Origin of the sequence: Neolewinella aurantiaca, from assembly GCF_008014675.1 — a bacterium.
GTDB classification, from domain to species: Bacteria; Bacteroidota; Bacteroidia; order Chitinophagales; family Saprospiraceae; genus Neolewinella; species Neolewinella aurantiaca.
Map to the genome: position 1 here is coordinate 57672 of NZ_VOXD01000025.1, position 41168 is coordinate 98839.

The following is a 41168-nucleotide window of genomic DNA, read 5'->3' on the forward strand; positions in this document are numbered from 1 at the left end:
GCGACTAACGCCAGGAAATAGCGATTGCGCAAATAGGGAGGAAGCTTGTTAATCAAATCCCCAACCGGGTCCTTTTTCTTTTTTAGTGCCATAGCGGATGCAAGATAGTCAAATAGTCAAACAACAGAGCTATCTGAAGCTCCTGGCCGCCAGCCTGTGCCTTCTGCTCTGGTCATTATTTGATCCACTCACTAATCAACTGCTTGACTACCTTTGGGCCATGGCAAGAGAAAGAGAAGACCTGGTATACGGCCGCCACCCCGTTCTGGAAGCGCTGGCCTCGGGCCGGCCCGTCGACAAGGTATTCCTGCAACAAGGAACACGTGGTGAATTCGAGAAAGAACTTCGCGGTCTGTGTAAACTGCACGAGGTGCCCTTCACTATTATCCCTCAGGCTAAGCTGGGGCGTATGACCCGGGGTAACCACCAGGGCGTAATTGCTCAGCTGGCCGCTGCAGCGTACCAGAAAACGGAAAATCTGCTGCCTCTGCTTTACGAACAGGGCCACACTCCCCTGCTCCTCTTGCTTGATGGAGTCACCGACGTACGGAACCTGGGGGCCATCGCCCGCTCGGCCGAAGTATGCGGAGCACATGGCATCATCATTCCGCAGAAAAACAGTGCCGGCCTTACGCCCGACGCCGTAAAATCAAGCGCAGGTGCCCTGCTGCGCCTTCCAGTGTGCCGCGAAAAAAGCCTTGTCAATACCGTAGAGCTCCTGCAAATGAGCGGAGTGAAAGTGATCGCTAGTGACCTCGCCGCTACAAAGTATCTCCACGAGCTTCAGCTGACCGAACCGCTCTGCATTGTGATGGGTGCCGAAGGCGAAGGGATTTCTCAGGGCGTAGCCCGGGCGGCCGACGTGACCTTCAAAATCCCCCAGGCAGGAACCCTCAACAGCTTCAACGTAAGTGTTGCGGCCGGTATCCTTTTGTTCGAAGCAATGAAGGCCAGAATGTAAGAAGAGGCCCGCATCTTTAAGGAAGCCAGCAGCCTCCGTTTCGGCAGGGCGCAGGCAGTACCCGGTCCCGCCCAAAACAAGCGTTCTTTCTGGTACCCGAGCAGTCCTTACTTTCTGTCCCTTACCTACTTATTACTGTCATATTCTATTTAGACCAACTCAAAACAAAAGATTTCCACATATATTTGCGTTTGCTACCAAATACTCTGATCATGCCCTTTCCCCGCAGCACCGCAGCTTCTCACTTTGTCGCCGGAATGTCCGGTACGATTGAGCGTTTCACGAATGAAAACCTTGCCTGTAAGTTGTTGGATATCGGTGTCCGGCCGGGCTCCCGCCTCCGGCTGGTTCGTAAAGGTCCCTTTGGTGGCAGCTGGTACGTTAAAATCGATCAGCAGTGCCTTGCTCTTCGCAAACAAGAGCTTGCCTGTATCCTTATTAAGTAGACAGCCCCAAAGCCAGCGAGGGAAACGCAAAGGTCAGATCACAAAAAAGTGCCCTGGCTATTGCTAACGAGTCTCTGGCATGTGCGTTCTGCGCTTCAATTTCTGCAATTTAATTCCTTCCCTTAATTGGCTAACCCCGGAACATCAGACTTTTCTATCACCTCGCCGGTCGTCGGCCTTGTTGGCAATCCCAACAGTGGTAAGTCATCGCTCTTCAACCTGCTTACGGGTTTACGACAACGCGTCGGCAACTTCCCCGGCGTTACGGTCGAGAAGAAGTCGGGGGTGATGAGAATCGAGAACCTGCCTCCTGTAGAGATCATCGATTTCCCAGGAGCTTACAGTTGCTATCCTACCAGCCTCGATGAGCGCCTCGTTGTTCAGGAGCTCACCAATCCTAAAGGAGACCTTTTCCCCGACGCCATCGTCTACGTTGCAGACGTTACCAAACTGGACAAGCATTTACTGCTATTCACCCAACTCCGCGACCTAGACCTCCCCATGATTCTCGTCCTGAACATGGCCGACCTCATCGAGGAAGAAGGCCTGCAAGTGGACGTTACCGGTCTTAGTCGCCGCCTCGGCGTTCCTGTAGTAGCGGTCAGTGCCCGGGCAAACAAAGGCGTAAGCGAATTAAAAAAAGCCATCGCCGATCTTTTGCGCAACCCGCAGGAGTTTCGCCCGGAAGAACCCTTTTACGAGCCGGGTGTACTCGCCCGCGACGTACTCGGTGATTTGCGCCAGGAACTTCCTGCCCGCAACGACTATCACGCACTCCTACTTGCCCACCACGCCAGCTGGCTCAAGCATGTTCCTGAAAAAACGCGGCACAAAGTCCAGGAAGCGAGGGTGAAAAACGGCTTTCACAGCCTACGGGCACAGGTGGAAGAAACAATGGAACGGTACGACACCTTCGAGCCCATCGTTCGGGACACCGTTCGCCGGGCAAAAAACAAGTCTTCTTTCAGCGAGCGCGTTGACGATATTCTTACCCACCGCGTCTTCGGCCCGATGATCTTCGTCCTCATCATGCTTCTTCTTTTTCAGGCGCTTTTTGCCTGGACCGGCTGGCCGATGGAGGGGATTGAATGGTTTTTCGAGACCCTGGGCAACACCGTCCGGGAAAACCTCTCTGAGGGCTGGTTTACCGACTTACTCGTGGATGGCATCATCGCCGGGCTCGGTGGGGTACTGGTGTTTGTGCCACAAATCGCTGCTCTTTTCCTCTTCATCACCATTCTTGAAGAAGTCGGCTATATGGCCCGGGCAGCTTACCTTTTCGACAGCCTGATGCAGCGGTTCGGGCTCAACGGCCGATCTGTGGTTGCCCTCATTAGCGGACACGCCTGTGCCATCCCCGCCATCATGAGCACCCGCACTATAGCCAACTGGAAAGAACGCCTGCTGACCATCATGGTCACCCCGCTCACGTCCTGTTCCGCCCGTATCCCGGTCTATGTTATCCTAATAAGTTTTGCAGTCCCGAAGGGGACCTTCTTCGGTTTCGGTTACCAGGGGCTGGCCTTTGCCGGGCTCTACTTCCTGGGAATCATCTCCGCAATGCTTTCTGCCCTGATCTTCAAACTTGTTCTCAAGAGCCGGGAGCGTAGTTTTCTGATGCTCGAAATGCCGGATTACCGTACTCCGGTATGGCGCAACGTAGGCATTACCGTCTGGCAAAAGGTCAAGAGCTTCATCATGGAGGCCGGTAAAATCATCCTGCTTATCAGCATTGTACTTTGGGGCTTGTCTACTTATGGTCCTTCAGGAGCAATGGAAGAGGCGCGGGCGCAGGTCCAAAAAACGGTTGAGGAGCAAGGACTCAGTGACGACGACGCTGCCGATCTTCTCGCAAGTGAACAACTCGAAGCCAGCTACGCCGGACACGTCGGTAAGTTTATCGAGCCCGTCATTCAGCCACTTGGTTACGACTGGAAAATCGGTATCGCACTCTTCACGAGTTTTGCTGCCCGCGAGGTTTTCGTTGGCACCATGGCCACTATTTACTCCATCGGCAGCGCTGATGATGAGTTGCGCATCCGTGACCGTATGGCCGAAGAAATCAATCCCCGCACCGGCGAACAGGTCTACAACCCAGCGACGGCATGGAGCCTACTGGTCTTTTATGTCTTCGCAATGATGTGCATGTCTACGCTCGCGGTCACCAAACGGGAAACCGGCGGTTGGAAATGGCCGGTCATTCAGTTTACTTTCATGACGGCGCTGGCTTATGTTTCGGCGATGGTGGTTTACCAGGTATTAAGCTAAGGCGGCAAAGCAGCCTCCGGATGCGATACCTCGCCTACGTAAAAAGCACACACCAGCGCGTAGCCTCGCACTTCACGGAACATCACAATACCGCAACACGATCGGAGAGGGTGCGGACCGCTTCCTCCCGGAGGGTGCGGCGACCAGCTTACCAGTGCTTGGCCACGTAGGGGTAAGTCATCTGGTATTCATCCTTCACCATTGACACCAGGCGATCACGCAGTTTATCCATGTTCTCGCGGGTATGGGCTGAAATCAGAAGAGCTTCATTCTGGAATTCGCTTTCCAGACTTTTGCGCAATCCTTCTTCTACTTCCTCGCGGCCTTCCTCATCGAGGTAAAGGTCGTAGTTCCGCTCACGGAAAAGATCGATTTTATTAAAGACGAGCACGGTTGGTTTCTGGTCAGCTCCAAGTTCTTTGAGCAGCTCCTGGACGGTCCGTATCTGGTCTTCGTGCGCGGGGTGGGCTACGTCTACTACGTGCAGGAGGATGTCGCTCTCGCGTACCTCATCGAGGGTAGACTTAAAGCTTTCAACCAGGTGGTGAGGTAGTTTACGGATGAACCCTACCGTATCGGTCAGGAGGAAAGGGACGCCTTCGTAGGCGACCTTCCGCACAGTCGTGTCGAGGGTTGCGAAGAGTTTGTTTTCGGCGAAGACATCCGACTTGGTGATGAGGTTCATCAAGGTAGACTTGCCGACGTTGGTGTAACCCACCAGGGCTACCCTGACCATTGCATCGCGGCCCTTGCGTCGGGTTTCCGCTTGCTTATCGATCTTGATCAGGTCTTTCTTCAGTTTGGAGATTTTATCGCGGATGATCCGGCGATCCGTCTCGATCTCGGTTTCACCCGGCCCGCGCATCCCGATACCACCACGCTGGCGCTCAAGGTGAGTCCAGAGTCCGCGCAGGCGGGGCAACATGTACTGCATCTGGGCAAGTTCGACCTGGGTTTTGGCCTGGGCGGTTTGGGCACGTCTCGCAAAAATATCCAGAATAAGACTTGAGCGGTCGATGATTTTCACCTTCATGCGTTCTTCAAGAACGCCGTTTTGCTTTCCGCTGAGGTCATCATCAAAGATGACCATCGTTACTTCTTCGTGGTTTTTCACGTACTCGGCGATCTCGGCTGCTTTACCGCTACCGACAAAGGTTTTGTTGTCGGGGCTGTCCAGCTTTTGGGTAAAACGCTTAACGGTTACTGCACCTGCGGTGAGCGCCAGAAACTCCAACTCGTCGAGGTATTCAGCTACCTGCTCTTCGGTTTGGTTGCGCTTGATCAGCCCCACCGTTACCGCGTATTCCGTTTCTTTTTTAAGGCCAGATTGTTTTTGCCCTAAGTTCCATTCGTTTGCCATATGTGTAGGTAACAATAGAAATAAGTCGCAAGTTTTCTTTTGCTTCTCCTTTGCGCTCCGTGGAGCACAACTCGTTGGTTATTACTTTGCCGAAAACCTTCCTTCGCACCTGCGGCCGCGCCCGAGAAAGCCGCTGCCATCAAGCAATCAGGCTGCTGCAATTTCTTGCAGCAGCCTGATTGTTACACTAAACGCTGAATGCTCTTACTGAGCAGCAGCCAGCAGGTTAGCCATATCCACTTTAGGGCCGATGAAGGCCGCGAGATCTTCGATCTTGATCCGGGTCTGCTCCAGTGTGTCGCGATCACGGACGGTAACGGTTCCTTTGTTCTCGCCTTCTTCGATGGTATCGAAATCGACGGTGATACAGAAAGGTGTACCTACCGCATCCTGACGGCGGTAGAGTTTACCGATGGCTCCGGTGTCATCGTACTGTACGTCGAAGCGGAAGCGGAGATCGTTGAAGATGTCTTTAGCGACCTTCACGATTTCCGGATTGTTACGCTTTAGCGGCATAATTGCAGCCTTGATAGGGGCCAGTGCAGGGTGGAGTTTCATGACATCGCGGACGTTATTCTCATCGTCCTGCCCGGGTACCGTTTCGGTACGCAGCGCGTGACTCATTGCGGCGAGGAAAAGGCGATCAGCACCGATGGATGTTTCGAGAACATAGGGGACATAACTCTCTTTCGTTTGCGGATCGTGGTACGTCATTTTTTTGCCGGATAGCTCCATGTGAGCACCGAGGTCGAAGTCGGTACGACTGTGAATACCTTCAAGTTCCTTGAAGCCGAAGGGGAAGTCGAACTGGATATCTACGGCTGCATCGGCGTAGTGTGCCAGGTTATCGTGGTCGTGGAAGCGGAGTTTTTCCTCCGGGTGACCAAGTGCACGGTGCCACTTCATGCGGGTCTCCTTCCATTTGTTGTACCACTCCATTTGGGTCCCTGGCTTGATGAAGAACTGCATCTCCATCTGTTCGAACTCCCGCATGCGGAAGATGAACTGGCGGGCGACGATCTCGTTCCGGAAAGCTTTACCAATCTGCGCGATACCGAAGGGTAGTTTCTGGCGCGTGCTCTTCTGCACGTTGAGGAAGTTGACGAAGATACCCTGAGCCGTTTCCGGGCGGAGGTACAGCTTGCCCTCCTCTCCTGCGATGTTGCCGAGCTGGGTGGAGAACATGAGGTTGAACTGGCGCACGTCTGTCCAGTCCGCCGCGCCGCTCTCCGGGTCTTTGATTTCCAGGTCGATGAGCATTTGCCGGAGCTCCTCCATATTGCCATCAGTCATGGCCGTAGCGAGACGCTTATTGATCTCTTCCATCTGACCCAGGTAACGCTTCACGTTGCCGTTGGTAGCGCGGAATTCGGCTTCGTCGAAAGCATCACCGAAACGCTTTTGGGCTTTGGCTATTTCTTTGTTCAGTTTGCCCTCGATCTTGGCTACGTGGTCCTCGATCAGTACGTCGGCGCGGTAGCGCTTCTTGCTGAGCTTATTGTCCACCAGTGGGTCGTTAAACGCATCGACGTGGCCGGATGCCTTCCAGGTTTTCGGGTGCATGAAGATCGAGGCATCGAGACCGACGATATTGTCGTGCAACTGCACCATCGAGCGCCACCAGTATTCCTTCAGGTTGTTCTTCAGCAACACACCAAGGGGACCATAATCGTAAGCGGCGGAGAGGCCGTCGTAGATTTCGGAGCTCTGAAAAACGAAGCCATAGTCTTTGGCGTGGGCGGTTAGCTTTTTGAAGTCGGCAAAGGTGGTAGCCATAAATTGATTCTTTTAATGGACCGCAAAGATAGTAAGTGAGTTGTTGAATTATCAGTTTCCTGAGCCAAGGGTAATTTGTGGCGCGCACCAAAGGGCCTTATTGCTTTCCCACGCTACAAACAAAGCCGTGCCAGACAGCATGCGTCAGGCCCGGTTCGTTCCATAGCAGCTAACGTGATTACCGGCATTTACCTCTCCGTCGCAGCTTACAGTTGGCGGTAAGGATGATTAGAGGTGGGCATCTATTTCTTCGAGCAACCATTCCTTGCTGGCCATCGATTTGGTTCCCAACACTTTTTGCTGCAGTTGCTTCATTCTTCTTTCGAATACTGATGGGTCCATGAAGGGCTTATCGAGCGACAGCCTGACCAATTCATTGAAGAACCTCAGAAAGAAAAACGCTGCTTTTCTGAAACCATCGCTCATATCTTTAAGCCGGGTGACATAGCCTTTGAAACTCTTCGTAAGGCTGAGCAGGCCTTCGTACTCTTCTGCTTTGTACATAGACCGAAACAAAATGAACCGCCCCCCCAGATAGTAAGTACTTTCTGAAATCGTGATCTGATTGAGAAGTTTCGTTGCCTCATCAAATTTCTCAGCCGTCATTCTAATAATGGCCAGGTTATAAGACATTACCTCTTTCTGCCTATTCTCAGGCAACTTGGACAGGTAAGTGTTCAGGACCGTCTCGGCAAAGTCTTCTTTCTTCATCCGGCACAGAACGGTTACACAATTTTTGAGAATCCATTCTGTAACCCTGACCTTGGGATACTTCATCAAAGTAACGATCAGTGTGTAGTAGTCTTTTTGCGCGTCATCATTCCCACTCATTATTTCTCCGGCAATTCTGTTGAAGAGCACCGACAGAACATACTTTATATCTCGTGAAGAAAAATCTCTGAAAATCTCTTCAACCCTACTAAAAATGAATCGATAACTGGAAGGTTCTTGCCTTTTTACGATCAGATAAAGGTTGTGATAAATTTTCTCCGCGAAAGAGAAAGGTTCTCCGCCAGTACGGTTTTCACGCAACTGTAAAATCTCACGATCCAGCTTATACAAAACAGCGCCGGATTCATAAGTAAGACTCGTTGCGTCCATATACAGCTTGTATTTTTCTATCAGGATGAACCCATCCAACTCTTGGTCATTCAAAGCAGTTTTCTCTGTGTATATCCGATTATATTTGTCCTCGTACCAGTCATAAATGACACGGTTATAGCGCAAATAATCATAACGAGCGTAAGTATCGTAAAGGACACTTTTTGTTACCAGGCGCTCGGTCTTCTTTTCTGCCCACTCTACATAAGACTCATTATTCGTTTCAACTGCCTGCTCCATGGCAAATAGTGCACTAAGGCGGGGGGTTGACCTCATGCGCAGAACAGCGAGGTATTCCTGATAAAACGACACAAGGTCTGACAGTCGATTCCTCACCTGAGAGGCGGAAACACCCAATGTCCGGGCCAGATCAGGGTTACCCGGCGCTGGCACGTCCGCCTTGAGCCTCGCCCGTATAATCTGCTTCACCAGCAACCAGAGTTGATAACTCTGACTCCCTTTCTTCACCTGAGAAAGCAAATACTTTTCAAACCCAAGGGCCTCGGTTGCTTCTATCGAGCAAAGCATTTCTACAGAATTCAAACTCAAAATTATGACAGCTTTCAAACTTAAACACCTAAAAACCAACACTATATCTAAAAAATGAGGTCTTTTTATTATTGCAATTTACAAAATTTAATTCAGTTGATCAATCCCTATAGCTCCTACCTTGCTATTCGGTTACGATTTAAACCTGACAGCTACAACTCTATTTATAAGCCTTACACCTAAAATTCTAGCAAGTACTCTCCAAGTGGTACTTTTCAGACAAAGTGTTGTTCAAATAGTGTTCTCTCAATTAAAGTGTTGTTCAAATAATGTCTTTTTAGTAATGAGCCGCTCCTTCTACACAAGGGGCGGCTTTTTTTGCTCCATTTGCTAAACACACCCTGCTCTTTTACCCGGCAAGTTCTCGTAAATACAGTCCACTACCTCCCGGATGAACACGAAGTGTTTGGTCGTATCCCCCTTAGGATGATTTTTGATGTTGTGCGGGAGTTCCAAAGTGTCGTCTTTTTCGTAGCCCCGGTAGCGGGCCAGCAGGTCTTCTCCGGAATGGGCATAAAGGAGAACAGGAACATCTTTGAGCCGTTGGTTGTGGGCCAGTTCTTCCGCAAACCGAATACCGGCAATGCGGTCCTTCTTTCCTTCTACGTTACGGGTTACATCAGATAGGATAAGATTGATACGTTCGGTTTCAGGCCCGTTTTTCCGGTTTTTGTGCAGCAACAACGCTCGTGCATCGTCGGAATTCTGGACGGTGTAAGTAAAGATATTGAGGCTGTCAAGAATTGCAACGGGCAAACCGTAAGTGAAGGCATCATCAATCCAGAGTACCTTATAGGCATCGGCGCGCTCACGCAGGTGCCTGATCCGTTTCATGAGCCTCGAGTCTTCGTGAATACCGAAGCTTGCCAGTTTCTCCGTAAGACCTTTCGATCCGGAGAGTTCCCACATCAATGGTTTGACGGACTGCAGCAGGCTGTTCCTGATCTGGTTTTTGTAATCCAGCCACTGGAAGCGCCGCAGAAAACTTGCAGCCGCCTCTGCCCCGCGTTCAAAAAGGCGGAGCTTGTCTGCGTCAGAGATAGCAAAATCGAGCCAGTTGAAGTCGTCGACATTAATGTGCTCGATCAATTCTTTGTACTCAGGATTCTGGACCAGAAACTCGTGGTCCCGCAGGTTGCGGACTCCATCGAAGATATTACCGACAAAACTAGTGATTCCGGTGGTCGGCTTGCTGGCCCTGCGGTCTGCGCCCAATTTAATCCCGATGGTTGGGCGATTAGGGATTTGATCCTCTTTATGGAAAAGATCAATCGGGAAGTTGCTCATTACGCCTCCGTCTACAAACAGGACTTCGCCGGGCAACTCGCCGTGGTAATTGGCACGATCTACCCAGTTCTTCCGGGTGGCTTCGTCGCTTTTATTCACCCAGCTGAGGTCCGCCCGAACGGGTTCGAAGAAGAAAGGGATCGACATCGACGCCCGCACGAAATCTGCGGGGTTCTGGCCCATCGGGTTTTCGTAGTAAAGGTCGGCCATGTCAGGGAAGTCGACTTTAGTCTGCGTAGTGATGTCTGCAGCAACGATGGCGATCTTGATGCCGAGCTCTTCGGCCGAGAGCCGGCGGCGCTCGTTGCCGTGATTGTCCATCATTATGAGTTCTTTCTCAAGACAGCGGATATTGTTTTCCAGCTCTCCCCAGCTTTTGTGAAACAACAAGCCTGACAGCCACCGGTGAAATTCCACTCCGGGGTTAACCCCCAGGTTATTGATCATTTCACTGGCGTTGCGGGAAGCATTCAGAAACAACATCGGGCTTATGCCCTCCGCCAATGACTTTACAAAAGCGCGGGCATCGGAGCCTCCGTCCACAAAGTCCATGAAATTTTTATCCGCTATTTTTTCGATTATTTTCAGGCTCTTCCGCGAGCTGGGGTGACCTGTATCGGCCATCAGCAGGGTGTTGATTGAGCCGGCGCTGGTACCTCCCAGGCTCAGAAAGCGGATGCCCATCTCTTCCAGAACGTAAGTAAAGCCAACCAGGGCAATACCGTGTACACCCCCGCCCTCTTGTACCAGATTGACGTACTGATTGCCCTCGTCGTCAAAAATATCGCTGAACCGGAAATCCTCAGGTCTTTTGGTGCGGTCTGCTTTGAGCTGGAGGACAATGTCTAAAACGCGCGAAGTATAGTTATGGGTGGTCATGGTGGTTTTTCTAAGGTTGCGTGAAGTTAACGATTTGTCAGATCTCAGACCCACCGTAGATACTACCTGCATTTGAACGTATAACTAACCATAAATTCGTATAATTGCCAGAAGCTTACAAGTTGATTTTGAATTATTTCACACAAACGAACTTTTATTAATTTAAAAGTCGCTCTAATCACTGGTTCAACTTTATTCTAACATGAGATCACTTATTTTTCTTCTGGCTGCCTTCTGCCTGGCGGGCCTGAATGCACAAACGATTTACGTCGACATCGACAGCCCGACACCAGGAGACGGTACTTCCTGGGCAACTGCTTACTCCGACCTCAACCAGGCACTATTAGACGCGCCCGCAGGTGCAGAGGTGTGGATTGCGGCCGGGACCTACGTCACCCCAGACACCGCTTCCTTCTACATCGATAAGGAACTCACCGTACTGGGCGGGTTTGCCGGCACCGAGACCAGCGCCGACGCTGCCGACCCGGAAGCGAACCCCACCATTCTCAGTGGAGACGTACTGGGTAACGACGGCGAGATGGGCTTCGACAGCACACTCTACGTCGATAACAACCGCGTACTTTTCGTCACCGACACAACCGATGATGGCGCATACACCGTCACCCTCGATGGGTTCTCAATCGTTCACGGTGGTATATCCACCGAGATCGGAAGTTTCAACGAAGATGCTGGTGCGGGCCTCCGTACGTACGCGAAACTGAACGCCAGCCGGCTCAAGTTCAGCAGAAACTACGGCCGCAATGGTTCGGCATTATTTATCCGTTTCCGCAGCACCAATGGTTCTGTTTTCGACGACGTGGAATTCAGCAACAACTTTACTTTTGTCAACCGCGCGATCTATATCCGCGACAACATTGGCATCGAGTTCAAGAACTCCACCTTTATTGGTGAGGGTACTGCCGCAGCCGGCGGATCAGGTATGGTCCGGTGCTTCAATACCATCGGCCATAAGTTTACCGACTGTGAATTTACCGATATTTGGTCTACCAGCTCCGGCGGAGGCTTAGCTCTTTCCGGTGCCGACAGCACGCTCGTAGAAGGTTGTACGTTCACCAACTGTCGCAGCGATGGCTGGGGAGGCGGTATCGCCAACTTCAACACCAGTCTCTTCGTGCGGAACTCCACCTTCGAGCAGAATATGTGCGTACGCAACGGAGCAGCCATTTACCAACAAACCACCGACGATGTCGACGTGGAGGTAGAACTGGACGGTTGTACTTTCAACGAAAATGACGGCGGCGCCTTCGGCGGCGCTCTGGGTTTCCTTGGCTTCGACACTTCCGTTTTCGAAACGACCATTAATAACTGCGTTTTTACCGATAATACCTCCAGCGAAGGCGGGCGTGGTGCGGTTTGCTACATACAGGGCAACAACAATCCCATAACTCTCACCAATTCCATCCTGGAAGGCAACGTCTGTGAAGGCGGAACCTTTGTGAACAACGCCGACGGCTCACTCACCGTCCGGAACACGCAGTTCCTCGAAAACGGTAACACCAGCACGGCTGGTCGCGGAGCACTGGTTGGCTACATGGCTACCGGAGAACCACTGATTATAGACAGTTGCCGTTTTGAAGACAACCAGGTAACCGCAGTCAGCGGGTATTTCTCAGCGGGAGCAGCTGTTTACCTCTTCGGAGGCGACGAGGCCACTCCGATGCCCGTAACGATCACTAACACGCAGTTCCTGAATAACGCGGCCAGTGACGTTGACAACGCAGGAGGAGGAGCCCTTTACCTCAGCCGGGGATGTGACGTTATGATCGACAACTGCAACTTCGACGGCAACACCTCCGGTTCTATCGGGGGGGCTATCCACGCCCGGACCTTCGAAGGCCCCCGCGACACGTCTGCTACCGGAGAGATTTCAGTAACGTTCATTCCCTTCACCGGTAAGATTACCAACAGCCGTTTTGTCAACAACTTTGCCAGCGGCCAGGGTGGCGCAATCGGTACTTTCCGTGCCGCCTTCGATGTTACGAACTCCCTGTTTGTCAACAACCAGCTCGCCGCCGAAGGAGCCAGTGGCGGTGCCATCATCTTCAACGGCGTCACCCCGTTTTTCAGTTCCGAAGACGGCAGCCTGCAGTTTGCCGGCAACCTTGCCCTGACGTCAACGATGATCAACAACACCTTCGTGAACAACCTGAAGGGAGACGACCCCAACGCCTCCGGCAACGATATCGCGCTGTTCCAGCAAAGCGACTCGGAGGGGCTCAACAACAGCAGCCTGTCGCTTACACTTCTGAACAATGCCTTCATCCAGTCGGAACAGGAAGCCAGTATCGAAATTGAGCCGGGTGAGGCCGACGGCAGTATTATTCCGGTAGGCGAAATAAATATTACCTCCCTGGGTGGAAACTTTTACAACAACGAGAGCGACGAAGACCTCGGCCTCATCAGCGACAGCGACATGCTCGACCTTTCGATCGACGACGCCAACGCAGTAGCAGACCTATTTATCGACATCTTTGACGACGAAGGAGAAGGGGTAAACGCACAACTTGCCATCCCCGAAAACCTCGAAGACAACCCACTCATCAACAGTGCCGTCGTCAGCGATCTTTTGCCGTCCACCGACATCGAGGGCAACCCACGGGGCGACTTCCCTGACATTGGCGCTTACGAAACCGATCAGGGTGCCGTTTCTACCGGCGAGCCCCTGGCCAACAGCGGTCTCGAGATCAGCTTCTTCCCTAACCCAACGAAAGATGTGCTGAACGTACGCAACGACGAAGCCAGCATTGAGCGCTTCACCCTGCTCGTATCCGATCAGAACGGGCGCGTGCTGAAAGCACGCCAGTTCAACGGAGCGACAAACAGCATCGACCTTGCCACCGTTCCGGCCGGAGTTTACAACTTGCAGTTGGTAGTGAATGGCAAAATCTACGGCCAGCAGATCATTAAGCAGTAGTATTAGCCTCGCCGATAGCTGGCCGGAAAACCTTGCCGATCCGGTCCTGAAGGCCAGCTTCATCGAGCCGCGCACCTCCGCTTTTACCGGGGAGCGCGGCTCGTGTTTTATTACGACGCCCAAAAACCAGCCCGGCACCTGCGTCTGCGCCCAAAAAAGACGTAAGACTTGCGTGAGAACCAAAAAAGCGCGTAACTTTGCAGCGATGAAAAAGGTATCCCATATCATCCGTCGAGATCGACGAAGGGTCGTAAGGACCAAGTAAGCTTCCCGCACCACGTGCCCGGGAGCGCTCGTCCCGATCGTTATCGGGAAGCGGGCAGTTTCGATACCTTTCTTTCTTCTATTCCCATCCCCCGCATTACCATGAAAATTCAGATTCACGTTGCTCAGCCAGAGCACGCCGTCTACGCCCAACCTATTTGTGACCTGATGGCCGAATCCGCTAAAGCACGCGGAACGGGTATCGCGACCCGCAAACCCGAATACGTGGAAGAAAAGCTAAAATCAGGTAAGGCCATCGTGGCTCTTGTCGATGGAGAGCTCGCCGGGTTCAGCTACATCGAAACCTGGAGTCACGGCAAATACGTTGCCAACTCCGGACTGATCGTCAACCCCAAATTCCGGCGCTTCGGCCTGGCCCGCAAAATAAAAGCGGCCATCTTCAACCTCTCCCGGACCAAATACCCCGACGCGAAGATTTTTGGCATCACCACCAGCCTCCCGGTCATGAAGATCAACTCCGATCTTGGCTATAAACCGGTAACCTTCTCAGAACTCACCCAGGACGACGCCTTCTGGGCAGGCTGCAACTCCTGCCCCAACGTCGACATCCTGAACCGCAACGAACGAAGGATGTGCCTCTGCACCGCCATGATGGCGCCATCCGGCAACGAAGCAAAACAGATGGCCATTGACCTTTCGGAAATGATCATCGAAGGGTAGAAAGTCGGGAAGAATGGAGTCGGGAGTCGCTACCGCACTTCCCGTTCGCGTACCCGCCTTATTTTATACAGCACTCAGATTATGACTCCGGAGGAGTCGAACATATTTTACCCCGAACGAAGTGAGTGCGCAGCACGATCGAAGTTCGGGGATCAGACCACAACAAAATGAAAAAAATAGTACTAGCCTACTCAGGCGGCCTCGACACCAGCTACTGTATAAAGTACCTGACCAAAGAGAAAGGCTACGAAGTTCACGCCCTGACCGTAGACACCGGCGGCTTCGACGAAGAAGAAATCGCCGAAATGGAAGCCCGCGCATTGAAGCTCGGCGCAGCCAGTTATAAACGTGTAAATGTAACCGAGGCCTACTACCAGGAATGTATCCGCTTCCTCGTTTACGGTAACTGCCTCCGGTACCAGACTTACCCGATGAGCGTGAGCGCCGAGCGGATGTTTCAGGCGATGAGCGTTGCGCGTTACTGCGTCGAGATCGACGCCGATGGTGTTGCCCACGGATCTACCGGCGCGGGCAACGACCAGGTACGGTTTGATCTCGCCTTCGAGCTGAGCGGCCGCGAGCTGGAAATCATCACTCCCATCCGTGACATGCAACTCAGCCGCCAGGAAGAGGTTGACTATCTCGCTGAGCACAACCTCGTTTGGCCCGAGAAGAAAGGAACTTACAGCATCAACGCCGGCCTGTGGGGTACCTCCGTCGGCGGTGCAGAAACCCTTACCAGCAACAAATCGCTGCCCGAAGATGCCTGGCCCGTCCCCGTAACGGAGACCGAAGCGCGCGACATTGATCTCAACTTTGAAGCAGGAGAATTCGTCGGTTTCGACGGAAAGAAATTCGCCTCGAAGGTAGAAGCCATCAAGGCCCTCGAAGCCGTGGCTGCTCCCTTCGGTGTAGGCCGCGACATCCACGTTGGCGACACCATCATTGGCATCAAAGGCCGGGTTGGTTTTGCGGCAGCGGCAGCCGTGCTCATCATCAAAAGCCACCATTTGCTCGAAAAGCATACGCTGGCCAAATGGCAATTGTTCTGGAAAGAGCAGCTCAGCAACTGGTACGGCATGATGCTCCACGAAGGGCAATTCCTCGACCCCGTAATGCGCGATGTAGAAGCTTTCCTGGAAAGCTCGCAGGGCACCGTCAACGGCACCGTACACGTAACCCTGCACCCGCACCGCTACCAGCTCAACGGCATTACTTCGCCCAACGACCTTCTCGGCGCAGGCTTCGGTGCTTACGGCGAAATGAACAAAGGCTGGAGTGGCGAAGACGTTCGTGGCTTTACGAAGATCCTCAGCGTGCCGGGGCGTATCCGCAATGCAGTCAATAAATAAATGAGTTGAGGGCCTCTGGCCCGATTTTCTGATCACCGGGCCAGAGGCCCTCACCCCAGTAAGATGAAACATAAAATAGGCATCATCGGCGGAGGCGGCTACACGGCTGGCGAGTTACTGCGCATCCTCGTCAACCATCCTCATGTGGAGATCGCTTTTGTCCAGAGCCAGAGCCAGGCGGGCAAGCCGCTCTACCATACCCATACCGATCTGCTTGGCGAGACCGATCTTGTCTTCTCCGCCGACGCGGGCGAAGCCGATGTCCTCTTCCTCTGCATGGGCCACGGGCGGTCTAAAACGTGGATGGAGGAGAACAAACCCGCAGCAGATACGCTGGTAGTTGACCTCAGTACCGACTACCGCATGGACGACGGGTGGGTGTACGGCCTCCCCGAAATCAATGCGGCGCAGACGCAGGGTGCAAAGCGCGTTGCGAACCCGGGCTGCTTCGCCACAGCTATTCAGCTAGGATTACTTCCACTCGTTAAGGCCGGATTGGCCGACGGAGAGGTCCACATCAACGGCATGACCGGCTCCACCGGCGCGGGCCAATCTCCCATGCCTACCACCCACTTCAGTTGGCGTAACAGCAATGTTTCGGTCTACAAAGCCTTCAGCCATCAGCACCTGAACGAGATCGGGCGGAACGTAAAACTACTCGGCCGCAAAGACGCAAAAGGACTCAACTTCCTGCCCCTGCGCGGGCCTTTCGCCCGCGGAATCTTCGTGACCACCTACGTGCAGACCGATGAGTCGGAAAGCCAGCTCAAAGGCTTGTTCAACAATTTTTATTCCGAAACGACCTTTACCCACGTCACGGATCGCAACCCCGACCTGAAGCAAGTCGTGAACACCAATAAAGGCATCGTCTTCGTCGAAAAACACAGCGATAAGGCACTGGTCATCTCCATGATCGACAACCTGCTGAAGGGTGCTTCGGGCCAGGCAGTACAGAATATGAACCTTGCACTGGGGCTACCGGAAGACGCGGGGCTGCGGCTTAAGGCAGGGCTCTTCTAGTGGGCCAGAGGCCCTCTGGCCCAATTTCCTGACTGGCCAAAGGCCAGCAAAAAAACATATGAACTTCCAGGCCTCCGGCCCGGACCCACTCGGGCCGGAGGCCCTCGACCCAAATTACTATGCAACTATTCGACGTCTACTCCCTCTACGATATCCAACCCGTTCGCGGCGAAGGCAGCTATGTTTATGACGAAAACGGCCGGAAGATCCTCGACTTTTACGGCGGCCACGCGGTAATGTCCATCGGGCATTCCCACCCGCATTACGTGAAGACAATCTCCGACCAACTGGGCAAACTCGGCTTTTACAGCAACAGCGTAGTGAACCCGTTGCAACAAGAACTGGCCGATAAACTTGGCGAACTTTCCGGGCTCGACGATTACAACCTCTTTCTGGTAAGCAGTGGTGCAGAGGCCAACGAAAACGCCCTGAAGCTGGCCAGCTTCGAGACCAACCGGAGCCGCATCCTTGCCTTCGACGGAGCCTTTCATGGCCGCACCTCCGCCGCAGTAAACGCAACGGACAACGAAGCCATCAAAGCCCCCATCAACCGTAACTACCCTATCACCTTCCTGCCGCTCAACGACCTTGCCGCCGTAAAACGCGAACTGGAGAAAGGCGACGTTGCGGCGCTCATCATCGAAGGCGTGCAGGGGGTACACGGCATCTACGTACCCGATCCTGAATTCCTGGAGGCCCTGCCTGAGTTGTGCCACGCCAACGGCGCGGTCCTGATTCTCGACGAAGTACAGTCTGGTTACGGGCGCACGGGCAAATTCTTCTCCTTTCAGCACTCTGCTGTACAGCCCGACATCATCTGCATGGCGAAGGGAATGGGCAACGGTTTTCCGCTCGGCGGCATCCTTGTGCACCCGCGCTTTGAGGCAAAGAAGGGAATGTTGGGCACCACCTACGGCGGCAGTCACCTGGCCTGCGCGGCGGGCATTGCGGTGCTGGACGTCATGAAAGACGAAGACCTGCTGGCCAACGCCACCGATCAGGGCACGTACCTGATGGACCAAATGGCCGCCACCGGCCTCTTCACCGAAGTACGTGGCTACGGGCTAATGATCGGCTTGCAGATGAAGGAGCCGATTGCTCCCCTGCGCAAGCAATTGCTCTTTGAGCACAGTGTGTTTACCGGATCGAGCAAAGACCCGAATACCATTCGGTTGCTCCCACCGCTTAACGTCACGCGAGCACAGTGCGATGATTTAATTGCGGCTTTTAAAGCGGCGCTTGCACCTGCGTGATTCGCCATCAAACACATACTCTCACTCGGGCTACAAGCCCTCGACCAACTATGGTTCTCGAACACGTTCACATCACCGTTTCACCCGTCAACGTTGCGGCCTATCTCGACGCTTTCGAGCAGGCGCGGCCGCAGGTGCAAAGTCAGCCCGGATGCCATTCCTGCCGCCTTTTACCGAAGTTGGACGCGCCGGGCGAATTTCTGCTCCTGATCCAATGGGAGAGCAAGGCCCACCACACCGAAGGCTTTCGCCAGAGTGCTGAATATGCGAAGTGGTCGCGGTTGCTGCATCCGTTTTATGAGGTGTTTCCGGTGGTCGACTATTTTGAACTTGATTAAAAAACCAATCTCCGCAGGGAGGCCAGGCTGAAGCCTGGTGAACCGCAGGCTGAAGCCTGCCGAACAGTATGAAACAATTCCTCTCCGCCGCCGACGTGCCCGATATCAATGCTCTTATCGCAAAGGCGCGCGCCCATAAAGCAAAGCCCTTCGGCAGCAATCATTCGGGCCAGCAAAAAATGGTCATCAACCTCTTTTTCAACTCCAGCCTCCGGACGCGGATGAGCACCGAAAAAGCCGCCCGCCAACTGGGCTACGACGTGATCACCTACGACGCCTCCGGCGGCTGGGGCATTGAGTTTGAAGACGGCACGGTAATGAACGGCAATACCGCCGAACACGTCCGCGAAGCCGCCGGCGTGCTGAGTCAGTACTGCGATATTCTTTGTGTCCGCTCTTTCCCTTCCCTGACGGACAAGGATGCCGACTACGAAGACCGCATTATGAAAGCCTTCGTGAAGTACGCATCTGTCCCGGTAGTAAGCATGGAATCCGCCACCCGCCACCCGCTGCAAAGCCTGACGGACTGTATCACCATCGCTGAACACCGAAAAGCCGTACCTCCCCGGGTAGTACTCACCTGGGCACCGCACCCCCGGCGCTTGCCCCAGTGCGTTGCCAACAGCTTCGCCGAATGGATGCTCGCCTGGGGCGAGGTAGACCTGACGATCTGTAACCCCGAAGGCTTTGACCTCGCGCCGGAATTCACCAAGGGCGCAAAGGTGGTCCACAATCAGGCAGAAGCCTTTGCCGGAGCAGATTTCATTTACGCAAAGAACTGGTCTTCGTTTGAAGATTACGGCGCCATCGGAGACTTCCCCGGCTGGCAGGTGGACGAGGCTAAAATGGCCCTCACCAACAATGCTTACTTCATGCACTGCCTGCCCGTACGCCGCAATGTGGTCGTCTCCGACGGCGTGATCGACAGCGACCGATCGTTGGTGTTGCAGCAAGCAAATAACCGGACCTGGGCCGCGCAGGCGGTGCTGGGGGAGATGAGGGGTTAGTGGGTAGTGGGTAGTGGGTAGTTGGATAGTGGGTAGTGCTGCCGCAATTACCGTTCGTGGCGCTACGCTTGCTCACCTTTAGCTACCGTATCACTACTTTCTCAACGCCTTCCAACAAGGTGACCGTCCGTACCCGCTCCAGGTAAACACCTGGCGGAACGTGCGGAAGGGTAAGCTCTCTGGTATCCGAGGGCATAAAGCGATCAAAGAAAACCTCCTGACCGGATGCAAGGCTGATTAACCGGACTTCGTTGATTTGCCCCCCGATTAAATAATGCCCAGCTAAAATTATTTTGACTTAGGAGCTTGCTAATACACTTTATTTATAGTCGGACAGACAAATGCATCTTGTTACAATCATTAAGCTCCCCACAAATCCCCTACCTTCGCCCCCATGTTAGCAAAACGCATCATCCCCTGCCTGGACATCAAAGACGGCCGCACCGTAAAGGGCGTAAACTTCGTCAACCTGCGCGACGCGGGCGACCCCGTGGAGCTGGGGGCGAAGTACTCGTTAGCCGGCGCGGACGAACTGGTGTTTCTTGACATCACCGCCACCAACGAGCGGCGTAAAACCCTCTCTGACCTGGCGCGCGACATCGCCCGCCACCTCAACATCCCTTTCACCATCGGCGGTGGGATCAAGCACATCGACGACGTAGACGTGCTGCTGAACGCCGGGGCGGACAAGGTGAGCATCAACTCCGCCGCAGTGCGGCGGCCCGAGCTGATCGATGAGCTGGCCTACGCCTTCGGCAACCAGTTTGTGGTGGTGGCCGTGGACGCGAAGAACGTTGACGGCGAATGGTTCGTCCACCTCAACGGCGGGCGGGTAAAGACAGAGCACAAACTGTTCGATTGGGCTAAAGAGGCGCAGGAACGCGGCGCGGGCGAGATCCTCTTCACCAGCATGGACCACGACGGTACCAAGGCAGGCTTCGCCAACGAAGCCCTCGCGCAGATGAGCGACCTGCTCAGCATCCCGATCATCGCCAGCGGTGGCGCGGGGAATAAGGAGCACTTTGCGGATGTCTTCACAACGGGCAAAGCAGACGCCGGGCTTGCCGCCAGCATCTTCCACTTCGGGGAAGTAGGCATCAAGGAACTGAAGGATTATTTGGCGGAGCAGCAGATTCCGGTTCGCCCCGTTTAGGATGTAGAAGACAGCCATGGGATAATTCCGAGAAACAACCTGCATTGTCCCCATGCTCCTTCAACCATTCCATTGCACCTGCGGCCGCGCCTAAACTTGCTAAATCTAAGCCGTACTTTTGCATCCAATTCAAGCCTTATGACCATTTCTTCCGACAACATCAAGGAACTTAACTTCGAAAAAGCCGCCAACGGCCTATTACCCGCCATTGTTCAGGACGCAGACACCCGCGTTGTGCTCATGCAAGGCTATATGGACCGCGAAGCGCTGGAGAAAACCCTCAGCACCAATCTGGTCACTTTCTTCAGCCGTAGTAAGCAACGCCTCTGGACGAAGGGAGAAAGCAGTGAAAACTTCCTTCACTTAGTAAGTGCAGCCGCTGACTGTGACCGGGACAGTATCCTGGTACAAGCTCGTCCCGACGGACCAACCTGCCATACCGGAGACGACACTTGCTGGAACGACGTGAACCAAGGTGAATTTTTCGATCACCTGGAGCGTACCATCCAGCACCGTCGTGACAACCCCTCCGAAAAAAGCTACACCAGTCAGTTGCTGGCCCGGGGCATCAATAAGGTAGCCCAGAAGGTTGGCGAAGAAGCCGTTGAACTCGTCATAGAGGCTAAAGACGATGATCGTGACCTGTTTCTAGGCGAAGCGGCAGATCTTATGTATCACTACATTGTCCTGTTGGCCGCCAAAGGTTACAACCTGGAGGATGTCCGGGAGGTGTTACGGTCGCGGCATAAGTGAGTGAAATAGGTAGAAAGTAGTCGGTAGTGCTGCCAATAATGCTATTCGCAGTGCTACGCTTGCTTATCTCCGGGCGAATGAGCGTAGCGAAATGAATGAAAGCAGCGGCAGCACTACTTACTACCCACTACGCTCTATAAACTACTCTTCGTCAGCAGGTAAGGTGACAAGAATTTCCTCGATTCTGCGTTTGGTGAGCGACATAACGCGGAAGCGGTATTCCTCATAACTCATTTCCTGTTCTTCCTCGGGGAATTGCCCCAGCATTTCGAGCAGGAGCCCGGCGAGCGACTCCGCATCCCCTTTTACCTCATCAAAAGTATTGGTGGGAAGCTCCAGCACCCGACAAACATCGTTCAGCAGGGTTTTGCCGTCGAATATGAAGTTGAAATCGTCAATTTTCTCGAAGATGATTTCATCCCCTTCGTCGAACTCATCGTGAATATCTCCGATTACTTCCTCCAGCACGTCCTCCAGGGTAACGATGCCTTCAGTACCTCCATATTCATCGACAACGATGGCGAGGTGCATTTTCTCTTGTTGAAACTCCTTGAGCAGATCACTAACTTTTTTGTTTTCCGGAACATAGAGCACCTCCGGCCGCACGAGTACTGACCAGTTGAACTCCGGCCCTTCGTGCCGGTACCCGAGCAAATCTTTGACATAAAGGATTCCCTTCACCTTATCGAAATCCTCCTCGAAAACGGGTATCCGGCTGTAACCGTGTTCCCTGATTAAGGCGAGTAATTCGTGGTAATCGATCTTGAGGTCGGCAGCGATTACGTCTCCGCGGGAGCGCATCACCTGCCTGACCGTCACGTTAGCAAACTGTACAATCCGCTTCAAAATATCCACATCCTGTCGGGGGCCCTCTTCGCCGTTGTCTTCGTTGTTAACGGTAAGCTCAATGGCTTCGTCAATTTCCTCCTGGCTGGCTGCCGCCGAATCGATGCTGTGGTTCTCCAGCCGCCGTTCCACGATGGAGGCTCCGCTTACAAGCGCAAACGACAGGGGCTTAAACAGGCTCATCATCGTTTTTACCGGACGGGCCATAAGAGTAGCCAGCCTCAACTTATTGTAGCGGGCGTAGACCTTGGGCGCAACCTCCCCGAAGAGGACCAACAGGAAAGTCACCCCGATTACGGTGATGCTGAACCGGATGAACGTAGCTGCTATTTCCGCGGGGATGATGGAAACCCACTCAAAGTTTTCTTGAAGTGTTTCCAGCCAGCCAACAAAAATCCCTTCAGGAAACAGGCTTTCCAACAGCAGCGTCGAGATCAGAACAATCGCAATATTGATGAAATTGTTGGCAATCAGGATGGTAGCCAACAGGTTCCGGGGCTGGTCACGAAACGAAAGGATGAGGCGATTAGCGGCACTTTCTTTGCTTTCGAGCTCTTCATAATCATTGGCCGTCAGGGAAAAAAAAGCGACTTCTGATCCGGAGATGAGTCCCGAAAGGAACAGTAGGATCACAATTGAAAGTACGCCGAGGCCTAGCCCCGCACCACTGGTTAGCAGGAAGAGGTCTGGCAGGTATAAACAGGGTAAGTCGGAAACGTCCAACAGGAAGATTTGATGATTGAATACAAAGATAGTGGTTCCCGGTAAGACGTATTGAAAATCCGTTGACTAGAACAAGGCAATCGTGCCTTAAAACATGGTAGGTCGGAGCCGCAACTAAACTACGGACCGGAACCTCAACAGAAGCGAAACCTTCCGGAGCGGAAAGCTTAACGCTTCAATTGAGATAGTACTCCGTTAACGAGCTTTTTAGAATGGCAAATCCTCGCTATCGTCTGCTGGTGCTGCGGTAGATGGAGGGTTTGCTGGTGAGGCAGCAGTCGGGCTTTTAGGCGGAGGAGTAGACATGGTTGCTGCCGGCTCTTCGCTCGGCATATAATTGCTGCTGCCACCGCTTCGCGGGGCGGTAGGCATAACGCGGTAGTAGCTGCCTACGACTTCCGTCGTCTTGCGGTTGTTACCGTCTTTGTCCTGCCACTTGCGGTGAGTGAGTTTACCTTCAAGGTAAATCAGACTTCCTTTTTTCAGGTATTCCTGCGCGCGCTCAGCCAGAGCTCTCCATACAACAACATCATGCCACTCGGTTTGCTCCTGCCATTCTCCGGCTTTGTCGCGGTAGCTTTCAGAAGTGGCCATGCCGAATTTAGCGACCATCGCACCATTTTCCAGTGTGCGTACTTCCGGCTCTGCTCCGAGGCGGCCTACTAGTGTTACTTTGTTAATCATTGTTGCGAAGTTTGAATTTGTGGTTAAAACAGATCCAAAAGTAAGCTTTTATCCGCTAAATAGCGCGTGATCACCCGCGGGAAAGCATAATTTTCAAACATTTTGTTATTCAAAATGATTTTACCACTGATCTTCTCCGGCATGCCTTTCCAGCTGAAATGGTGAAACACCACGTGAATAGTCTGGTGCGTAAGCTGATGCTTCAGGGGGGCGCTGCGCTTCACAAACCTGAGGTCGTTGGTGGCTATCCAATCTGGCCAGTTTGCGTGAAGTGCCAATGCGTTGGTTCCCAATCCGGGTTCGTCGGTCTCAATCAACGGGAATTGGAACAGGTTTTGCCAGATGTCTTTCTCGAGTCGTTGTTCGATGATGGTTTGCCCTTTCTCATCGGCCAGCACCAGAAAGTGAAAGTACCGGGTCCGCCGCTTGAGTTTCTTTTCCTTAACGGGCAGGTCATAGACAGTGTTTTCAGCAAGGGCTTTACACCGCTCTGTTAACGGACAATGTGAGCACTTTGCTTGCTTGGGCGTACAAACCAGCGCGCCGAAATCCATAATGGCCTGATTGAACAAACGCGCGTCAGCGGTTCCCATTGCACCGTCTACTAATTCCTGGTAATGTTTGCGCCCCTTACCCGTATCTATTGGTGTGGAGTCGTTGTAGAAACGAGACAGAATCCTGAAAACGTTACCGTCGAGCACCGCAACCTGCCGGCCAAAGGCGAAAGAAGCGATGGCTGCTGCCGTGTAGGGACCAACTCCCGGCAAAGTGCGTAAGCCTGCGTAAGTGTCCGGGAAAACACCATCGTGGCTACCCACCACCATCCTTGCTGCCTTCAGGAGGTTCCGCGCGCGGGAGTAGTAACCCAGGCCTTCCCACAATTTCATGACCGCCTCGTCTTCTGCCGCCGCCAGATCTCCTACTTCAGGATAAGCTGTCACAAAGCGCTCAAAGTACGGGAGGCCTTGTTCGACCCGGGTCTGTTGCAAAATAATCTCACTCAGCCATATCCGGTAAGGATCCGAAATTGCCTTCCAGGGCATTGGCCTACGATCGGGATCGTACCAACCCAGTAAAGCGCTGCTAAAAAAAGAATCACGATCAGAGTCAGGCATCGGGCAAAGTTGAGAAAAAAAATGCCATGGCCTGTGAGGCCATGGCTGAAAAATTAATCAATCGTGAAATAATAGGCTTTTCCAATTTAGTACGTTTCTCGCAACTTTCCGTACTGGCTCGCAATTTGCGTCTTCAAATCTTTACGTGCAAAGAAAATGCGGCTTTTTACGGTGCCAAGCGGAAGACCAAGGTGATCAGCAATTTCCTGGTATTTAAATCCTTGGTAGTGCATCATGAAGGGAATGCGCGTACTCTCGTCCAGAAGCTCAATCATGTCTTTGAGCTCCTTGATCAGGATATTACTGTCAGCTTCGTTCTCAATAGTTACTCCTCCTGAATTCAGGTAGTAGAGGTTATCGGTATTATCGAGAATGGTTTTGGACTTCACTTTCTTACGGTAGTTGTTGATAAAGATGTTCTTCATGATGGTAAAAAGCCATGCTTTAAGGTTAGTGCCAGCCCGGAACTTGTCACGGTTAGACATTGCACGGAAAGCCGTCTCCTGATACAGGTCCTTAGCATCTTCCGAATTTTTTGTCAGTTTGTAGGCAAAAGAATTAAGGAGCGTGGTGAGGTTGTTGAATTCACCAACAAACTCGTTTTGGGTCATAACTTTCATACGGTGGGGGTATTGAACACGTCAAAGTTAAGGGTACAAAAACATGAGTACAAATAAATAAATACACCGTGTGCAAGATTTCATACCGTTAGACTCGACTACTAATCAATCTGTTACGGTCTGATTCCGAAACAGAACATGGAAAAAGCAGCTGGCACATCCATTAAAGATAGTATTTTCAGTAAAAAATGAAAGTTTAGTTACACTTGTAAGTAATTTATGCGCTGAATGCCGCCTGAATCCCGCTCAAACAGAGATCCCGAAAAAATTCCTCTTTTTATACCTTTTTGAAAGAAGAACACCACTTTTACAACGGCAGGTGCTTTCAGCCCGGCTGGGATGGCATCAATTCGAAGGCGCTGACGCAGGTGCAAAAAAAGTTTCCGGCAAAGTTCTTCCAACTCTTCAACGATGTCTCTGCCAACTTATCGCTGTGCTTTTGCAACAAAGTACATTGCAGCAGCAAAGAAGATGATATTGGGCATCCACATCCCCAGGTATACCGGAATGACCGGGCTCGCCGTGATGGTGGAAGCAAACCGGCTTAGAAAAACGAACAGCGCTCCGATAAAAATACCGAGAGCTAGTTGTACTCCCATTCCTCCCCGCGTTTTACGGCCGGCAACTGCTACCCCGATAAGGGTAAGGATAAAAATCGTAAACGGCTCTGCAGTACGCCGCGCCAATTCCACCTCATAGCGCCGGAAATTCCCGGACCCCCGTTCCTTTTGTTTACGCAGGTAGGCCAGTAGTTCGGGGGTACTCATCGCAGATTGCTGGTTGCCGTATTCAATAAAGTCCGTCGGGTTCAGGTTCAGTACGGTGTCCAGTGTCCTTCGGCCGCCAAGCTCTAGCGTTTCATCTTCCCCGTCAAACGTCCGGATTTCGTAGTTGGACAGTTGCCAGAACGAAGTATCACCATGAATGTAGCGAGCAGAACGGGCCTTGGTCAGGCTCCTGAGCTCGTTCTCCTGAAAGTACTCTATCCTGAAATTACGGGCGCTGCTGTCCCTTTTACTGAAGTGAGTCATGAACACCTTCGTGTTCGGAGCTACGAACATGTGGACGTTCTGTGTCTTACCCACATCCCGGTTTCGGTTAAAGTATACCCGCTCCAGGTTCGTCCTGTGGGCGTTCCCCCACGGAATAACGTAATGTATGCCCACGATATAGAGCAAGGATAAAAAGGCCGCAGAGACGAGGTAAGGGCGTAAAAACCGCCAGAAACTAACCCCCGCGTTCAGGATACTGATGATCTCTGAATTGTTGGCCATCCGTCCCGTAAAGAAAATAACGGCGATCAGCGTAAGCATTGGCCACAAAAAGCCCAGAATGAACAACAGAAAGGTAGGAAAGTACTCGAAAGCAATCTCCATCTTACTAATGTCGCTCTCGATAAACCTTTCGATCTTCTCGCTAAAGTCGATGATCAGGCTAACCATAGAGAAGATGAGCACCGTAAAGAAGAAGGTCCTCAGAAATTTCCCAATAATGTACCAGTCGAGTTTTTTCAGCATACAGAACGCAAAGGTAAGCTTTCTCTAATGACCCTATCCGGAGAAAAATTGTGGCTCAGCGGGGCTAAAAACCAAAAAGTGCTGTCGCTCCGTTGGAGCGACAGCACTTTTTGTTATTGCACTAGGTCGGTCAGTTACCGCTTCACTACGCGGCGCACTGCGCCGTCGATGCGGAGCAGGTAAACGCCCGAAGGAAGTGCTGAGGTATTCAACGTTGCCGCTTTAGCAGCGCCGTCAACGCGGCTGCTCTGCAGCAGGCGACCGTTCATATCAAAAAGCTCCAGGTCGATGTTGCGGTTGATGGCAACATCCCAACGGATGCTGAGGTCATTGGCTACCGGGTTAGGGAAGACACTCAGGCCTGCCTCAAGCGCACTGACTTCACGGTTCGAGACAATTGCCCCATCGAAAATGAGAACGTCATGGTACGCTACCGCCAGGTATCCGCCGTCAGGCGTTGTAACTACGTAGCCGAAGTCATCCGTATCGGCGTCGGCATCGGCGCTTTCGTAGAAGAGACCCAGACCGTTTATGTCTGCCTGAGAGAACGAGTCCCCTACCTGAAGTACATTGCCATAAAGCTCAAGGTTACCAAATTCAGGCAGTGCAGTCAGTGTGTACATTACATCTCCGCTGTTGTACTGATCGCTCGTAACGCTGAGTTTCTCCTTCAGGACCACGCTGCGGCCAAGGGGTTCAACCTCCGTAGCGGTGTTGTTGATCCGGGAAAGGTTAGAGGCACTCACATCGGCACAGAATTCAATATCCCAGCTGATGATAGAGCCGGCACCGTTTCCTGTTTCGCTAACGGCCACTTCCAGCAACCATTCACCGAAAATGTCTTCGCCGTTGAAATCAGCAAGTGACCCTTCAGGAATGAATACCCGCTCATCGTCTGGCGGACAAGCAACTGCCACCGGTGCATCGTCATCGAAGCCAAGATCCAGGCGGTTGGTCGAGAAGCACTTCTCGTCGTAAAGAACCACTCTTGTTCCCGCAGGACTGATCAGAGTGAGGGTCAGCTTGGAAACGAAGTTGTAACGAACATCGACATTCGGTAAGTTCACATCGCTGATTGCGCCGGATTCTTCAATGAAGAGTGCAGAAGTACGAACGTAAGAAGGCCCGCTTCCCGGCAGGTTAACGTCGTCTTCCGTTTTGTACGGCGTACAAGAACTGTTCACTGTTCTGAAGCTGTTCGGATCAGTCCACTCACCTGCTCCACAAACGTTGGTTGGGCGGATACGCCAGAAGTACAGCGTGTTGGAGTCAAAGAATTCGGCGGGCAGGTAATTTGTTGAAGTCAGTCCGCTGGAACGTTCAAAAATTGATTCTTCGCTGAACGTCGGAGAGGTGGCAATTTCGATTTCGTAAGTATCGGCGTTTACGGCATCAGTCCAGTTAAACGTAGTCGCCAGAATTACACCAGTAGTACCTTCTGCCGGAGCAGTCGTTGCGAGATCACTGTAGTCGTTGTCGGTAACGTCAAACAGGATGGTACGGCGGGCGGTGTCTTGTCCTTCAGCAACAGCAACAACGACAACCTCCAGCGGGCCGGAGTAGCGTACATCACTCAGGTCAACCGTCAGAGTGCCATCCACTCCGGGCACAAGAATGTCATCGGAGAACTCAGCTACTGCGCCATCAGGAAGGTTTTCGGTATCGATGGAAAGAGCGATCGGAGCAGCGAAGTTCAGGATGCTGCCCGTATTGAGTTCAATTGAAAGTACGTCCGGGAGGCAAACCTCTTCGAAGCGAGTAGAAGGTTCCAGGGTGAAGGACGGTACTTCCGCCGGGAGCACGTTGAATTCGCTGGTATTTACGTTCAGGAATACATTGTCAGCAGCTTCCACCATAATGCGGCCGCTGGAGGTGAGCGCCTCTTCCGGAACGGTGATGAAGGCACTACCGATGTTGGGTGCGTCTTCGGCCAGAACGATGTCGAAGGTTTCTCCGCCATCGGTAGACATAACGATGTTGACGCGCTTACAATTTACCGGAGCCTGATCGGTGTTGGCCACGTCCCAGGTAATCTCCCGGTAATCGCCAACGTGAAGGTCTCCTCCTGCGATATCGTCTACCAGGAACGGCCCTGCCACATCAGAGGTGAAGAAGTGCAGCTGTTTCCAGTCTACTCCGCCGGCCATTGGGTTATTGTCGCGCGCAGTAAGGCGGAAGGTCATTTCGCGGGTGTAGGTGGGCAGCACCTCTTCATTGTCCTGAATATCATTGACGATACGGTTGAGGGTAGGAAAGTAACGCACATTTCCGTCCGGGACGGGGAAGAAAGAGCGGAACAACGGCGCGTTTCCGGAAGGATTGTTGATGTCGGAGGCCGGGCCAAGATCGTACTGTTCCCAAGTATAGGTAAGTGCGTCGCCGTTGGCGTCGGTTGCCGTTCCGGTAAGGCGGAAAGGAGTGCTGACGGGAATGGTGAAGTCATCTTCGTAGTCGAAATCCACCTCGGGGGTGAAGTTATCTGTTTCGATCACGGTGGCACAGTCGGCAGCTCCGGTCTCGCGGGTAAAGGTCAGAAACTGCTCGAGGCTTCCTACGTGGTAGTAAGACTGTTCGCCGCCGATGTTCTGGCTGCCACACGCTCCGGCATAAGACATGATGGTTGTTCCTGACCCTGGCTCAAAAGCCGTTCCGCTGGCGCGCTGGCCATCGTTGCCGGGGCAGTTGTTCCAACTGTGGCTCACTGAGAACTGGTGCGCTACCTCGTGCGCCATAATGCGCAGGGCAGCTGCAACCACGGTACCACCCACACAGGTTACACCGCGGGTTTTTCCGCCGTCGTTACAAGCATTTCCGCTCACTACTCCCCCAACGTCAGAGCAACGTCCGGTCAGGATATGGCCAAGATCGTAACTCCCAAGCGGTATACCCGCTGCGGTGAAGGCCGGGAGCACCTGCCCCAGTAGTCTGCCACCTTCCTGATCGGGGTTGATGTAAGGATCCGATGCCGCGTCCAGATAGATGAGCGTATCGACAATGGTGAGTTGCATCCGGATGCCGACTTCGTTTTCAAAGATCGCATTGATCGTGCTCACTACCGTGTTATATGCTTCACGAACAGCAGCCTTGGTTCCTCCTACGCGATCAGCGAACTCTCCGGTGTTGGTAATGATCAGATCGTAGACCCGGAGTTCGCGGGCTTCATTGCCTGCTTTTAAACCGTTGTGTGCACCTGCGTGCGCGCCTCGTTCCAGCATTTCCTCGCTAAGCTCGAGGTCGGCGTAATCGGGCATGTTGACATCATCGTAGCCACAAGACATTTCACCTTCGTCTTCGGCAGCCATTGCCATGAATTCGCTGTAGTTAGACACACGGTAGTTGCCGCTGTTGTCTTCTATCGGGTCGATGACAAAGTAGCCATTCGGTCCGCGAACCACCGCCGACATTTTGTTGGGAGATGTAGCCACGCGGCCACCACCCCAGGGGCCCACCAAACGGTAGCTTCCCAGTTCAGGATCGTCGGCCATGGGGCTGTTGTACGCAGTAAACTCCGCAAAACCTCCGCCGGGCAAAGGAAGACTTACTACCGTCTTGCTCTTGAGGCCCTGAAACTCCAAAGGAGCCTGCTTCAACTCGTCTCTGAGCAGGTCGAGATCGACCGATACGGTCTTTACGTCCTGAATTTCAGAAGTAACAGCTACTGAGCCGGTGAACTGGAAGGGGGAAGTTTGGGCGGTTAAGCCGAGCGTGACACAAAGGGCCAACGCGAGAGATAACAGTCTGATCATAATAGGTTTCTACTTGGTCAACAAAGATACAAGATGCGCACGGGACATAAGCGTCGCCTAGCATACATAGTAGCTAGTGGGCAAGGGGCAGTGCCTGCCCTACGAGAGGGCGTACACTCCCGCAGCAACGTGCGGAACATCACCAGTTGCATTCTCTCCGTAATGACTAATATTTAGCCGATTTCCCTTGCGGTAAGCTCCCTAAAATAAACTCCCGGACGTGCTCATTGGAGTTCTTGAGGTCTTCCCGCCGCAGGTACATCATGTGCCCTGAGTAATAGCCCTTGAAGCTGAGGCGGTCTTTCATCCGACCGCTGGGGTCGAGGTGCCACAGGTTGTATTTGGCGTCGTAGTAGTTGGTAGCACCGTCGAAGTAACCGCTCTGAATCATGACGTTCAGATAGGGGTTCATCGCCATTGCCTTGCGGAGGTTAGGGCCGGAATTGTCTCCGGACCGATCCCAGGGGTGTACCGGGCCAAACATATTGTACTCCAGATCGGTCTTGAAGTTCAGTTCTTCGCGGAGGTAGTAATTGATGGCGGGCGTGAAGGAATGAAGCCAGCTGGTGAGTTCCGCGTTATAGTCCGGGCGGCCACCGCCCGCCATTTCGTCGAGACCGGTGTAGCGCGAGTCGAGGCGGCCAACGGTAAAGTTTCCGCGTTCGTTGCCGCGCAACAGATGTTTCCAAAAGTAATTGGTGGAGGGCATCAGGTTGTTGTCCAGCCATTCCTGACGGCTGAGGCCGGAAAGACGGGCGGCTTTATCAGCGATATCGACACGCTCGTCGACGCTCAACGATGCGCCCCGGGCCAGGGCTGGCAGCAGTTCGTTCTGGGTGAACGTTTCGGCTTCGGGGAGGATATCGACCAGGTCTTTGCCCTGAAGATCAGCGGGCAACTGCTTGTGGTACCAGGCCGCTGCGGTGAAGTACGGCAGCGCGTTGGCGGCCTTCACGATGCCGCTGCGCTCGATGCCAATGTCGGTCGGAGAAACCAGAATAACGCCGTTGAGGTACATCCACTTGCGTTCCTGAAGCTCCAGGGCCAGACCGGAGACGCGGGTGGTACCGTAGCTCTCGCCGATCAGGAATTTGGGGCTGCGCCAGCGGTTGTTGCGGCTCACGAAGTTGCTCAGCCAGTCGGCCAGGTAAGTGATGTCTTGCCGTACGCCAAAAAACTGCTTTCGGTCGGCGCCTTCCACCATGCGGCTGAAGCCGGTGTTGACGGGGTTGACGTACACAATGTCGGCCACGTCGAGCACCGAATAGGGGTTATTGCTCACGCCGTAGGGCTGCACGGGGTAGCCCTCGTCGTCGATGTTCAACACCTTCGGGCCGGTATAGGCAAGGTGCATCCATACCGATGCCGAGCCGGGGCCGCCGTTGAAACTGATCAGCAGCGGGCGGTTGGGGTCGTCCACGTCGGTACGGACGTAGTAGGTGTAGTGCAGGCCGGCGACCACTTCGTTTTTGGCGTTGTACACCGGCTGTACGCCGATGGTAGCTTTATAGGGTACGGTCTTCCCGTTGATTTTTGCCGAGTGGGTACTCGTTTGCGCCATGTCCATGTTCAGCTCGCGGGTAAGCGGCATCTCTACGTTCATCTTTTCCTGGGCGCGGGCGCAGGTGCAGAGGGTAAGGACGAGGAGCAAGGTCAGGTAAAAGTTCGGTCTCATCTTGTGTGCTTTGGTTATGGACGGGTAAGATAGTAAGCCTTGAATTATCTTCAGAGATTTGACATTTCAAAAGTGTGCATACCAAATTGAAAAAGAGCTAGTTGAAACCTCTAAATCCAAGTTTGAACGGGAATTTTACGACGAGACACCTCTACTAACCGTGAATAAGGATTTGTGAGGGGGAATCTTCCCTCTATGCTTAGTATTACCATACAAAACCCTACACCATGAAGAATATCTTATGCGCCTTCCTATTCCTATGTCTCTTCACTTCCTGCGAAAAAGACCCAGCATCATTTACTCCGCCATGTGAAATTGCCGGACAAGAAATCCTGGAACTCATCCGGACCGAGGGCCTCATCAGCACCCGCCTTGAGGCTAGTGGCATTGTCAACGGAATCGGTGTTAGCGGTACTCCGACAATTAACGGTTGTATTCTTGAATACGAAGGGACTTTCTATAATCTCGAACAGCTCGTCTCTTTCGAGGCCGACGGTGTTTTTCTCAGGTTGAATTTCCCGTAGGCCCGTTATGCTTCCCACAACTCCGTCAGCGAAAACCAGCAGATTAATCAAGCTGAACGAGAAGCTACCGTTACCGACACGCAATGTGTAGCGATTCGCTATTTGCGCCGAGTAATTCAGCGCTAGTATGAAAATTATGTTATCCTCCTTTATCTGCTTGATAAGCCTAGTAGGTTACAGCCAGCAAGACACTATTTTTCATGAGTTTCCTTTATTCTTCGAAGATGCCGTTGGGAATAAAGACACCGTTTACATCGGCCTGTCAGAATTCGCTAATTCGGAGTTCAATCCTCACCTCGGCGAGGTGAATTTGGTTAATGTTCCGTTTGACAGCGTTTTTGAGGTTCGTTTGGCAATATTCGACGAATTGGCGGAAGGAGACTTGCCAACCTACTTGGGTAAATCTCGGTATGCAGGTATTCAGCTTACAATGGACGATCTTAGGGATTGTACCCGTCTTCGAATTTTCGATGGTATATCTTTTGTCGTCCACTCCTTACATCCTCCTTTGAAGATAAGGTGGAATAGTGAAATTTTTCGTGAAGACGGCGAACTTCATTGCATTGGTGGAACATGGATAAATAATACCCATGCACCTTTGGTTGACTTTGGATGGGAAGAACTCCATGAGAATAGTGAGGCTTATACGCTCGCTTGCTTGAGAGATACAACGGAAATGGTTATAGTTACTCCATTCCGAACCTTTTCCGGCGAGTCAGGAACCATAGACGCGAGCGATCTTCCGTCAGGTCTTTACCTGCTCAAGGCTGTGTTCAACGACGGAAGAAGTGGAACGGCTAAATTTGTTAAGCATTAGGAAGATTCTGATTTCCCCTCCCACAACCCCACCAGCTCAAACCCCTCCGCCGCAAACACCCCCTTGTCACTAAGCTTAAGCTCAGGAATCACCAGCAGAGCCAAAAACGACAGGGTCATAAACGGCGAATTCAGCTCACACCGCAACTTCCTCCGGGCAAAACCAGTGAGTGCTTCGTAGCGGGCGGCTACGCGGGGACCGCTGTCGCTGCTCATGATTCCGGCGACGGGCAACGGTAATACCTCCAGGTGTTCATCGCGGCCGGCGGCGATGCCGCCGCGCTCGGCGATCACGGCGTTGGCGACGCGGCAGATGGCCTCGTCGTCTACCCCAACTACCACGATGTTGTGGCTGTCGTGCGCGACGGAGCTGGCGATAGCGCCGCGTTCCATCTTCATGCCCGTCACGAAGCCTACTGCCGGAGGGGCATCTTCATACCGGTTGATGACGGCGATCTTGAGCAGGTCGCGCTCCGGCGAAGCGACGGGGCGGCCAACATCGTCGAGCGTTGGCTTCATCAGTTTTTTGCCCGTCACCAGCTCTCCGTCGAAGACTTCGATGACGCGGAGTTGGGCTCCTTCGGGCCCGGCAGGAACGGCAAAGTCTGCCGGAGTCTTTGGCCTGCAGTTGAAGCGATTGATTGGTTCCTGATCGAAATCCGACAGGTTGTGATGCCCGGCTTCGCCTACTTTCTGGCCTTTGATGTAAGTCGACATCACCGCCATGTGGCGAAGATCATCGACCTGAATGAAGTCAGCCCGGTCTCCGACGCGAAGCTGACCGACATCGAGACCGTAGTGCTCCACCGGGTTGCGGCAAGCGATGGTGAGGACGTCGAACAGGTCGTAGCCCTGATCGATGGCTCGTTGTACGAGCAGGTTGATGTGTCCGCGCATCAGGTCGTCCGGGTGACTGTCGTCGGTACAGAACATCAGTTTTTCAGGAAACTCACCGATCAATTCGTGAAGGGCGGCATAGTTTTTGGCGGCGGATCCTTCACGGATCAGGATTTTCATTCCGGCATCGAGCTTGTCGCGGGCCTCACCGGCGGAGGTACATTCGTGATCAGTTGTGATACCGGCGCGGGCGTAGGCAGCGGCTTCTTCGCCGCGCAGGCCGGGGGCGTGGCCGTCTACGGCTTTGCCCCGCTCGATGGCGGCGGAAATCTTGGCTAACATTTCCATGTCTCCGTTCAACACCGCCGGATAATTCATCACTTCGCTGAGGTAAAGGATGTCGTCGCGCTCCAGCAATTCAACTATCTCAGCGACACCAATTTCTGCTCCAGCCGTTTCGAAGGTAGTGGCGGGCACACAGCTCGGCGCGCCGAAGTTGATGCTCAGTGGAGTGTGCTTTGCGTTTTCCAGCATGTACTTAACGCCTTCAATACCGAGCACGTTGGCAATTTCGTGCGGGTCGGAGACCGTCGCTACCGTCCCGTGGGTCACGGCCAGCTTAGCAAACTCGACGGGCAACAACATCGAACTCTCGATGTGTACGTGGGCATCCACGAAACCAGGCAGGATGTACCAGCCACGATCGTCGCGCGAAGGGTCTCTATCTATGGCATCGATGTAGCCCTCATCGTTAATCGTGACGATGGCGCCGAAAACGGTACGGGTGTCTAGGTCTACTAACCTTCCTTTTACTTGCTGCATACCGGGGAAACGATGCTGAAGGGCCGGGGTTCAACGGGGAGGGGAGTAACTAGTGCGTAGTTGGTAGAATGTAGTAGGTAGTGCTGCCGCACGTGGTAGTGCGTAGTTGGTAGAATGTAGTAGGTAGTGCTGCCGCACGTGGTAGTGCGTAGTTGGTAGAATGTAGTAGGTAGTGCTACCGCACGTGGTAGTGCGTAGTTAGTAGAATGTAGTAGATAGTGCTGCCGCACGTGGTAGTGCGTAGTTGGTAGTGAGTAGAATGTATTAGGTAGTGCGTAGTTAGTAGAATGTAGTAGATAGTGCTGCCGCACGTGGTAGTCGGGGGATGCTCGCTGCGCTCGTGCGGCAGCACTACCCCCTTACATTCTACCCACTACCTACTCTAAATCTTCCTCATCGAATTTACCGAAGATCCGGCAGGTGAGGACCGTCAGGTCATCCGGGAACTCATTGTTTTGCCGAAAATCATTCAGCTCGCGCACGAGTGCGTTGTTCACTGCTTTTGCGGAGCGTCCGTGTTGGCGGCGCATGAAACGGTAGAGAATTTCTTCTTCGTAAATCTCACCGGCGTTGTTCTGCAAGTCGGTGAGCCCGTCGGTATAGGTGAGAATGAGGGCTTGCGAAGGCAGTTCAAGTTTACCTACTTCAAGCATCGGTAATTCTTCGATGGATCCTAAAATCAGCGTTCCTTCGGTCAGTAGCTGCAGACCATTTTCGTGAACGAGAACGGGAGGTGGATGGCCGGCATTGACGTAGCTCAGCTCGTTCTTTTCAATGTCGTACTCGGCTACAAAGAAAGTTACAAAGCGCTCTCCGTTCGTGATTTTATAGACGGCTTTATTGATGTCAGAGACGAAGTCGTAGAGGCTGGAACGCTTCGTGATCAGGGTATGGAAGTTGGCCTGAAAGTTGGCCATCAAAAGAGCCGCGCTTACGCCCTTCCCCGTAAAATCGCCGATGCAGAATACGAGCTTGCCGTCTTCAAATTCTTTGAAGTCGATGTAGTCTCCGCCAACACCAAGTTTTGGCTGGTAGATGGTACTGATCTCGTACTCTTCCCGCATCGGGAAGCGCTCAGGAATGAGCATTTTCTGGACTTTTGCTCCGAGGTCCATATCTGCTTCCAGTCTTTCCTGCTCGATCTGGCGGCGGAAGAGGCGTTTGTTCTCGATCGCTACTGCGATCACATTCGTGATCGTGGTGATGATCTGCACGCGTTCGAACATATCCTCTTCCTCCTCGAATTTACCGATCAAGATGTAGGCGATCGGGCGCTCTTTGTGGAGTACGGGGATGATATGTTCGAAGTGGGAGAAGAAGGATTCGTCTTCGGCTTCCAGAACCGCTGGCCGGGTGAAGTACTGAAGTTCGGTACCCAGGTCAATGGTCGGGATTTCAATTTCCTCCAGTCCGATGGATGCCGCAATCACCCAGGCGTTATCGTTAGTACTGCTACGCACCATCAATGCCATTCTGGTAAGCTTTAGTTCCTTACGCAAAAACACCCGATACATACCAAAGAGATCCTCGGCTGCAACGTTGTTGTTGATTGCCTGCGTGATCTGCAGCAAACGCTGCACCTGTAACTGGCGCAGGTGAAGTTCACGTTCGAGGTTCTGTATGCGGGAAAATGGCTTTGTCATTCTGTATCAGCAAATATATTAGCCAGACGGTGGATTAAGTAGTTTGACAGTAGAAATAGCAAAATTGTTTGTCTCTCCAGCTATCTGCAACCTCCCCACACCCGGGTCCGATCAGCGATTTCGCGTAGCGCTACTTCAGCACGCTCAGCACTTTGTCGATTTCCAACTGCATTTTTCTCGAATCGACCTCAAGCAATATTTGCTGCTGTTCCCGCTCGGTCATATGGAGGGAGACGGAGGTTTCCAGCGGGTCCTCCGCATGAGGTTCGTAGTTGAAGCGGTAAAGGTGAAACATATCCGGACCAAATAAATCGGAGAGCTGCCCTAGCAGTACTTCCTGGTCAAGAATCTGGGTTCCGAGGATGTTGCCCGCCACACCTACCGGGCTGAAGAGGTTTTCCACTACTCCCCTGCGGTCATCGGGGTCTATTTTGTCTGAATCCCGAAATACACTCACCTGAATCAGGTGCACGCCCGACGTATTCTCGCGCAGCCAATCCCGAAATACCGACAGAAAGCGTTCAGCAGAAGCGACACCATAGTTGTCGCGGTAGCCAGCATCCATCAGCCTGATAGACGGCCGGGTAGGAAGGGTAACCAGAGGCAGGACATAGGGGTACGTCGCATTCATCCGCAGCGCAGTTGTGAACCGGAGGCTGTCGGAGGATTGCCCCGGCAGGAGGCGACGAAAGTCGACCATATCCGGGCGAAGTTTAAGGTCTCCCCGCTGCGATGCCGCGGGCACGGTCATGTAACTCACTCCCTGCGGGGAGATCACCATTCTCCTGCCATCCTCAACGATGCTGGGGGTAACGAATAACAGCGGGATGTCCGCTTTTTGTTCAGGCTCCCGGTAATCCACCAGGGGTTTATCCATCCACCCTTGTGTATTCAGGTTCAATTCGCGCTCGAAGCCGTAAGCACGGTCACGCCGGTACTTTCTCCCTCCTACTTCCACTTCCGTAAAAGGAAGAAAGACATCGTTACTCACCAGAGAAAAAGCTACCGGATTGAGAAGATCCTGCCCCATTCGCTCCAGGCGGCTCACCCCGTTCTCGCTGAAAGCAGTATCGCTCAGGTAAGCCTCCCTCAGGTAGGCCAGCCCGAGCTCGCCACCGCTCGCTCCGGTCATCAACCCCGTATGCTGAAGGAGTTTACCATCAGAGCAAGTCTCGATTGTCTGGACAACATGGATAGCCCAGAGCGCAGCAGCAAGTCCTCCTCCGCTGGCACAAACAACGAAGAAAGGAGGTTTTTCCTCTGTCTGTTTTGCCTTCCAGTTTTCAAGAATGCCGATGGTAGCGGCAAGATCATTCTCCAAAACAGAACTTTCGTATTGGGCCAGTAAACGGGTATCGTTGTAGGGAGCACTACTACTGTAATCCAGGCCGTAGGCCTGGTTGCCATGATGGAACCAACTCGAACTGGTAACCAGGTTAAGACCAAAAAGCAAGACAACAAGCAGCGTAAACCTCCACTCCGAAAACCAGTAGCTGATGGCTCCGATGAAAGCAATTATCAAGCTGAGTAAAACGATAAAACTCGCCCCGGCGGGAATCTGAAAAAAGGGCACATCGATCAGGAACCCAAGGGTACCCAACACGATGATGGTAGAAAACTGAAGGAGAATGGCATTGAGATGATTCTGCCGGAAAATGCTCATCAATACCGACGAATCGTAGTGGGCTACCGAGCGAACCACTTTATACTTCAGCCGCTCGTTCAGGTAGGTTTTTACCAGGTACGGATTATCGTAGATGCTCATCAGTTTCGGGGCCAGTGCCCGGGCTCCTGTTCGGCGATAGCCTCGTCCCCGCCGGCTTTGCCCCGGGCCTATGTTGGGTGGCGGCTCTCTGAATTGCGGCCGGTAGTAACTTATATCACGGTTGGTGAGATTGAAGTAGAGTGCGTAGAGAAACAGGCTGATCACGAGCCCCAGCACTAACCCGCTAAGACTCTCGGCTATCTCCCACCAACCGGGATGAAAATCTCTCACCGGCTGCATAAACCGTACGACCAGGCCACAATAAAACAGGAAAAAGCCCAACGGCAGCAGCGCGTTATTAATACAATATTTGAAGAAAGGCCGTGAAAGGCTGGCCAAGAAATTGAAATAACCGCCAATGAGCAAGTAAGTGCTCAGGTTCCAGCTCATCACGAAAAAGCCATAAGCCAAACCAATGATCAGGTACGCCCAGAACCCGTCGGAATCAAGGTATTCCGGATCCAGAAACAGGTACTGCAGACCCAAACGCGGACCAAGGACACCACTCATCATCAGGGCAAGCAACACCCATACGAGCAGCAACAGCGAGTTGCTGCGCAGGTGCAGTAAAAACAACTGCACGGAGAAAGATCGGTGAATGCCGGATAATAAAGCTCGCATGGTCGGGAGCCAAAGTTAGTTGATTATGCGTGACCCAGCCTAAATTGTTTGCCCGGCCGACCATACTACTGAAGATTTCGCTTTGCGGCTTCTTCGAGGTTTGGCTCCCTCTTCGCTGAGAGCCTTAGGCAAACCTTGCTGAAAAGGGCGGAGGGTGAGGTGGAAAATCAAAAATGTCCAGTAGTATGCCTGCCGATACAATGCATTAACGATCAGGCCTCAAAGTTGCCAGCTCATCATTCTGGTGGGCGGGTTAACGGCTGTGGCTTTCTGACACTCCTCCTTAAAAACGATTATGGCACCTGCGGCCGCGCCTAAAACTCCACGTTGATCAGATCAATGAACTGCTGAATCCGACCATCGATCATCTCTTTGGTGAGGTTCTGCATGCGGCGGGTACCGAAGTCTTCCACTACGAAGCTGGCCATAGCCGAACCGTAGATGATGGCACGCTTGAGGTTATCAAAGCTCGTATCGTCGGTAGCAGCAAGGTAACCCATGAAGCCTCCGGCAAAAGTATCGCCTGCACCGGTAGGATCAACGACAGTAGGCAACAGCAAAGCGGGAGCGCTGAACAACTTGTCGCCGTCGAACAGCAACGCACCGTGCTCACCTTTTTTGATGATAAGGATGCGTGGGCCCATGTCAACAATTTTTGCCGCAGCCTTCAGCAGGCTGAGTTCGCCAGACAGTTGGCGGGCCTCTTCGTCGTTAATCACCAAAACGTCGATCCGCTTGAGGACTTCTTTGAGTGGCTCCATCGCGATGTCCATCCAGAAGTTCATCGTATCCAGTGCGATGAGTTTCGGCTTGCTCTCCATCTGATCAATCACGGTAGACTGAACCTGAGGGCTGAGGTTGCCAAGCATTACGTAATCAGTATTACGGTAAGCAGCGGGAACTTTAGGGTCAAAGTCGGCCAGAACATTGAGCTGGGTATCGAGAGTATCGCGCCCCATCATATCGTCGTGGTAACGGCCGGCCCAGTAAAAAGACTTTCCGTCGGGCACCACCTCTACGCCTTCAAGATCGGCACCACGCTTCTTCATGTCGTCCAGAAAATCCTGGTTGTAATCTCCTCCGATTACAGAAACGAGTTGTACCGGCTTCACCAGTTGGGTTGCAGCCATAGCGATGTAAGTACAGCTACCGGCCTCAATCATTTTCACTTCGCCGAAGGGCGTGTAAACGTCGTCGTAGGCAATGGTTCCGATGGCGAGAAGGCTCATGTTTGGTCTTTTAGTTCATTAGTCTGTGGCTCCTGAGGAGCCATAAAAAAAGTCGAGCACGATGACTCGTACTCGACTTTTGATGCGCCTCAGAAAGGGCTCGAACCTTTGACCTACGGATTAACAGTCCGCCGCTCTAACCAACTGAGCTACTGAGGCATTTTGCGTTGCGGCTGCAAATGTACGATGGGTTATTTTATCTCGCAACAGTAAAACGAAAAAAATATAAAATTATCTTGCCTGCTTACTGACCATCAGTTCAGAATCAGGGTTTCCAGCCTCCCGCATCAGATTTACCCGCGAGAGTAAAAGCCAACCCAGGCCGGCAAACGCACAGCAGGTAAAGGTCGCCAGTCCGTAACCATAGCGTTCCGCCACGCCGAACCCGATGAGAGGCGTTAAGACAAACGCCGCTGAATAACTGGCCGAAAGTAAGCCGAGGTACTCCCCTCTCCGCGCCGGGGGCGAGTGAGTGGAGACAATGGTCCGCTACGATTTTAGGCTTCTAAAAAAGGGTAGGCCCTTAACTTGGTGATTCTCACACCTACCAAGAATGACCTACCCGACGAAAATCGAAACTCTCGCTGCCCAAATATTGCAAA

General features: G+C 52.8%; 31 protein-coding genes and 1 tRNA gene (1 of these 32 only partly in view). 14 read left to right on the top strand and 18 right to left on the bottom strand.

Translation table 11 applies throughout. The features are described from left to right. On the bottom strand, positions 1-32 hold the 5' portion of the coding sequence (locus FUA23_RS15635) for an FtsB family cell division protein (protein ID WP_246144278.1). The gene continues 235 nt to the left of window position 1, outside the view; the window shows 32 of its 267 coding nt (coding positions 1-32); the start codon lies at positions 30-32; its stop codon lies off the left edge, out of view. A gap of 188 nt (positions 33-220) precedes the next feature. Here FUA23_RS15635 and rlmB point away from each other — a divergent pair, with 188 nt between their 5' ends. The 3 genes from rlmB to feoB all read left to right on the top strand — a co-directional run bounded on the left by rlmB (position 221) and on the right by feoB (position 3675). After that, on the top strand, positions 221-961 hold the full coding sequence (gene rlmB / locus FUA23_RS15640) for a 23S rRNA (guanosine(2251)-2'-O)-methyltransferase RlmB (RefSeq protein ID WP_147931694.1): 741 nt from the start codon (positions 221-223) through the stop codon (positions 959-961). 212 nt (positions 962-1173) lie between these two features. After that, the gene (locus FUA23_RS15645) at positions 1174-1407 is read left to right on the top strand and encodes a FeoA family protein (protein ID WP_147931695.1); all 234 of its coding nucleotides are present in this window, start codon (positions 1174-1176) and stop codon (positions 1405-1407) included. A gap of 126 nt (positions 1408-1533) precedes the next feature. Continuing rightward, positions 1534-3675: a ferrous iron transport protein B gene (gene feoB, locus FUA23_RS15650; protein ID WP_246144280.1), complete on the top strand. Its 2142-nt coding sequence runs from the start codon at positions 1534-1536 to the stop codon at positions 3673-3675. A 148-nt stretch (positions 3676-3823) separates the two neighbouring features. Here the strand turns inward: feoB and hflX are convergent, their stop codons facing one another. From hflX to FUA23_RS15670, 4 genes are all read right to left on the bottom strand, one after another. Continuing rightward, positions 3824-5035, bottom strand: coding sequence for a GTPase HflX (hflX, locus tag FUA23_RS15655; RefSeq protein WP_147931696.1), 1212 nt, complete (start codon positions 5033-5035; stop codon positions 3824-3826). 204 nt (positions 5036-5239) lie between these two features. Further along, the gene (locus tag FUA23_RS15660) at positions 5240-6811 is read right to left on the bottom strand and encodes a glycine--tRNA ligase (protein ID WP_147931697.1); all 1572 of its coding nucleotides are present in this window, start codon (positions 6809-6811) and stop codon (positions 5240-5242) included. 228 nt (positions 6812-7039) lie between these two features. Next, positions 7040-8455, bottom strand: a complete 1416-nt coding sequence (locus tag FUA23_RS15665; RefSeq protein ID WP_147931698.1) for an AsnC family protein — start codon at positions 8453-8455, stop codon at positions 7040-7042. A gap of 336 nt (positions 8456-8791) precedes the next feature. After that, the gene (locus FUA23_RS15670; RefSeq protein ID WP_187271087.1) at positions 8792-10627 is read right to left on the bottom strand and encodes a patatin-like phospholipase family protein; all 1836 of its coding nucleotides are present in this window, start codon (positions 10625-10627) and stop codon (positions 8792-8794) included. A 202-nt stretch (positions 10628-10829) separates the two neighbouring features. Between FUA23_RS15670 and FUA23_RS15675 the strand changes: the two genes are divergently transcribed. Then, on the top strand, positions 10830-13562 hold the full coding sequence (locus FUA23_RS15675) for a right-handed parallel beta-helix repeat-containing protein (protein ID WP_147931700.1): 2733 nt from the start codon (positions 10830-10832) through the stop codon (positions 13560-13562). Here the strand turns inward: FUA23_RS15675 and FUA23_RS15680 are convergent. Continuing rightward, positions 13552-13785, bottom strand: a complete 234-nt coding sequence (locus FUA23_RS15680) for a hypothetical protein (protein WP_147931701.1) — start codon at positions 13783-13785, stop codon at positions 13552-13554. The two genes, FUA23_RS15675 and FUA23_RS15680, sit on opposite strands and share 11 nt — an antisense overlap. Positions 13786-13928: 143 nt before the next feature. Here FUA23_RS15680 and FUA23_RS15685 point away from each other — a divergent pair, with 143 nt between their 5' ends. The 8 genes from FUA23_RS15685 (at position 13929) to hisIE (ending at position 21383) form a co-directional block, all read left to right on the top strand. Continuing rightward, entirely contained in the window at positions 13929-14507 is a 579-nt protein-coding gene (locus FUA23_RS15685) for a GNAT family N-acetyltransferase (protein ID WP_147931727.1), read from the top strand. A gap of 167 nt (positions 14508-14674) precedes the next feature. Continuing rightward, positions 14675-15859, top strand: a complete 1185-nt coding sequence (locus FUA23_RS15690; protein ID WP_147931702.1) for an argininosuccinate synthase — start codon at positions 14675-14677, stop codon at positions 15857-15859. Between the two features lie 63 nt (positions 15860-15922). After that, positions 15923-16879 carry an N-acetyl-gamma-glutamyl-phosphate reductase gene (gene argC, locus FUA23_RS15695; protein WP_147931703.1) on the top strand — a complete coding sequence of 319 codons (957 nt, stop codon included), beginning with the start codon at positions 15923-15925 and terminating at the stop codon, positions 16877-16879. A 119-nt stretch (positions 16880-16998) separates the two neighbouring features. Beyond that, positions 16999-18132, top strand: coding sequence for an aspartate aminotransferase family protein (locus FUA23_RS15700; protein WP_147931704.1), 1134 nt, complete (start codon positions 16999-17001; stop codon positions 18130-18132). Between the two features lie 50 nt (positions 18133-18182). Next, complete coding sequence (locus tag FUA23_RS15705) at positions 18183-18470, top strand: antibiotic biosynthesis monooxygenase family protein (protein WP_147931705.1); 288 nt, start codon at positions 18183-18185, stop codon at positions 18468-18470. A 68-nt stretch (positions 18471-18538) separates the two neighbouring features. Continuing rightward, entirely contained in the window at positions 18539-19477 is a 939-nt protein-coding gene (locus FUA23_RS15710; RefSeq protein WP_147931706.1) for an N-acetylornithine carbamoyltransferase, read from the top strand. A gap of 394 nt (positions 19478-19871) precedes the next feature. Then, positions 19872-20630, top strand: coding sequence for an imidazole glycerol phosphate synthase subunit HisF (hisF, locus tag FUA23_RS15715; protein ID WP_147931707.1), 759 nt, complete (start codon positions 19872-19874; stop codon positions 20628-20630). 138 nt (positions 20631-20768) lie between these two features. Then, positions 20769-21383, top strand: a complete 615-nt coding sequence (gene hisIE / locus FUA23_RS15720) for a bifunctional phosphoribosyl-AMP cyclohydrolase/phosphoribosyl-ATP diphosphatase HisIE (protein ID WP_147931708.1) — start codon at positions 20769-20771, stop codon at positions 21381-21383. Between the two features lie 141 nt (positions 21384-21524). Here hisIE and gldE read toward each other — a convergent pair whose 3' ends face one another. The 7 genes from gldE to FUA23_RS15755 form a co-directional block, all read right to left on the bottom strand. After that, positions 21525-22952 carry a gliding motility-associated protein GldE gene (gene gldE / locus FUA23_RS15725; RefSeq protein WP_147931709.1) on the bottom strand — a complete coding sequence of 476 codons (1428 nt, stop codon included), beginning with the start codon at positions 22950-22952 and terminating at the stop codon, positions 21525-21527. Positions 22953-23159: 207 nt separating this feature from the next. Further along, positions 23160-23636 carry a single-stranded DNA-binding protein gene (locus FUA23_RS15730; RefSeq protein WP_147931710.1) on the bottom strand — a complete coding sequence of 159 codons (477 nt, stop codon included), beginning with the start codon at positions 23634-23636 and terminating at the stop codon, positions 23160-23162. Positions 23637-23659: 23 nt separating this feature from the next. Beyond that, positions 23660-24751 carry an A/G-specific adenine glycosylase gene (mutY, locus tag FUA23_RS15735; RefSeq protein WP_147931711.1) on the bottom strand — a complete coding sequence of 364 codons (1092 nt, stop codon included), beginning with the start codon at positions 24749-24751 and terminating at the stop codon, positions 23660-23662. 86 nt (positions 24752-24837) lie between these two features. Then, the gene (locus FUA23_RS15740) at positions 24838-25362 is read right to left on the bottom strand and encodes an RNA polymerase sigma factor (RefSeq protein WP_147931728.1); all 525 of its coding nucleotides are present in this window, start codon (positions 25360-25362) and stop codon (positions 24838-24840) included. A gap of 434 nt (positions 25363-25796) precedes the next feature. Then, entirely contained in the window at positions 25797-26888 is a 1092-nt protein-coding gene (locus FUA23_RS15745) for an LptF/LptG family permease (RefSeq protein WP_147931712.1), read from the bottom strand. Between the two features lie 134 nt (positions 26889-27022). Beyond that, positions 27023-30634 (bottom strand): zinc-dependent metalloprotease, encoded by a 3612-nt coding sequence (locus tag FUA23_RS15750; protein WP_147931713.1) that lies wholly within the window; start codon positions 30632-30634, stop codon positions 27023-27025. Between the two features lie 166 nt (positions 30635-30800). Further along, complete coding sequence (locus FUA23_RS15755) at positions 30801-32309, bottom strand: S10 family peptidase (protein ID WP_147931714.1); 1509 nt, start codon at positions 32307-32309, stop codon at positions 30801-30803. Positions 32310-32536: 227 nt separating this feature from the next. Here FUA23_RS15755 and FUA23_RS15760 point away from each other — a divergent pair, with 227 nt between their 5' ends. After that, the gene (locus FUA23_RS15760; protein WP_147931715.1) at positions 32537-32833 is read left to right on the top strand and encodes a hypothetical protein; all 297 of its coding nucleotides are present in this window, start codon (positions 32537-32539) and stop codon (positions 32831-32833) included. A gap of 127 nt (positions 32834-32960) precedes the next feature. Continuing rightward, positions 32961-33650 (top strand): T9SS type A sorting domain-containing protein, encoded by a 690-nt coding sequence (locus tag FUA23_RS15765; protein WP_147931716.1) that lies wholly within the window; start codon positions 32961-32963, stop codon positions 33648-33650. On the opposite strand, the gene ade is transcribed toward FUA23_RS15765, so the two are convergent. The 5 genes from ade to FUA23_RS15795 form a co-directional block, all read right to left on the bottom strand. Further along, positions 33647-35308 carry an adenine deaminase gene (gene ade, locus FUA23_RS15770; protein ID WP_147931717.1) on the bottom strand — a complete coding sequence of 554 codons (1662 nt, stop codon included), beginning with the start codon at positions 35306-35308 and terminating at the stop codon, positions 33647-33649. The two genes, FUA23_RS15765 and ade, sit on opposite strands and share 4 nt — an antisense overlap. A 377-nt stretch (positions 35309-35685) precedes the next feature. Further along, a complete protein-coding gene (locus tag FUA23_RS15780; RefSeq protein WP_147931719.1) occupies positions 35686-36951 on the bottom strand; it encodes a PP2C family protein-serine/threonine phosphatase in 1266 nt (421 codons plus the stop codon). A gap of 130 nt (positions 36952-37081) precedes the next feature. Beyond that, positions 37082-39337, bottom strand: a complete 2256-nt coding sequence (locus tag FUA23_RS15785) for a PALP domain-containing protein (protein WP_147931720.1) — start codon at positions 39335-39337, stop codon at positions 37082-37084. A gap of 314 nt (positions 39338-39651) precedes the next feature. Continuing rightward, positions 39652-40566: a PfkB family carbohydrate kinase gene (locus tag FUA23_RS15790; RefSeq protein WP_147931721.1), complete on the bottom strand. Its 915-nt coding sequence runs from the start codon at positions 40564-40566 to the stop codon at positions 39652-39654. Between the two features lie 85 nt (positions 40567-40651). After that, positions 40652-40725 (bottom strand) — tRNA-Asn (locus tag FUA23_RS15795). Between the last annotated feature and the right edge of the window lie 443 nt (positions 40726-41168).

Coding starts and splice junctions, on each gene's coding strand:
- FUA23_RS15705 (WP_147931705.1), top strand. CDS start 18,183: ATGGTTCTCGAACACGTTCACATCACCGTTTCACCCGTCAACGTTGCG.
- hflX (WP_147931696.1), bottom strand. CDS start 5,035: ATGGCAAACGAATGGAACTTAGGGCAAAAACAATCTGGCCTTAAAAAA.
- FUA23_RS15790 (WP_147931721.1), bottom strand. CDS start 40,566: ATGAGCCTTCTCGCCATCGGAACCATTGCCTACGACGACGTTTACACG.
- FUA23_RS15730 (WP_147931710.1), bottom strand. CDS start 23,636: ATGATTAACAAAGTAACACTAGTAGGCCGCCTCGGAGCAGAGCCGGAA.
- FUA23_RS15760 (WP_147931715.1), top strand. CDS start 32,537: ATGAAGAATATCTTATGCGCCTTCCTATTCCTATGTCTCTTCACTTCC.
- FUA23_RS15670 (WP_187271087.1), bottom strand. CDS start 10,627: ATGACCACCCATAACTATACTTCGCGCGTTTTAGACATTGTCCTCCAG.
- FUA23_RS15700 (WP_147931704.1), top strand. CDS start 16,999: ATGCAACTATTCGACGTCTACTCCCTCTACGATATCCAACCCGTTCGC.
- FUA23_RS15660 (WP_147931697.1), bottom strand. CDS start 6,811: ATGGCTACCACCTTTGCCGACTTCAAAAAGCTAACCGCCCACGCCAAA.
- FUA23_RS15745 (WP_147931712.1), bottom strand. CDS start 26,888: ATGCTGAAAAAACTCGACTGGTACATTATTGGGAAATTTCTGAGGACC.
- FUA23_RS15690 (WP_147931702.1), top strand. CDS start 14,675: ATGAAAAAAATAGTACTAGCCTACTCAGGCGGCCTCGACACCAGCTAC.
- rlmB (WP_147931694.1), top strand. CDS start 221: ATGGCAAGAGAAAGAGAAGACCTGGTATACGGCCGCCACCCCGTTCTG.
- FUA23_RS15645 (WP_147931695.1), top strand. CDS start 1,174: ATGCCCTTTCCCCGCAGCACCGCAGCTTCTCACTTTGTCGCCGGAATG.
- FUA23_RS15685 (WP_147931727.1), top strand. CDS start 13,929: ATGAAAATTCAGATTCACGTTGCTCAGCCAGAGCACGCCGTCTACGCC.
- FUA23_RS15710 (WP_147931706.1), top strand. CDS start 18,539: ATGAAACAATTCCTCTCCGCCGCCGACGTGCCCGATATCAATGCTCTT.
- FUA23_RS15675 (WP_147931700.1), top strand. CDS start 10,830: ATGAGATCACTTATTTTTCTTCTGGCTGCCTTCTGCCTGGCGGGCCTG.
- hisF (WP_147931707.1), top strand. CDS start 19,872: ATGTTAGCAAAACGCATCATCCCCTGCCTGGACATCAAAGACGGCCGC.
- mutY (WP_147931711.1), bottom strand. CDS start 24,751: ATGCCTGACTCTGATCGTGATTCTTTTTTTAGCAGCGCTTTACTGGGT.
- FUA23_RS15765 (WP_147931716.1), top strand. CDS start 32,961: ATGAAAATTATGTTATCCTCCTTTATCTGCTTGATAAGCCTAGTAGGT.
- FUA23_RS15740 (WP_147931728.1), bottom strand. CDS start 25,362: ATGACCCAAAACGAGTTTGTTGGTGAATTCAACAACCTCACCACGCTC.
- FUA23_RS15680 (WP_147931701.1), bottom strand. CDS start 13,785: ATGGGATACCTTTTTCATCGCTGCAAAGTTACGCGCTTTTTTGGTTCT.
- argC (WP_147931703.1), top strand. CDS start 15,923: ATGAAACATAAAATAGGCATCATCGGCGGAGGCGGCTACACGGCTGGC.
- FUA23_RS15750 (WP_147931713.1), bottom strand. CDS start 30,634: ATGATCAGACTGTTATCTCTCGCGTTGGCCCTTTGTGTCACGCTCGGC.
- FUA23_RS15785 (WP_147931720.1), bottom strand. CDS start 39,337: ATGCGAGCTTTATTATCCGGCATTCACCGATCTTTCTCCGTGCAGTTG.
- FUA23_RS15780 (WP_147931719.1), bottom strand. CDS start 36,951: ATGACAAAGCCATTTTCCCGCATACAGAACCTCGAACGTGAACTTCAC.
- FUA23_RS15755 (WP_147931714.1), bottom strand. CDS start 32,309: ATGAGACCGAACTTTTACCTGACCTTGCTCCTCGTCCTTACCCTCTGC.
- hisIE (WP_147931708.1), top strand. CDS start 20,769: ATGACCATTTCTTCCGACAACATCAAGGAACTTAACTTCGAAAAAGCC.
- ade (WP_147931717.1), bottom strand. CDS start 35,308: ATGCAGCAAGTAAAAGGAAGGTTAGTAGACCTAGACACCCGTACCGTT.